Below are 44,422 nucleotides of genomic sequence, written 5' to 3'. Positions count from 1 at the left end.
CTGTCTGTAAGGGCACGATGAGGTCTCTTCTGATTTGTTAGCGCAACCAGTAGATCACACTTCATCGTGCTTTTCATTTTTCTGGGGAACCCTCAGCCCACAGGGAGAGGGAACGATTAAGAGAGCCGGGGTGAGGGGAAAAACTTACTTCTGCGCCTCAAGCGCTTCCTTCACCCAGCCATCAAACTGCTGCTGGTGGGCTTTAATCCAGCCGTCAACGTGGCCCTTCACATCCGCCTCAGACGATTTGCCCGCGTGCATCATCGCATTCTGGGCGTTGATGTCCGCCAGCGGCAGCTTCATTACCGAGAACAGTTTGGCGGCGGCCGGGTTTTTCTCCGCCCAGGCTTTGTTGGCGACGATATGCATCGTATTCACCGGGAAGCCATAGTTCATGCCGTTCGGCAGTTTGGTGTCGATATCTTTCTGCTCGCCCGGCAGGGAGGAGAACGGTACCTGCAGCCACACCACATCTTTACCCGGCTTCAGCACGTCGCTCACCCAGTACGGGGTCCAGGTGTAATAAATCACCGGTTTACCCTCTTTAAAGCGGGCGATGGTGTCGGCCATCATCGCTGAGTAGTTGCCGTGGCTCACGTCGACGGTTTTCGCCAGACCGTACGCTTTGTTCTGGTGGTTAATCACCGCTTCACAACCCCAGCCCGGCGAGCAGCCCATCATATCGGCTTTGCCGTCGCCGTTAGTGTCGAACAGTTTGGCTATCTTCGGATCTTTCAGCTGCTCAATATTGGTGATGTGGTACTGGTCGGCGGTTTTCTTGTCGATCAGATAACCCTGCGCCGCACCGGTCACGAAGGTGCCTTCACGGTAGAACTTCTTATCACCGCCAGCCGCGGCGTACATATCGTCGTGCAGCGGCTGCCAGTTGACGGCAGTGAAGGTCGCATCACCGGAGGCAATCGAGGTGTAGCCGACGTTGTAATCCACTTCGCTCGGCGTATTGACCGTATAACCCAGCTTCTCCAGCGCGCGGCTGACGATAAGCGTCTGGAAGCTCTCTTCCGAAATGGTGCTCTGCACCGGCTGCACGGTAATGCCTTTACCCGGCAGGTCCGCGGCGAATGCGCTGGTGGAGACAAGGGTGGCAAACGCTGTGGCAAAAAGTACCTTATGTCGCATCGTTGTTCCTTATTTTCTGAATGGGCGGGTGAGTAACCCGACAGGGCCGGTGGTATACCAGCGACGGTTGCCGCGACTGCGTGAATCACGACCGACAGCCTGGGTCAGGCGGTCAAGGATAATGGCGAGGATCACAATGCCCACGCCGCCGACGGTCGCCAGCCCCATATCGAGGCGGCCAATACCGCGCAATACCATTTGACCCAGCCCGCCAACGGCAATCATCGAGGCGATCACCACCATCGAGAGCGCCAGCATCAGCGTCTGGTTAACCCCCGCCATGATGGTAGGCATTGCCAGCGGGAGCTGAACTTTAAACAGCATCTGCCGCGGGCTGGCACCGAACGAACGGGAGGCCTCAATCAGATCCGCAGGCACCTGGTTAATCCCGAGTATTGTCAGACGAATAATCGGCGGCAGGGCGAAGATAATGGTCACCACCACGCCCGGCACGTTGCCGATACCGAACAGCATCACGATGGGCACCAGATAAACGAACGCTGGCGTGGTTTGCATCGCATCCAGCAGCGGACGAACGATCTTCGCCGCCCGTGGACTGCGCGCCAGCCAGATCCCCGTAGGCAAACCAATGACAATGCAGAAGAGCAGGGCGGTCAGCACCAGTGCCAGGGTGATCATCGCCTGCGACCACGCGCCAATGGCACCAATCGCAATCAACGAGATCAGCGTGGCGATCCCCATACCTGCACTACCAAACTGCCAGGCGATCAGCGAGAACAGCACAATCGCCACCGGCGCGGGCATGCCCAGCATCAGCTGCTGGAAGCCGTTGAGGATGTAATCCACCGGAACGCGGATCCCCTGGAAGACGGGACGGAAATGGGTAACCACCCAGTCGATCCCCTCCGTTACCCAGCTGTCCAGGGGGATCAGCGTTTTGTGGAACGGATCCATAATATTGAAATGTTCTGGTGCCGGTGCTGGCGCATTATTGAGCCAGTCTGCCGCGCCACCGCCATCGGCCGGTGCTGGCGTGGAACCCCACGCATCGGCAGATTGCGCAGCGCTGTCTGCTGCCTCTGTGGTGCCCCACGGGTTAGATTGATCAGCCATGGTTTGCCCCCTCGCGATCTAAAGCCTGCAGCAACATCCGTTTTGAGATGATGCCGACGTACTGTTGTTCTTCCCCAATAACCGGCACGGCACAGGGTGCCTGGCCGACGTGAGAGAGCAACTCGCTGAGCGGCGTTTCGGCATCCACGGCAAGCGGAGCGTCAATTAACGCCGCATCAATTCCCTGGTTTTCGCTGAGCGCGGTTTTGAGAGAATCGATGGAGACAACGCCGACAAATTTATTGCCGCGTTCAACCAGATAACCGTATTCACGGTCTTCGTCCTGCAGAAGCTTAAGGGCAGAGCGCGGACCGAAACCTGGCGTTTTACGAATAATGCCGTTCGGGGTACGACGGGCAATATCTTTGGCGCTAAACACCTGGCTAATATCCACGCCGCGAAAGAAGGTCCGCACATAATCATTTGCCGGATTATTCAGAATTTCATCCGGTGTACCGACCTGCACCACTTCGCCATTTTGCATAATGGCAATGCGGTCGCCAATACGCATGGCTTCATCGAGATCGTGAGAAATAAAGACAATGGTGCGCTGGTGTCTGGCCTGTAATTTTACCAGCTCATCCTGCATCTCGGTGCGAATTAAGGGATCAAGCGCCGAGAAGGCTTCATCCATTAATAAAATATCGGGATTAATGGCTAATGCGCGGGCTAAACCTACACGCTGACGCATGCCGCCGGAAAGCTCATCCGGATACGCATGGGCATAATTTTCAAGCCCCACCTGGCGCAATGCATCAAGCGCTTTTTCCTGACGTTCGCTGGCGGCAACGCCCGCTAATTCCATACCAAAGGCGGTATTATCCAGTACCGTCATATGCGGCATCAGGGCGAACGACTGGAAGACCATCGCAATCTTTTTTCTGCGCACCTCGCGAAGTTCGGCATCTGATATTTGGGCAATGTCTACACCATCAATCAGGACCTGCCCACGGGTGGGTTCAATCAGGCGATTGAGAAGGCGAACCATAGTGGATTTACCCGAACCGGATAACCCCATGATGACAAAAATCTCGCCTTCTTCAATGGCCAGACTGGCGTTTTTAACGCCAAGCGATAGCCCGGTTTTTTCCAGAATTTGCTCTTTCGAAAGGCCTTTTTCAATATATTTGAATGCGCGCTGCGGATGCTCGCCAAATATTTTATAAAGATTCTTCACTTCTAATTTAATTGCCATGCAATAGAGAGTGTCCTGTTATTTGTTTATGTCGATATGATTACCATGGTAAATTGTTAACGGGCATAACCCTAACATACTCAGATTCTGAGGCAACCCTGGGTTTGCTTATGGGTTGAATTTTGCAGTAAGCGAAACGGCTGAATTTCCCATGAGTAAAGGGCTGAGCGCGATCTGAATTTTTGTGAATTTTTTGCTGCGCCATCGGGAGAATTCGCCTGGATCGGAGTAATTCAGGCGAATATGTCGTGGAGATGACAGTGTAGCTGAAGGAGAAATATCCGGAAGGAAATTGGAATATTTATATTTAATTAATGAACGTTAATGCGCTCATTAAAAATCCCAGTCCTCATCTTCTGTTTCCACCGCTTTACCCATCACATACGATGAGCCGGACCCGGAAAAGAAGTCGTGGTTTTCATCAGCGTTGGGGGAGAGAGCCGCCAGAATTGCCGGGTTCACGTCGGCCATTTCCGGCGGGAACAACGCTTCATAGCCGAGGTTCATCAGCGCCTTATTGGCGTTGTAACAGAGGAAGGCTTTTACCTCCTCTTCCCAGCCGGTTCCGGCGTAGAGCTCTTCGGTATAGCTTAGTTCGTTATCATAGAGATCCATCAGCAAATCAAGGGCAAATCCTTTTAGCTCCTCGCGTCTGGCATCACTGACTTTCTCCAGCCCTTTCTGGTACTTATAGCCGATGTAATACCCGTGCACCGCTTCATCCCGGATGATGAGGCGAATGAGATCGGCGGTGTTGGTGAGTTTGCCGCGGCTCGACCAGTACATCGGCAGCCAGAAGCCGGAGTAGAAGAGGAATGATTCCAGAAACACGCTGGCGATTTTCTTCTTCAGCGGCTCATCGGCCTGATAATAATCCAGCACCAGGTTGGCCTTGCGCTGCAGTGACTCGCTCTCTTCACTCCAGCTGTAGGCCGCATCCACATCTTTGGTCTGGCACAGCGTCGAGAAGATCGAACTGTAGGAGCGGGCGTGCACCGCTTCCATAAAGCTGATGTTCGACATCACCGCCTCTTCGTGCGGCGTCAGCGCATCGGCCATCAGCGCGGGGGCGCCAACGGTATTCTGGATGGTGTCCAGCAGCGTCAGACCGGTAAAGACGCGAATTGTCAGCTGCTGCTCGGCATGACTCAGGGTTTGCCAGGCCGGAATATCGTTAGAAAGCGGCACTTTTTCCGGCAGCCAGAAGTTGCTGGTCAGGCGGTTCCACACCTCCAGGTCCTTATCATCCTGAATGTGGTTCCAGTTAATCGCACTCACGCGTGACAGTTTCATCCTTTCTCCTTACAGCGCGCAGGACACGCAGCCTTCGATTTCGGTGCCTTCCAGCGCAAGCTGGCGCAGGCGAATGTAATAGAGCGTTTTAATGCCTTTCTTCCAGGCATAAATCTGTGCTTTGTTGATATCCCGCGTGGTGGCCGTGTCCGGGAAGAAGAGCGTCAGCGACAGGCCCTGATCCACGTGTCGGGTTGCTTCGGCGTAGGTATCGATGATTTTTTCCGGGCCAATTTCATACGCGTCCTGATACAGCGCCAGGTTTTCATTGGTCATAAACGGGGCGGGGTAGTAGACGCGCCCGGTTTTGCCCTCCTTGCGGATCTCAATTTTCGACACAATCGGGTGAATGCTCGACGTGGCGTGATTGATATAGGAGATAGAGCCGGTGGGCGGCACCGCCTGCAGGTTCTGGTTATAGATGCCGTGGCGCATCACATCGTCACGCAGCTGCTGCCACATTTCGCGCGTGGGCAGAACGATCCCGGCGCGGGCAAACAACGCGCGCACTTTCTCCGTTTTCGGCTGCCAGTCGCTCTCCAGGTACTGACTGAAATATTCCCCGCTGGCATAGCGCGACTGCTCAAAGCCCGCGAAGCGCTGGTTGCGCTCGCGCGCCAGCATCATTGAGGTGTGCAGCGCATGCCAGGTGATGGTGTAAAAATAGAGGTTGGTGAAATCCAGCCCTTCCGGGCTGCCGTAGGCGATGCCTTCCCGCGCCAGATAGCCGTGCAGGTTCATCTGGCCCAGGCCGATGGCGTGCGACGCGGCGTTGCCTGCCTCAATGGACGGCACGCTGCGGATATGACTCATGTCTGATACAGCCGTCAGGCCGCGAACTGCCGTGTCGACCGTACGGCCAAAATCGGGGGAATCCATGGTGTGGGCGATATTCAGCGACCCGAGGTTGCAGGAGATATCTTTGCCGATGTCGGCGTAGTCCAGATTCTCGTCATAAGTGGACGCGCTGTTGACCTGCAAAATCTCCGAACAGAGGTTGCTCATGTTGATGCGCCCGGCAATCGGGTTCGCACGGTTTACCGTGTCTTCATACATGATATACGGGTAGCCGGACTCAAACTGAATTTCGGCAAGCCGCTGGAAGAAATCGCGGGCGTTGATGTATTTTTTGCGAATGCGATCGTCGGCAACCAGCTCGTCGTAAAGCTCGCTTATCGCCACGTCGCCAAACGCTTTGCCGTAAATTCGCTCGATGTCATACGGCGAGAACAGCGCCATGTCGGCATTCTCTTTGGCGAGCTTAAAGGTGATATCCGGGATCACCACCCCGAGCGACAGGGTTTTGATACGGATTTTTTCGTCGGCGTTTTCGCGTTTGGTATCCAGAAAACGCAGAATGTCCGGGTGGTGGGCGTGCAGGTAGACTGCCCCGGCCCCCTGACGCGCGCCAAGCTGGTTGGCGTAGGAGAAGGCATCTTCCAGCATCTTCATCACCGGGATCACGCCGGACGACTGGTTCTCAATGCGCTTAATTGGCGCACCCGCTTCACGCAGGTTAGACAGTAAAAACGCCACGCCGCCGCCGCGTTTGGACAGCTGCAGCGCCGAATTTACCGCGCGGCCAATCGACTCCATATTGTCTTCTATACGCAGCAGGAAACAGGAGACCAGCTCGCCGCGCTGGGCCTTGCCGCAGTTAAGGAAGGTCGGGGTGGCCGGCTGGAAGCGTCCGGAGAGGATCTCTTCCGTCAGCTGTTCAGCCAGGGCTTCATCGCCCTGGGCCAGGGTCAGCGCCACCATCACTACGCGATCCTCAAAGCTTTCAAGGTAGCGTTTGCCGTCAAAGGTTTTCAGGGTGTAGCTGGTGTAATACTTCCAGGCGCCCAGAAACGTCTGGAACCGAAAACCGCTGGCGTGGGCCCGCTCAAATAACCTGACCACAAAGGCGCGGTTGTAACGGGAGAGCACGCGTTCTTCGTAATACCCTTCGTTGACCAGGTAGTCGAGACGCTCATCCTGGCTGGCGAACGTCACGCTGTTTGGACGGACGTGGGCGGCAAAAAAGGCGTCCACGGCGTCATGATCTTTACCAAACTGGATGCGCCCCTCGCGATCGTAGAGGTTAAGCATCGCGTTTAAGGCGTGGTAGTCCGGTGTCGCCTGCATTACGCGTTCTGCGGTTGTCGTTGCCAAAATTCGTTCACTCCTTTACGCACGTTCTCTACGTCCTGCTGTGTCCCCATCAGTTCAAAGCGATAGAGATACGGCACGCCGCATTTTTGAGAGATGACATCCCCGGCGCGACCAAAGGCGTCGCCGAAATTACGATTGCCCGCAGCAATCACGCCGCGAATAAGCGCGCGGTTATGGGGATCGTTGAGAAAGCGGATCACCTGACGCGGTACCGCACCTGCCGTACCGCCGCCGCCATAGCTGGGAACCACCAGAATGTAAGGGTCGTCTACCTGAATACGCTCCCGCTCGTTGAGCGGAATGCGCACCGCAGGCAGCCCGACGCGCTCAATAAAGCGGAGCGTGTTTTCCGAGCTGCTGGAAAAGTAGACCAGCCCGCTCATGCCCTTGCGGCCTGCGCGGCGAGGCGGTTAATCATGTCCGGGCGAAAGCCAGACCAGCTGGTTTCCCCGGCCACCACCACTGGCAGCTGGCGAAATCCCTGGGCACGCAGAGTATCGGCAGCCTCGGGCACCAGATCGATATTCACCATCTCAAAGTCCACCCCGCGGCTTTCCATAGCGCGTTTGGTCGCGTGGCACTGAACACAATCGTTACGAGTGTAAATAATAATGCTCATGATTCGTATTTCCATTTAAAATGAGAGAACGGCGCGAAGCATCGCGTCAGGTTGTGTGTGTCTTGCTAAAGGGAATACTAGATGTAGTTGTGCTAAGTTTCAACCATACAAGATATGGGAAATTCAGATTGATGGCGCCCCAATGATGAGCACAGCGGGGCAGGGCAGGCTGCACGGGTTTTTCAGGCTTTCAGGCAAAGAAAAGCCCCGGCGCCAGAGGCAACCGGGGCTGATAACGCGTGCTTACTTACGCAGGCTAAGCAGGGCGCCAACAAAAATACCCACCGCCGCGACCGTACCCAGGGTACACAGCGGTTTTTCACGAACGAAGGTGGTGGCGCAACTTGCCATGTCGCAGGCAGCCTGGGTGGCACGAGAGCGGCCATGCATCCGGGCGCGTGTTTCACGCAGCAGAGACTGAGCCTTACGTTTTGCGGCCTCCGCATCGTCCTTCGCATCGGAGCCCCAGGATTTCAGCACCTCCTCCAGCGTGTCCGCTAATCTGCTGACATCATTACGAATATCCTGAGCGTCGTCGTTAATATCGTTTTGGTTCGGTCTGTTAAACATACGATCCTCCATAATTTTGTCTTCCGGTTTAGTTTAGTTCAGAAATTTAATATCTGAAGCGAGTCACGACTCATCAGGCCGTTTATGGAATATTCTGAAAGCCCTGCTAATGCTGAATACTGTAAGGTTGCCGGGCAGGAAAAGATAACGAGGAAAAGATATGTATTTACGACCGGATGAGGTGGCGCGCGTTCTTGAAAAAGCGGGATTCACCATGGATGAAGTGACGCCAAAAGCGTATGGCTATCGCCGTGGCGAGAATTATGTTTACGTGAATCGTGAAGCCAGAATGGGGCGTACCGCTCTTATTATTCACCCGACGCTGAAAGACAGAAGTCTGTCATTTGCTGAGCCTGCCTCGGATATTAAAACCTGCGATCACTACCAGCAATTTCCGCTCTATTTAGGCGGCGAGACGCACGAGCATTATGGTATTCCGCATGGTTTTAGCTCGCGTATGGCGCTGGAGCGGTTTCTGAAGGGACTGTTTGGCGACGCACAATAATACTGCGACTGGCATACGCCAGTCGCTTCATATCAGGCTTTTGCCTGGCTGTACTGGCTGACCCTGAACAGGCGGCGACAGTAGTCGAGGAAATAGCCATACACCGCGCCCATCAACATCGAAATCACGATATTTGAGCTCACCGCTGCGGCAATCTGATGCCAGTCTGCCCCCACCGTCAACAGGATCGCCACATACACCGGCGACTGAAACGTCACATAGGCTAGCACATCCGCCAGGTTTTTCATCCAGCCAGACGGGCTGATGCGGCGGGCGAAGCGCATCACGGCATCACGGTATAAGCCATAAGGCCAGGCGATAATAATGTTCACCGGGATCGCTACCAGACGCGAAGAAAGTGACTGCTCGAAGGTCATTCCGGAGAGGAATATTTCAATCAGCATGTTCACGACGGAACAGTAGACAACCATCGCGAAAGTATCCGCTACCGCGTGGCGCAGGCGAGATTGCGGTGAGAACATGGCTGAGCTCCTTGAGACGCACAAAAGTAATGATCTTAGTGATTTGGGTTGGTTTGGTTGATGTGTATAGCGTATCCTTCTGGCTTTAAACTAACAACTAGTGTTAAATTTTTATTTACTCGCGTTTTTTCCACAAAATCCTCTAAAGATGATGGTTTTTTGCTCGCTTCGTTATTTTCTTTCTCGTCCTGTTTTTTGATGCGCAAAATCAACAAGTTGCTTGCGATGCGTGGGCGGCGACCGTGCGACACGCAGCGCGCAGCGTACCCTCCTGTGATTTGCCTTAAAACCGACCGTTTATGTTGTTATGAATGTTTATTAAAAGCAGCGCGACAACGCGATATCCGGATAATATAAGCTGTGTCTTTAAAAATATTTACAATAATGACAAAAAGCGTCGATGGGTGGATATTATGTTTGAAATGAATTATTCTTCGCTTTGATTTTACGACTCACCACAAAAAAGGTTTTCAAATAATATGTCTTTGACGTTACAGAATCTTAATAATATCCGAACTCTGCGCGCCATGGCGCGTGAATTATCCCTGGACGTTCTTGAGGAAATGCTGGAAAAAGTCAGGGTCGTTGCTGAAGAGAAACGTAGTGAGCAGGCGGAATTAGAGCAACAGCGCGCTGAGCAGCAGGAAAAAATTAATGCTCTGCTGGAACGGATGAAAGCCGATGGTATTTCACCGTCCGATCTGCTGGGTGTAGAGCTGGCGCATGCGGGTAAATCGGCGAAAAAACGTAAGCCGCGTGAAGCAAAATATCGCTTTATTGACCAGAACGGTGAAGAGAAAACATGGACCGGTCAGGGCCGCACGCCGAAGCCTATTGCCAATGCGCTGGAAAACGGCAAATCACTGGATGATTTTCTGATCTAATGCGTGAGCCGGGCGGAAGACTCCGCCCGGTTGTCTGTTTAGCAGACGCCAAAATCACCGTCTTCGGTGTACAGCGCAACTTCCGCTGCCTTCAGGGTATATTTCTCGCCCTGCTCATTGCTGGCCTGAACGGCCACAATGCTATCCCCATTCACTTCGAGCACTTTCAGTTTCGGGCCGCCCTGACGCGGTTGCACATAATCACCGACAGAAAACATAGAACCTCCTCATCGTTTTAGCGATCTTCACTGTAGCCCACGTCACACGCCGGGTACAGCAGGGTTCATCGATTACTGCTTATGAGGTATGTCTGTTCCACGGCATCACCCTGAGCAGTCTTGCCATGCCGCAAAATCCGGTCAGGCCAGCAAACAGAAGCCCGGCCCCGACAAAACCGCTCAGCAGGAAGAAGCCGCTGGAGAGCGTATAGCCCAGCACCACGCCGCACAGAATCAGCAGCCCGGCAGCAATTTGCACCTGACGCATCAGCGGCAGCGGCTGGGATTTATCTTCTACGGTCGGCAGTCCGGCCTGTTTCCAGCCCTGAATACCGCCCTCGACCACCAAGGCCTGAGCAGGCGACGCCGCCTGGGCAAGACGTGCGGCGTTGTTCGATGTTCTGGCCCCGGACTGGCAGTGAAAAATCACCGTTTCACCCGCCCCGGCGTTCAGTGCGCCGGGTAAGGTGTCCAGCGGCACGGACTGTGCGGCGGGAATATGCTCGCGGGCATATTCGTCAGGATCGCGAATATCAATCAGCTTTGCGCCGTCATCAATAAGCGCGTTTGCCTGCTGTGGCGTAATCAGAGGAAGAGACATGGTGTTTCCTTACGATCGTGTTTTATGTAGTAGAGCATTTAAAGAAGGATTTAAGCCAGTGTAAAGAGGGTAAAGGCAGGTAAAAGCGCGCCAGCCGAATGGCAGTTACCCGTAAACTGACTACGCTTAGAGATGTCTCTTTTATAATTTTCAATTGGTTAGCTTGCACGGAGTCTTTATGGGTTTTTGGCGTGTTGTTTTTACGATTATTCTCCCGCCGCTGGGCGTACTGCTTGGCAAGGGACTGGGCTGGGCGTTTATCCTGAATATCCTTCTGACCATACTGGGCTACTTCCCTGGACTTATCCATGCGTTTTGGGTTCAGACGAGAAACTAGGTGCGCCACAGTAAGTCGCTGTAGATCCCGGTCAGTACGCCCTGCGGGCCGAACTGCTGTTTGATCCAGCGCGTAACCTGGCCGGTCGCCGCATGCTGCGTGGCAAGCAGCATGCGCGAATCCTGACGCGGGTTATTAATGCGTCGTGTCACCAGCAGCCCGTCCGCTACGGCCTCCCGGGCCATGTATTCCGGTAAAAAACCGATCCCTTCCCCCAGAATCTGACACTGGCATTTGGTGTTAAAATCCGGCACCAGAATCGCCTCCTGCCCGTGCAGCAGCCAGCCGACCTTCTTATTAATGGTGTGCGCGGTGTCCTCCACCATGATGTTCGGGTAGAGGCGCAGCTGGCTTTCCGCGATCGGTTCCGGGACAAACGCCAGCGGGTGTTCCGGCGCGATGGCGAATACCCAGCGGATAGCGCCAATCTCCGTGTAATCAATGCCGCCGCCGTCAAGAAGCGTATCCGGCGCGCCAATCGCGATATTGGCCTGGTTATTGATGATTGAGTCCCAGACGCCGTTATAGACCTCCGTGGTGACGGTGATCTGGCAGGTGGGAAACTGCTTTTTCAGCACCTGCAGCAGCCGCGCGGTATGGCGTGGGGTATACAAAAGCTGATTGATGCAGATGCGTACCCGCGCCTCGATGCCCTGAGAGATGGTGTCTATCCCGCGCCTGATGGCATAGAAATCGTTCAGCAGATCGGTAGCCTTGCGGTAAAAGTAAAAGCCGGACTCGGTCAGCTCAATGCTGCGGGTGTTACGCACAAACAGCACCACGTCCAGCCCGGTCTCCATTCGTTTGATGGTGTAACTGATGGCCGACGTGGTCACACCCAGCTCGGCGGCGGCTTTGCTGAAACTGCCAAAACGCGCCGCCGTGGTGAAGGCCAGCAGATTCTCTTCAGTAAAGATGGAATTCATATTACGGCTCCGGGTTACCATCAGTTTTGAACATATTTTAACAGCGGCGCAACAACGCATTTGACGGCGGTCACAGTTCTGATGTTTAGCTGCAGGCCTTGTTATGCAAGGCTTCTTTGGTCATAAGCAAAATGCCGTGAATGGCCTGAAAAAACGCTTACCCATAAGAAAAAGGTTGCACAGACGCACGTTTTGGCTGAACCGTTGAATTTAACTCAACAATGAATTGACTGTCGATGAATGATTTTTAAGCGGATTCTTTTCTGAAAGGGCTGTTGCTATTCTCAGGTCATCAGCAACACACCATCGGGAGTCTGTATGTCTGCGAACGAACTTGTGACGGAATTTTTACTGGCGGCAGAGCAGGGTAATGTCGACGCGCTAAAAGCCTGCCTTGAGAAAGGTGTCGATATTAACGCCACCAACCGTCAGAAAAGAACCGCCATTGTTATTGCCAGCCTGAAAAAACATTACCCCTGTGTCGCGTTATTAATTGACGCCGGTGCGGATATAGATAAACAGGACCAGACCTGTTTTAACCCCTTCCTGATAAGCTGCCTGACCAATGATTTAACCCTGCTGCGGCTTGTTCTGCCCGCCAACCCGGATCTGGACCGCCTGACGCGCTTCGGCGGAGTGGGGATTACGCCCGCCAGTGAGAAAGGACATGTGGAAATTGTCCGCGAGCTGCTGGAAAAGACCGATATCAACGTTAATCACACCAACTTCGTCGGCTGGACGCCGCTGCTGGAAGCCATTGTCCTGAATGACGGCGGCCCGAAACAGCAGGCGATCGTGAAGCTGCTGCTGGACCACGGTGCGAATCCGCACATGACCGATAAATACGGTAAAACCCCGCTCGAACTGGCGCGGGAAAAAGGCTACCACGCGATAGCTGACCTGCTGCTGGCGGCGGGCGCGTAATTTATTCGGCCAGCCTGTTTCCGGCTGGCCCCCATTTCAAACGTATTTTTCCGACGTGCATTTTGCACGACGGCGGCCCCCTTTTATCCGCATTCAGGAGAAAATAATGCCCACAAAAATCGTGATTAAAAAGAACACGTATTTTGACTCCGTCTCATTAATGTCCGTTTCCACCAAAGCCAATAAATTGCCAGGCGTTGAACAGGCGTTTGTGGCGATGGCGACGGAAATGAACAAAGGCGTATTAAAAAACCTCGGGCTGTTAACGCCGGAATTAGAGGATGCGAAAAACGGCGATCTGATGATCGTCATTAAAGGCGACGCGGCCAATGATGAAACCCTGGCGGCGATTGAAGCGTTATTCGCCCGAAAAGAGAGCGCGGGCACCCATGAAGCACGCTACGCGACTCTGGCCAGCGCGAAAGCCCGCCGTCCCGACAGTAACCTGGCGGTGATTTCAGTAAACGGCATGTTTGCGGCACGCGAAGCGCGCAAGGCGCTTGAAAACGATCTCAACGTGATGCTCTTTTCCGATAACGTCTCCCTCGACGATGAGCTGGCGCTCAAGCAGCTGGCGCACCAGAAAGGGCTGCTGATGATGGGGCCAGACTGCGGCACTGCCATCATCAACGGCGCAGGACTGTGCTTCGCCAACGCTGTACGCCGCGGGTCGATAGGCATTGTCGGGGCATCCGGCACCGGTAGCCAGGAGCTGAGCGTGCGCATTCATGAATTTGGCGGCGGGGTATCGCAGCTGATTGGCACCGGCGGGCGCGATCTCAGTGAAAAAATCGGCGGACTAATGATGCTCGACGCCATCGACATGCTGGAGGCCGACGATGCCACCCAGGTCATCGCGCTGATCTCCAAACCGCCAGCGCCAGCGGTGGCAGAAAAGGTGCTGGCGCGTGCCCGGGCCTGTCGCAAACCCGTCATCGCCTGTTTCCTTGGTCGCAACGAACCACCCGCCGATGAAGACGGTCTGCAGTTCGCCCGTGGCACCAAAGAGGCGGCCCTGAAGGCCGTGCTGCTCACCGGTATCAACAAAGCGTCCCTTGACCTGCATCCGCTCAACTGGCCCCTGATTGAAGAGGTGCGCGCCCGTCTCACTCCGCAGCAGAAATACATTCGCGGTCTGTTCTGTGGCGGCACCCTGTGTGATGAAGCGATGTTCGCCGCGCTTGAGAAGTACGACGACGTCTACAGCAACATTCAGCCCGATCCGGCGAAACGCCTGCGCGACATTAACGTCAGCCAGGCTCACACCTTCCTCGATTTTGGGGATGACGATTTCACCAACGGCAAACCGCACCCGATGATCGACCCGACCAACCGCATCAGCCGCCTGCTGCAGGAGGCGCGCGATCCGGAAGTGGGCGTAATTGTGATGGACTTCGTGCTGGGCTTTGGCGCGCATGAGGATCCGGTCGGCGTGATGCTCGATGCCATTAAAGAGGCGCAGGCGATTGCGAAAGCCGATAACCGTCCGCTGGAGATCCTCGGCTACGTGTTGGGCACCGACCAGGATCCCCAGTCGCTGGCGCAGCAGTGTCAGCTTTTGACCGATGCCGGCGTGATCTGGGCCAGCAGCAGTACTAACACCGGATTACTGGCACGCGAATTTGTCTGCAAAGGGGAGAACGCCTGATGACCACCTTATTCAACCAACCGCTGAACGTCATTAACGTCGGTATTGCGCTGTTCAGTGACGATCTTAAAAAACAGCACGTCCCCGTCACCCAGCTCGACTGGGCACCGCCGGGGCAGGGCAATATGCAGATCGTCGAAGCGCTCGACCAGCTGGCCGCGGAGCCGCTTGCAGAGAAGATCGCTGCCGCCAACAAGATTGCGCTGGAGCGCATCATTCAGTCCCACCCGGTGCTGGTGGGGTACGACCAGGCGATTAACGTTGTGCCGGGGATGACCCGTACCACCATTCTGCATGCCGGTCCTCCGGTGAGCTGGGAAAATATGTGTGGCGCGATGAAAGGCGCTGTCACCGGCGCGCTGGTGTTTGAAGGGCTGGCGAACGATCTGGAGGAGGCGGCAAGGCTGGCGGCTTCAGGCGACATCACCTTCTCGCCGTGCCACGAGCACGACTGCGTGGGCTCGATGGCGGGCGTCACCTCCGCGTCGATGTTTATGCATATCGTTGAGAACAAAACCTACGGCAACCGCGCCTACACCAACCTCAGCGAGCAGATGGCGAAGATCCTGCGCATGGGCGCCAACGACCAGAGCGTCATTGACCGTCTGAACTGGATGCGCGATGTGCTTGGCCCGATGCTGCGCGACGCCATGAAGATTATCGGCGAAATCGATCTGCGCCTGATGCTGGCTCAGGCGCTGCACATGGGTGACGAATGCCACAACCGCAACAACGCGGGCACCACGCTGCTGATCCAGGCGCTGACGCCGGGGCTGATCCAGGCGGGCTATCCGGTGGCGCAGCAGCGCGAGGTATTTGAGTTTGTCGCCAGCAGCGACTACTTCTCCGGCCCGACGTGGATGGCGATGTGTAAGGCCGCGCTGGACGCCGCCCACGGCATTGAGTACAGCACCGTGGTCACCACCATGGCGCGTAACGGTTACGAGTTTGGTCTGCGCGTCTCTGGCCTGCCAGGGCAGTGGTTCACCGGCCCGGCGCAGCAGGTAATTGGCCCGATGTTCGCGGGTTACAAGCCGGAAGACTCCGGGCTGGATATCGGCGACAGCGCCATCACGGAAACCTACGGTATCGGTGGCTTTGCGATGGCGACGGCCCCGGCGATTGTCGCGCTGGTGGGCGGTACGGTGGAAGAAGCCATCGACTTCTCCCGCCAGATGCGCGAAATCACCCTCGGTGAAAACCCGAACGTCACCATTCCGCTGCTGTCGTTTATGGGCATTCCAACCGCCATCGACATCACCCGAGTCGCAGGCAGCGGCATTCTGCCGGTTATCAATACCGCCATTGCCCACAAAGACGCCGGTATTGGCATGATTGGCGCGGGCATTGTGCACCCGCCGTTTAGCTGTTTTGAAAAGGCGCTGTTGACCTTCCGCGATCGCTACTTTTTATAAGGCAAGCATCCATGAAAAACATGAAACTGGAGTGGAAAAGAGGTGACTGGGCGGCATATTTCGGGTTGATGACCAACAACCTGACCAATTTGCTGACCATGATGGGGTTGCTCATTTTTGTCGTCGGCATCCCGAAGGAGATTGTTTATGGACGCATCGCGCCGGCCTTCGGGCTGGCGGTGCTGGTGGCGAGCGTCTGCTACGCGTGGTTTGGCCTGCAGATGGCGCGCGCCACCGGACGAACGAACGTCACCGCGCTGCCGTCTGGCCCGAGCGCGCCGTCGATTTTTACCGTTACTTTTCTGGTCCTGATGCCGGTCTACCAGCAAACCGGTGACGCGGATTTTGCCATTCAGATCGGTCTGGTGTGGTGCTTTGTCGAGGCGATGATTCTGGCGGGCGGCTCTTTCCTGGGGGAGACCATCCGCAAGATGATCCCGCGTACCGTGCTGCTCTCGTGTCTGTCGGGCCTGGGCCTGCTGTTGCTGGCGATGAACCCGATGCTGCAGGCGTTTGAAGCGCCCACCGTGTCGTTCATTGTGTTGCTGCTGATCTTCATTAACTGGTTCGGCAAAAAACCGATCTTCGCCAGGATCCCGACCGGTCTGCTGTTGTTGATTGCTGGCACGGTGTTAGCGTGGATCTCCGGCCTGCAAAGCCCGGAGGCAATCAAAGCCTCGATGTCCTCTTTCGGCTTTAACCCGCCCGAAGTCCATGTAGAAGGTTTCCTGCAGGGCTTGCCGCACGCGCTGCCGTACCTGGCGTCTGCCGTGCCGCTGGGGCTGGCGAACTACATCTTTGACCTGGAAAACATTGAAAGCGCCCACGCGGCGGGAGACGAGTACCCGACCCGCAAGGTAATGCTGGCGAACGGCCTGGCCTCCATGCTCGGCTGCCTGATGGGCAATCCGTTCCCGGTGACGGTCTATGTGGGTCATGCGGGCTGGAAAGCGATGGGCGCCAGCATCGGCTACACGCTGGCCTCCGGCGTGACCATGTTTATCGTGCCGCTGTTCGGGCTGGGGGCGTTTATGCTCGCCATCATTCCGATGACCGCCATCGTGCCGATCCTGGTGTTTATCGGCGTTGTCACCGCCAACCAGGTGGTGAGGGAAACACCCAAAGTGGAGGTGCCCGTGATTTTCATCTGCCTGTTCCCGTGGATCGCCAACTGGGCGTTGACCATGATGAACAGCGTGATGGGCGCGGCGGGCACCAGCGCGGCGAAAATCGGCACCGACGTTCTGCACAGTAAAGGGATCTACTACGAGGGGCTGGTGCATCTGGGCAGCGGCGCACCGCTCGCCAGCATGCTGTGGGGCTGCATCGCCATCTTCGCCATTATCAACAAACCGCTGCGCGGCGCCGTTGCTGCCGCCGGTGGCGCACTGCTGGCGCTGTTTGGCGTGATCCACGCCCCGGTGGTGGGCTTTGCCGAAGGCAGTTCGCTGATGTTTGTGACGGCGTATCTGATGATGGGCGGCATGTTTGTGGTGAAGCATGTGCTGGATATCTCTGTTAATCCCCCTCTCCCTGTGGGAGAGGGCCGGGGTGAGGGCACCAGAACGCACCTTCTAAAGGAAACAAAATGAAAGAGCTTATGGTCGTCGCCATTGGCGGCAACAGCATTATCAAAGATAACGCCAGCCAGTCGGTTGAACATCAGGCGCAGGCGGTAAAGGCGGTGGCAGAGTCGGTGCTGGAGATGCTGGCATCCGACTACGACATTGTGCTCACGCACGGCAACGGCCCCCAGGTCGGGCTGGATCTGCGCCGCGCCGAAATCGCCCACGAACGGGAGGGACTGCCGCTCACGCCGCTGGCCAACTGCGTGGCGGATACGCAGGGCGGTATCGGCTACCTGATCCAGCAGGCGCTTAATAACCGCCTGTCTGCGCGCGGTGAGCAAAAAGCGGTCACCGTTGTCACTCAGGTGGAGGTGGATAAAAACGATCCGGGCTTTAGCCACCCGACCAAGCCTATCGGCGCGTTCTTCAGCGAAGCGCAGCGCGATGAACTGCAGCAGGCGCATCCGGACTGGCACTTTGTTGAGGATTCTGGCCGGGGCTATCGTCGCGTGGTGGCCTCGCCGCAGCCGTTACGCATTGTTGAAGCCGATGCCATCAAAACCCTGACGCAAAAAGGCTTTGTGGTAATTGGCGCGGGCGGCGGCGGTATTCCGGTGGTGCGCACGGAGCAGGGCGATTACCAGAGCGTTGACGCGGTAATTGATAAAGATCTCTCCACCGCGCTGCTGGCGCGCGAGATCCGCGCCGACGTGCTGGTGATCACCACCGGGGTCGAAAAAGTGTGCATCCACTTTGGCAAGCCGAATCAGCAGGCGCTGGACACGGTGAGCGTGGCGCAGATGACGCGTTACAAAGACGAGGGCCATTTCCCGGCGGGCAGCATGCTGCCCAAAATCGTCGCCTCGCTGGAATTTTTACGCCATGGCGGCAAGCGCGTGATCATCACCTCGCCAGACTGCCTGCCCGCCGCACTGCGCGGGGAAACCGGTACCCATATTGTTAATGAAGGAAGATAAGATGAGTGAAAATAAAAGCCGCCGTGAATTCATCAGCCAGAGCGGCAAAATGGTCACCGCCTGCGCGCTGTTTGGCGCGACCGGCTCCGTCGCGTATGCTGCCGATTCCGCAAAACCAACCTGCGAGACGGGCAAACCGATGAACATCACCGCTAAACACTACTACCTGGACAACGTGCTGCTGGAGGCCGGATTTAACGTCGACGGCGGCGTGGCGATGAGCACCCGCACCGAGCTGAAAACGCTGGAGATCAAAGACGGGAAAATTGTCGCCCTGCGCGATAACAAAAGTCACGCGGACGCCACCCTGCCGCACTATGACGCAGGCGGCAAGCTGATGCTCCCGGTGATGCGCGATATGCACATTCACCTGGATAAAACCTTCTACGGCGGCCCGTGGCGTTCGCTCAACCGCCCGGCGGGTACCACCATTCAGGATATGATCCGCCTTGAGCAGAAGTTGCTCCCCGAACTCCAGCCTTATACCCAGGAGCGCGCCGAAAAGCTGATCGATTTGATCCAGTCGAAAGGCTCCACCCTCGCCCGCAGCCACTGCAATATTGAGCCGGTCTCGGGCCTGAAGAATCTCGAGAACCTGCAGGCGGTGCTGGCGCGTCGCAAGTCCGGATTTGACTGCGAGATCGTGGCGTTTCCACAGCATGGCCTGCTGCTGTCGAATTCCGAAAAGCTGATGCGCGAGGCGATGCAGGCCGGGGCGCACTACGTGGGCGGGCTGGACCCAACCAACGTTGACGGGGCGATGGAGAAATCTCTCGACACCATGTTCCAGATTGCGCTGGATTATGACAAAGGGGTGGATATTCACCTGCACGAAACCAGCCCGGCGGGCGTGGCGGCGGTGAACTACATGGTCGAAACCGTGGAGAAAACCCCGCAACTGAAGGGCAAACTGACCATCAGCCACGCCTTTGCGCTGGCCACGCTCAACGAGCAGCAGGTGGACGAGATTGCCACCCGCATGGCGGCGCAGCAGGTGACTATCGCCTCCACCGTGCCGATTGGCACCCTGCATATGCCGCTGAAGCAGCTGCGCGATAAGGGCGTGTTTGTCATGACGGGCACCGACAGCGTGATCGACCACTGGTCGCCGTACGGCCTGGGGGACATGCTGGAAAAAGCGAATCTCTACGCCCAGCTCTATATCCGCCCTAATGAGCAGACGCTGTCCCGCGCTTTAGGTATTGCGACCGGTGACGTACTGCCGCTGAACGACAAAGGTGAACGCGTCTGGCCGAAAGCGCAGGACGACGCCAGCTTTGTGCTGGTGGACGCCTCCTGTTCCGCCGAGGCGGTGGCGCGCATATCTCCGCGCACCGCGACCTTCCATAAGGGGAACCTTGTCTGGGGCACAGTGGGTTGATGTGCATTTCTCCCTCTCCCGGTGGGAGAGGGTTGGGGTGAGGGCAACAGGCCGCAGATTTTGTAGGTCGGGTAAGGCGAAGCCGCCACCCGACGTTACAGATGATAACCCGACAGCCGCAGCTCCCGGTCAATCCACTCAACGAACTGCTGGATCTTCCACGCGCGTTCATGCATATGCGGCATTACCAGATGATGCGCGTTAATGGCGATCCCCATCTCATCCGGCAGTACCTGCACCAGTGAGCCATCTTTCAGGTGGTCTGTCGCCATCATTTTGCTCTCAAGGATAAATCCCAGCCCCATGCGCGCCGCTTCAAAGCTCATATAGGAGCGGTCAAAGCTGAGGCTGAAGTTGAGCCAGGGCCTGTCGATATTGTGCCAGGCAAACCATTTTTCCCAGTTCACCAGAGTGCTGGTGGACGAGATGAGTGACTGTTGCAGCAGATCGGTGGGTGTGCTGATGGGGTGTTTTTGCGCATACTCCGGCGAGGCCAGCACTACCAGCGTGTCGTTTTTTATGGTCATCACCCGGTAAGCATCCCAGTCCGGGATACCGTGGCGGATATCAATATCAATATTATCTCTGGCGAATTGCAGATTCTCATAGGAGCAGGTGAGATTGATGGTGATATCGGGATATTCGGCGCGAAACTTACCCAGGCGGCGCAACAGCCATGACAACCCGAAGGTGGGCGAGGAGTGCACCCGAAGCACGGCGTTATCTTTCTCTTTGACGATCTGATCGGTGGCGCGTCCGATGGCGCTCATCGCCGCCGAGACCTCCCGCAGATATTTTTCGCCCGTTGGGGTGAGCTGAACCCCTTTGCCGCTGCGGATGAATAATTTCTTGCCCATCCACGACTCCAGCGACGCGATCTGATGGCTGACCGCGGAGGGGGTGACGTTGAGCTGTTCGGCCGCCTGATGGATGCTCAATGCGTTAGCGACGGCGATGAATGCCTGCAAATTTCTGAGCGAGGGCAGTGATAACGTCTGGCGATCCTGCGCGGACATAGCCTACTCCTGTCATGTTTATTGATAAAAAACATAACATTGAGACGACATGCGGGCAATTTTATCCCGATGTTATTTTTTTGAGCTGTATCGCGAATCAAATTTATCTCAGCAATAAATGAGGTTTATTGAATGGTGTTTCATTCATGAGCCGATATATTGACCTTGAACGTAAAAATAAAACGACTCACGTTGTTCGAATAATGAGGTAAGTTATGTCTCGTATAGAACATGCTGTCCCCTACATAAACACTAAAAAAACCAATTACCGTTTCGTTGTGCTGGCATTAATTTTTATTGTGTATGCCATTAACTATGCTGACCGAACAAATATTGGTGCAGTACTGCCCTTTATCATTGATGAGTTTCATATTAATAATTTCGAAGCCGGTGCCATCGCCAGTATGTTCTTTTTGGGATACGCATTGAGCCAAATTCCAGCGGGCTTTTTTATCGCCAAAAAGGGTATTCGCGGCATGGTGGCGCTGTCGATATTCGGCTTCTCGGCGTTTACCTGGCTGATGGGCACGGCAACCTCGGTTCTTGGGCTGAAGTTTATTCGTCTGGGGTTGGGGTTAACGGAGGGGCCGTGCCCCGTCGGGCTGGCCTCCACCATCAATAACTGGTTTCCACCCAGGGAGAAGGCTACGGCCACGGGGGTCTACATCGCGGCCACCATGTTCGCGCCGATCCTCGTGCCGCCGCTGGCGGTGTGGATCGCCATGACCTGGGGCTGGCGTTGGGTCTTCTTCTCCTTCGCGATCCCCGGTCTGGTCATTGCCGTTCTGTGGTATCTGCTGGTGCGCACCAGACCATCAGAGAGCGCATTCGTCTCTAAAGCCGAACTGGAGACCATTACTGTGGGTCAGGAGACGCCGGACGCCAGACGGGAAAACATCGTGATTTCACCGGGCTTTGCGCGCCTTGACCGCCTGATTCGCGTGCGGGACTTAGCCCCGGTGAGCACGGTAAAAGGGCTGTTTACTTCGAAGAATATCCTCGGCGACTGTCTGGCCTATTTCATGATGGTCAGCGTGCTGTATGGCCTGTTGACGTGGATCCCGCTCTATCTGGTGAAAGAGAAAGGCTTTACGTTTATGAGCATGGGGCTGGTCGCCAGTATGCCGTGCATCGGCGGATTTATCGGGGCGATTTTTGGCGGTTACGTATCCGACAAACTGCTCGGACGTCGGCGTAAACCGACCATGATGTTTACCGCCATCAGTACCGTGTTAATGATGGTCATCATGCTGAATATTCCGCAAAGCACCGTTGCGGTTTGCGTGGGGCTGTTTTTTGTCGGCCTCTGTCTGAATATCGGCTGGCCTGCTTTTACGGCTTACGGTATGGCCGTTGCGGACAGTAAAACCTATCCGATAGCTGCGTCAATTATCAATAGCGGCGGAAATCTCGGCGGATTTGTTTCCCCGATGCTGGCGGGTTTTCTGCTGGATAAAACAGGAAGTTTTAACTCTGTATTTATTTATTTCGGTGTTTGTGCAGCGATTGGCCTGTTTGTGATTATGTTGCTGGATGAACCGAAATAAAAAATAAATTCCTTTTACCATAGTGGAGTAAATATATGCTACTGAAAGATAAAGTCGCCGTTATTACCGGCGCGGCTTCTGTACGCGGTTTGGGTTTTGCCACGGCTAAATTATATGCCGGGCAGGGTGCGAAGGTGGTGATTATCGATTTAGATGCTGAGGCCAGTCGGGCAGCGGCGGCGAATCTGGGTGAAGAGCATCTGGGCCTGGCGGCGAACGTCAGCAATGAATTACAGGTTAACGCCGCCATTGAGCAGGTGCTGGGAAAATACGGGCGCATCGATATTCTGGTGAATAACGCCGGAATTACTCAGCCGATTAAGCTGATGGATATTAAACGCGAGAATTACGACGCGGTGCTGGACGTCAGCCTGCGCGGCACGCTGCTGATGTCCCAGGCGGTGATCCCCACCATGCGCGCACAGAAGTCGGGCAGCATTGTCTGCATTTCATCGGTATCAGCACAGCGCGGTGGCGGTATTTTTGGCGGCCCCCACTACAGCGCGGCTAAAGCAGGTGTGCTGGGCCTGGCGAAAGCGATGGCCCGCGAGCTGGGTCCGGATAACGTACGCGTAAACTGCATTACACCCGGCCTTATCCAGACGGACATCACCGCAGGCAAGCTGAGCGATGAGATGAAAACCGCCATCCTGGCGGGCATTCCGCTTAACCGCCTCGGCGACGCGCAGGATATTGCCCGCGCCGCGCTGTTCCTTGGCAGCGACCTTTCGTCTTACTCCACCGGTATCACGCTCGACGTGAACGGCGGCATGCTGATCCATTAAGGAGACTCGACGATGACGGATACCACAGTTCAACAGGTTGCCGCGGCGGCATGGCGTATTCGCCGCTATGCGCTGCGCATGGGCGAAGTGCAGGGGCAGGGCTACATCGGGCAGGCGCTGGGCTATGCCGACGTACTGGCCACCGCGTTTACCCACGGTATGAACCTCAAGCCGGACGAGCCGGAGTGGGAAGGCCGTGACCGTTTTCTGCTTTCCCACGGTCATTACGCCATTGCCTGTTATGCCGCCCTGATTGAAGCCGGGATCATTCCTGAAGAGGAGCTGGAGACCTACGGCTCGGACGACAGCCGCCTGCCAATGTCCGGTATGGCAACTTACACGCCGGGCATGGAGATCTCCGGTGGTTCGCTGGGACAGGGGTTAAGTATTGGGGTCGGCATGGCGCTGGGGCTGAAGCACAAGCAGAGCGCGGCATGGGTCGTTAACTCCATGTCGGACGGTGAGCTTGACGAAGGATCAACCTGGGAGGCGGCTATGTCTGCAGCGCACCATGGCCTGTCGAACCTGATCGTGCTGGTGGACATTAACCGCCAGCAGGCAGACGGCAATTCGCACAAGATCCTTGGCTTTGAGCCGCTGGAAGATAAATGGACCTCGTTCGGCTGGTATGTGCAGCGCGTAAATGGCAACGATGTCCCTGCGCTGGTGGCGGCGTTTGATAACGCCAGACGCTATCCGGAAAACCAGCCACGCGTCATTTTGTGCGACACGCTGATGGGCAAAGGTGTGCCTTTCCTCGAACAACGTGACAAGAACCATTTTATTCGCGTGGATGCTGACGAGTGGCAAAAGGCACTCGCCGTGCTGGATGCCAACAAACCTGAAGGAGTGCTGTAATGAGCCAGATAACGGAGAAAAAACCGCGTTTAACCACGTCGGCCATGATTGCCTCTATTGCGGAAGACGGCCAGGAGACGCGCTCTGCACCGTTTGGCCATGCGCTGGTGAAGCTGGCGGAACAGCGCCCGGAAGTTGTCGGTATGACGGCGGATTTGTCGAAATATACCGATCTGCATATCTTTGCCCAGGCGTATCCGGAACGTTTCTTCCAGATGGGGATGGCGGAGCAACTCTTGATGGGCGCGGCCGGGGGAATGGCAAAAGAGGGGTTTATTCCCTTCGCCACGACATATGCGGTCTTTGCCACCCGTCGTGCCTACGATTTTATTCATCAGGTTATCGCCGAAGAGCATCTCAACGTGAAGATATGCGCTGCACTTCCGGGGTTAACCACGGGCTACGGTCCGAGCCACCAGGCGACGGAAGATATTGCGATTATGCGCGGTATTCCGGGGATGACCATCATCGATCCCTGCGACGCGATAGACACCGAACAGGCTGTACCGGCGATCGCGGCGCACAATGGGCCGGTGTATATGCGACTGCTGCGCGGCAAGGTGCCGGTGGTGCTGGACCAGTACAATTACCAGTTTACGCTGGGCAAAGCCGTGCTGCTGGAAGAGGGGAGCGACGTCCTGATCATCGCCTCAGGGCTAATGACCATGCGCGCGCTGGAGGCAGCAAAGCAGCTGCGTAAGGATAACGTCAGCGTGGCGGTACTGCACTCGCCCACCATTAAACCGCTGGATGAGGAGACCATTCTGGCGCAGGCCGCGAAACCGGGACGGCTGGTTATTGTGGCGGAAAACCACAGCAGCGTTGGCGGGCTGTGTGAGGCCGTCGCGTCGCTGTTAATGCGCAACCGCGTGAACGTGGATTTTGATACCGTCGCACTGCCGGACGCGTTCCTTGATGCGGGGGCGCTGCCAACCCTGCACGACCGCTACGGGATCTCAACCACCGCTATGGTGGAGAAAATCCGACGCAGGCTCTGATCGTGACGGGGCGAGCGTTCCTCGCCCCTTTCCTGCTTCAGTAACCCACCTTATACACCCGCCCGGTCTGCACCCCTTCCACGCTACGGCGATAGGCTTGCGCCACGGTGGCGGCCGGCACGCTTTCAAAGCCTGGGAAGAAGCCGTCGTACGTTTCGACCGATTCGGTGAGGACCGTCGGGCTTATCAGGTTGATGCGGATCCCGCGCGGCAGCTCGCAGGCGGCAGCGCGAACAAACCCTTCCAGCGCGGCATTCACCGTGGTGGCATTGACGCCCTGCGCGATGGGCTCGTGCGCCACAATCCCGCTAATCAGGGTAATGGAGCCGCCATCGTTCAGGTAGTGCTGGCCGGTCAGCGCCAGGCGCACCTGTCCGAGCAGTTTATCCTGTAACCCCTGATTGAAATCGCTGTCTTTCATGGTGGCGAGAGGGCCAAAGTACAACCCGCCGCTGGCGGAGACAATCGCATCCACACGACCGACCTTCTCAAACAGCGCCTGCACGCTCGCCTGTGACGTAATATCCACCTGCTCATCGCCCTGCGTGCGGCCCACGCGGATCACTTCGTGGCGGCGACTGAGCGCCTCCGTTACTGCACGACCGACCGTACCGCTGGCACCAATAATGATGATTTTCATAGCCGACTCCTCATGTTGTGAGCCTGCATTCTTTAATAAATTAAAAGTCGGATAAACTGGGCTAAAGTTAGAAGATTGCTAACCAGAGGTTTGTAATATGGATAAGCTTCGCAGCATGGAAACCTTTATCGCCGTAGTGGAAAGCGGCAGTTTTACCGGGGCGGCCTCCCGGCTGGATATGTCGTCGGTGATGGTGGGGAAGTACATTGCGCTGCTGGAATCCGAGCTTGGCACCCGTCTGCTGGAGCGCAATACGCGACGTCAAAGCCTGACCGACGCCGGGCGGGTCTATTATGACGAGGCGAAGCGGGTGCTGGAGCAGGTGGCCATTGCCGAAAGCGCGGTGGAACGTCTGCGCGCCGCACCGGCGGGCACCCTGCGCGTGACGGCACCTACGTCGTTTGGCGGCTGCGTTATCGCGCCGCTGACCGCCACCTTTCTGCAGCGCTATCCGGCAGTGCGTATCGAACTGGATCTCACTAACCGGATGGTGGATCTGGTGGAAGAGGGGGTCGATCTGGCCATTCGCATTGGTGATATTCGCAATGACGATCTGGTGGCGAAATACCTGTGCCCTTACAACATGGTGATCTGCGCGTCGCCGGATTATCTGGCGCGCCACGGTACGCCGCAAACGCCTGCCGATCTGGTGGACCATCTCTGCCTTTCCCACACGGTATGGACCGCGCGTAACGAATGGCGGTTGCCGGGTGTGGAGGGCGAGGTGCGCTGGAAGCGCGATGCCATTTTACGATGCAACGACGGCTACGGCTTACGCATGGCGGCGCGCGCCGGGGCGGGGCTGCTTCTGCAGCCGGAGGTGCTGGTGGCGGAAGAGCTGGCAAGCGGCAGGCTGGTTCGGGTTCTGGAGCCGTTTACACCCGCGCCGAGGCCGGTGCATTTACTGTGGCGTCAGGATTTACGTCCCCTCCCGAAGCTAACGGAATTTATTGCTCATATTCTGCTAAGATTGGGCACAATATAAAAAAGAAGGTAATCAAAGAATGTCTGCAAACAAACTCGCCAGCAGCGCGCAGGGCCTGCAATCTTCCGCCATCCGTGAATTATTAAAACATAGCAAAATGGCAGGCGTCATTTCGCTGGGTGGGGGTATTCCTAACCCGGCCTTGTTCGATCACGAAGGCCTGAAAATCGCCGCTGATGCCGTACTGTCGCAGCATTTTGGTGAAGCCTTCCAGTATGGTCTGACCGAGGGTGTGCCGGGACTGCGGGAAGAGATTCAGCGCATCTGCGAAGGGCGCGGGATCCGCTGCAAAGCGGATGATGTGGTCGTGACCTCCGGTTCACAACAATCCCTCGACGTGCTGGCGCGCGCGTTAATTAATCCGGGCGATACCGTCGTCGTCGAACGCCCAACCTATCTTGCCGCGCTGCAGGTCTTTGGTCTGGCGCAGGCGAATTTCGAATCCGTTGGCACCGATGGCGACGGCATGAAAGTGGATGAACTCGAAGCCCTGGTGGCAAATAAACCCATCAAAGCGGTTTATATTGTGCCGACATTTGGTAACCCGGGTGGCGTTACGCTGTCTGAGGCGCGCCGTAAACAGCTGGTGGAACTCTCGAAGCGCTATGACTTCGTGATTATCGAAGACGATCCGTACAGTGAAATTAATTACACCGACGAAGTTTTCCGCCCGTTAATTGCCCATGCCAAAGATATCGGCAACGAAGAGAACGTGGTGTATACCTCAACCTTCTCTAAAATTCTCGCGCCGGGCACCCGTGTGGGCTGGGTGCTGGTGCCGGAGTGGCTGAAGCGTGCGGTGGTGAACCTGAAGCAAACCACCGATCTGCACACCAGTACGCTGTCGCAGCTGATGACTTACGAATACCTGAAAACCGGGCGTCTGGCCGGGCAGATCAAAATGATCCGCGAAGCCTATCGTCAGAAGTACCAGACGTTCGCCAACGAACTGGAAGCCGAGCTGGGCGATGTGATGTCGTTCCACAAGCCGAAGGGCGGCATGTTCCTGTGGGCGAATATGAAAAATGGTAGTAATACCACGCGCTGGCTGGAAAAGACGTTAAGTAACGGCGTAGTATTTGTGCCGGGCGAATTTTTCTACTGCAATGAGCCAGACCATTCGACGCTGCGTATGTCGTTTGTCACGCCAACGGATGAAGAGCTGAAAGAGGCGGTTCGTCGCCTGAAAAAATCGCTGTAAAAAACCTGCGCATAATGGCGCTCCTGCCGTTATGCGCAATACGCGTTCAGGGCGGCAGGAGCCGCGATCGTCCATGGTGATCTCCATGTTTGAATTTCTGCTCGGTGTCGTTACGCACACACCCGCCTGGGTGTGGGTGCTGTTTATCTTCCTTATCTCCCGCGGCATTAAAGCCCGCAAGCCGGCCACCGTGACGCTGGAGCGGCTTGCTATCATTCCGGGCATTTTTCTTATCTGGGATATTTACGATCTGGTGGTCTATCGCACGCTGACTCCTGCGACTGTTGCATTGTGGACGGCGGGGATCCTTGCCGGTGCGGCACTTGGGTACTTCCAGATTAAGCAGGCGGCTATCACCCGAGCTGAGGCACCGCGCAGCCTCCACCGTCAGGCAGACTACACCGCGCTGCCGTTTATGATGCTGGCGTTCGCGGTGAAGTATGTGCTGGGCGTGATGAGCGCCATCTCTCCCCATGCAATGCAGCAACCCGCCATGAGCGCGCTGGCAATTATCTCAGGCGGGGTATTTGCGGGCGTGTTTATCGGAAAATTTGCGCGTTATGTTGAGGTATATAACCGTAGCGTACCGCGCCCGGCGGAGTGACGTTACTCTGTCGCATGGGCCAGCGTGCGATCTGAAGCATCGCCGCTGAGGGCCCGCGTGACTTCATGGATCCGCCAGATTTTCCCTTCACGCAGCGCGGCAAACAGGTAAACCTCGATCTCTGCCTGACGACCGCCAGGATACGTGACCGTCACGATATGCCGGTCAGCCAGAAGTTCGTCATGACAGGCTATCTCCGCCACGGTAAAGGCGATCGTGCGAGTCTGCGAGCGGACGTGGCTCAGGTGCTGGATAAATCCCCGGTAATCAAGCGTGTGACCGTCCGTAACCTGCTGGTAATCGGGCGTAAAGACCTCTGCCGGATCGATATCGCCGTTGAATAAGCGGGTTAACAGGCACGCCATCTTTTCGCGCTGTGCGGCATCGTCGGTGTCGGCTATCAGGGATGTGATTATGCTCATTAAGGGCTCCTTATGTGGTTTAGTCGCCATTATCCTTGACAGCCGAAGACGCAGTTTCTGTAATACGCCGATGAATAACGGTTTTCGGTCAAAATGATATGGTCAGTACTGAGACGCTCCTTCATCCTGGCGGGTACCGAACCCCCTGGCACAGCCATCGCGCTGGGCAGCTGTGGCGCATTGCAACGGGTCTGCTGGTGATTGAGTCGCAGCAGGGGCGCTCGGTCGTACCGGCAAAACACATCGGCTGGATCCCGCCTGGCAATCAGCACGCCGCCTTTTCTGAAAGCGCGATAGAAGGCAGCGCCATCTATCTTGACCCCGCCTGCTGCGCAAGGCTTCCCGATGTGCCCGCCCTGTTCGAACCCGACGATCTTACCCATGCACTGTTTTCCCGCTTAAGCGTTGCTGAAAGCGAGTACGATCCGCGAAAGCTCACCCTGCTGCTGGATGAGCTTGCCGTGGCACCTCAGGTGCACTTTTCTCTGCCCGTGCCGACGGATCCGCGTCTGAAGGACGTGGTCAGGCATTTGCTGCAGTTTGTCGATGATAATCAGACGGTTGAGAGCCATGCCCGCCAGGCGGGGATGAGCGTGCGTACGTTCAACCGTCGGTTTCGTGCCCAGACCGGAATGAACTTCGTTAACTGGCGGCAACTGGCGCGGGTAATGCAGGCAATGGAGTGGCTGGCCGCGGGGAAGCCGGTGGGATGGATTGCGCTGTCCTGCGGCTACAGCAGCGTCAGCGCATTCATTGAGGTCTTCAGCGCGTGGACCGGTAAAACGCCGGGGCAGTGGGCGCTTAAAGAAGCCCCTTTTGGGCGAAGGTAATGCGCGTGGCGTCGTTGAGATGCGTAATTTTTCCTGGTTATTCATAATTAACGTCCTGTTTATAAATATAAAATAGGTGCGGTCTGATGCCCTCACCCCGGCCCTCTCCCACAGGGAGAGGGAGAAAACCACCTCAACCCAGCAACGCGATTCCAGCCTCCGTCCCTGTAAGTACTCAGGGATAGGCTCCAGCAGCATTGGGCGGAGCAGGGCAAAAGTCGAGGCAAGACGACCGCAGAGGGCTATTTTTCTCGCGGGATTGGTCTCTTCCACCAGCGCTTCGCAGTAGCGTTGGCAATTGTCGGCAAGATCGATGAAGTCGGTGTTGCAGTCGAAAGGGGTCGTGAAAAGTGCGTTACTGGTGGTCATATGACAGTTTCCATTAAGTGATTAAGACACTGCCAGAGAAATGCCAATTTCCCGGGTGGCAGGACTGAACGGAGTTGGCATTACCGGCCTTAATGGACACCGGCGCGTCTTGCGACGCCCCCGCCCAGCCCACCATTGGAATGTAGCCAGACGCACGGCGCAACAAGAGCTTACGCCGCCATTAAGTTTAACCGGGATGCCAATCCCGACGCCAGATTTTGCTGGCGTGGGAGGAACATACGCCCGAAAAGCTGTTAGAAAAAGTGGGGATGAAGGGATAAGTTACATTCTGCGAGGCTGCTTCAGAAAAAATGGAAAATGAGGAATGCGTTCAAGCCAAAAATGTTTCACCTGATGAGCCAATATTTTCCGCCGCACATAATACTGCCGGTTTATAAAATTAGGAATTTATAAAGGTCTATTTTATCAACATTGCGGTCAAAGTGGCGTATGGTATTTATTCTTAATAAGAATGGCTATGAAGGTGTGTATGGATACCGTCGAGGCGCTTAATGGAACCTACTTCTATAAAGGAATTTGCAACATATCGGCTGGTGAACTGTTTTTCTGGATTTTGTTAGATAAAATTGAAGAGCAGTTTGGCGGCATAGAGGATGCACTAACAATGAGTTGTATCATTTTAGGATTGCCGATATTAAAGACCAGAAATAAGCCCTACGGAACAACAGCAGGAACATCTATAGCATCAAAATATTTACGTCAATATCTCAATGTAGAGTTACCTGTAAGATTACCGACGTTAACTGAAGCGAGCATTGCCACTTTAAAACCTAAGTATGTGACAAATTTGGGGGCCTTTATCGGGAGAGGCCTACCAGTGATTGGCTGGACATTGGTAGCCAGCGATTTGGCTCAAATATGCTATAAGACACTTAAAATGTATAACACGATTGCTCATAAGAAAGACCGGATATGGTAACTGAACAAGAGGTTTTGGCTTTTTTTCAGAATGAATTACCCGTTATGGGTACATTTACCGGCAAGCTCATACCTTTGCAGTTAGATGATATTTTACAAGACTATGCAGAGGATGATGATTTAGCCATCTGTATGGATAAATTCAGCGAACGATTCAATATTGATATAACGCTGATGAATTACAATGCCTATTACCCATGGTTTCACACATGGTTTTTTCGAAAATGGTTTACGGATAAACCCGTAAAGCAAATTTCTAAGCCTTTAACGGTGAGGATGTTCGCCGAATCTGCGAAAGCGGGAAGATGGTTATATGATTAATAAGGAGGAAAATGATGGCTGTACCGGTCCATTTATGGCTAAAAGATGATGCAGGAAATCTGATTAAGGGGTCATCTGACGTAGAACATAGAGAAGGGAGTATTGAATTACGTGGTTTGACACATAATTTAAGTATCCCGGTTGATGGGACAACAGGAAGACTCACCGGAACACGTCAGCACGCTCCTTTCCTGTTTGAAAAAGAAATTGACAGCGCATCCCCCTATCTTTATCGGGCTGTTGCAACAGGGCAAACTCTCAAATCTGCAGAGGTAAAGTGGTACCACATTAATGATGCAGGGCAGGAAGTTGAATACTTCAATATTTTACTGGAAAGTGTAAAAGTTGTTTCAATTACGCCAATTATGCACGATACACGTAACTGTCCGGGAACAGGGCACATGGAAAGCATTCAACTGCGCTACGAGAAAATCACATGGCGTTATGTTGATGGAAATATTCAATACTCCGATGCCTGGAATGAGCGAGCTACGGTTTGAAGTGCAACAAACTGCCTCCGCTCTATAAATAGAGTGGAGGCATGCCCTGTTCATCCTGCAAAGATCACCGCTCCCTCAGCGCTTCCTTCGCCCGGTTAAACGGCTTAATCATATAATCCAGCACCGTTTTCTCTCCGGTTTTAATATCCACCGTCGCAATCATCCCCGGCACAATTGAGAAGTGCCTGCCTGCTTTATTCACCAGGTAATCCTGGCTGGTGCGGATAAACACCCGGTAATAGAACACTTCCGGCTTGGCTTCGTCCTGGATGGTGTCCGGGGAAATCGTCTCTACCACCCCGTGCAGCCCGCCGTAAATGGCGTAGTCGTAGGCGGTGATTTTGACCAGCGCTTCCTGGTTCGGGTGGATAAAGGCGATATCGCGCGGCGAGAGGCGGGTTTCGATCAGCAGATGATCGTCCACCGGCACGATCTCCATCAGCTCGCCGTTGGGCGGGATCACGCCGCCGATGGTGGTGACCTTGATGTTTTTCACGATCCCGCGCACCGGCGATTTCACCGTCAGGCGCGTGACGGAATCCTGACGGCCTTTCAGGATCGCCGAGACCATATCCACCTCCGCGTTGGCTTTGGAGAGCGCCTCGCGCGCCTGAACGTAATACTGCGAGCGCACGTCGGTGAGCTTCAGCTCCAGGTCACTTTTCTGCCGCTGCAGGCGCAGCACCTCTACGTGGCTGGCGGCCCCGGTTTTGACCAGCCGCTGGGTGATCGCCAGCTCCTTATTGGCGAGATCGAGCGCGGCGCGAAGCTCCCGCTGGGTATCCTCAAGCTGCGCGCGGCGGGAGTTATAGAGCCGCGTTTCGTCGGCAATCAGCTCCGGCCATTCCTTCAGCGAAGGGGGAAATTTAAGCGGCAGATCGTTCACCTCGGCATACAGGCGCGCGCTGGAAGCCAGCGAGGCGCGATAGCGTGCCGCACTTTCGCCGACGTTTGATTCTGAACGCGTGGGATCAAGGCGCGCCAGCACTTGTCCGGCCTGTACCTGATCGCCCTCGTGGACGTTCAGCTCGGTGAGGATCCCCCCGTCCAGCGACTGTAAAACCTGCTCGCGCGAGCTGGGGATCACTTTGCCGGTACCGGTTGAGACCTCATCCAGCACGCCAAACCAGGCCCAGATCCCGAGGACGATAAACAGCAGCAGAGAGAGGATCACGATTCGTCGCGCGCCGGTGTAGCCGCTTTCGGAACCGAGCGCATTATCCAGATCGTCCATTGCCGCGGCATCACGCTGACTGATTTTCATTTTTCCACTCCCTTGCGGCGGCTGCCTGCTGTTGTTGCATGCGGCTGTTGTTCAGCGCCTGCGCTTTCGGGGCATCCATCACCAGCATGCCCTCCTTGAGCACCACCACCCGCTCGACCAGTTCCAGCACCGGCACGCGATGGGTGGCGACGATCAGCGTACGGTGGCCGAGCCAGGCGCTCAGACGCTGGATAAACTCCCGTTCGGTATGCTCATCCAGCGAGGCGGTGGGTTCGTCCATCAGGACGATATTCGGGTCGCGCAGCAGCATGCGCGCCAGCAGGATCGACTGCCGCTGGCCGCCGGAGAGCCCCACGCCGTTCTCCATGATCGGATAGTCCAGCCCCTTCGGCAGCTTCTGCACAAAGCTCGCCGCGCCGGTTAACTCCAGTGCGGCGAAAATCTCGTCGTCGGTGGCGCGCGGCATGCCGAGGGTGATGTTTTCCCGCAGGGTGCCGTAAAACAGCCGTGCGTTCTGGGTCATAAAGCCGACGTTGCGCCGGACATCGGCGACGTCGAGGTGCGGCAGGCTGAGGTTATCGAGCCGCAGCTCGCCGCCCGCCAGATCCATCCCGCCTGCCATCGCCTGCAGCAGGGTTGATTTGCCCGCGCCGTTACGCCCGAGGATCGCCACTTTCTCACCGGGCTTGATCTCCAGACGGTTGATGCGCAGCGCCATGCGCGGATCCTCCGGGTGATAGCGAAACTGCGCCTGCTCGAACAGGTAGTGACCGCGCAGCACGTCCTGGCGGATCGGCGTCTCCTCGCGCTGGTTCTCGGTAGGTAACTGCATAATGCTGTCCAGCCCCTCTTTTGCCGCTTTCACCTGCTGCCAGCGGGCCAGCACGCCGCACAGCGTCGCCATGGGGGCGATCATGCGCGAGGCCAGCATCGAGGCGGCGACCACCGAACCGGTGGTCAGCGTGCCGTCGATCACCATCGGCGCGCCGACCACGATCACGGCGGCGTAAACCAGGCTCTGGATGGTCATCCCCCAGCTGATCAGATTCTGCGTCAGCTCGCGGGTACGCAGGCCGGATTCCGCGGTGATCTGGATATAGCTGTTCCACTGCTGCAAAAAGCGGTTTTCCGCCTGCATCAGCTTGATGTCCTCCAGCCCCTGCACGCTTTCTACCAGCACCGCGTTGCGCAGGGTCGATTCATGGGCGGATTGTTTCGCCAGCTCCGCCAGTTTCTTCTGCAGCAGCAGGCCGGGCAGAACCATGATCACCGCTGCCACCGGGGCGATCCACGCCAGCTGCGGGGCGATAATCGCCAGCACCACCACAAACAGTAAGAAGAAAGGCAGATCGACAATCGTCGAGATGGTGGAGGAGGTGACCATCTCGCGGATCTGCTCCAGCTCGCGCAGTTGGGAGATAAAGCTGCCGGTAGAGCGTGGGATCGCGCTGTTGCGCAGCCGCAGGGCGTGACCGAACACGCGATCCGAGACGCGCAGATCCGAGCGTTTGCCCAGCAGATCCATAATGTGCCCGCGCGCCACGCGCAACACGAAGCCGAACAGGGTGGCGATCAGCACCCCGATGGTCAGTACGTACAGCGTCGGATAGGACTGGGCGGGGATCACCCGGTCATACACCTGCATGGAAAAGACAATCCCGGAGAGCGACAGCACGTTGATAAACAGCGCGGCGAGCATCACCCAGCTGTAGGGGCGCAGGTCGCGCATCACCAGCCGGTAGAGCCAGTCCGGGCGGTATTTTGAGATATAGGCGTCCACGCGGCTGTCCTTCAGCGCTGCCAGCGGACGCAGGGCGATGACGTGGCGGATGGCGGGCAGCATCGCCGTCATCGACAAACGGTTGGTGTAGGTCTGGTCGTCAAAGAAGCTGACCTCCAGCGTATCGTCGCCGTCGAAATGTTCGATCACGCCAACCCTGCCGTCGTTTAGCGCCACCACCACCGGCAGACGCCAGCTGTTGATCGACTGCTGGCTGGCGGTAAGCAGCTGAAACGACAGCCCCGCCTCGCGGGCGAGCTGGGTGAGGGCGGGCACCATCGGTTTGCCTTTCAGCCACGGTGCGCCTGCCAGCAGCGCGCCGGGAGAGCAGGCGACGCGGTAGCGCGTGGCAATAAAGCCAAAGGCCTGCGCCCACTGGGCCAGGGCATCATCCGTCATGGGCTCAGCTTGCGGCATATCACGCTCTTTCATGGCTGGATCTCCACGGTCTGGATGTTGCGGTTATCAAGATCGAATGCATGGCGCAGCTGCCCGGTGTTGTAGAGGCAGTTGAGCTGCAGCTGATGCAGCTGGCCAAGGGTCTGTTGCTGGGTGAAACGCGCCTGGTAGACCTCCTGCTCGGCGTTGAGCACATCGAGCAGCGGGCGTGAGCCAAGGTCAAGATACTGCTGCTGATACAGCTCGCGGGTGCGGGCGCTGAGCGCCTCCTGACGACCCTGGATCTGCAGGGTGCTGAGCAGGCTCATCACCTGACTGCGCGCCTCAAGCAGCTTCTGGCGAACTTCAAGGCGGGTGCGCTGAATGGTGGATTGCGCCGCTTCCACCGCGTGTCCGGCAGCGTTACGCCGGGCGGTGAGGCCGCCGCCCTGATAGAGCGGCATTTGCACTTTCACCCACGCGGAGTATTGCGTGCGATCCCGCGTTTCGTTACCCGCATAGCGGTCGTTGAGGTAGTGACGCACTTCCGGCTCCAGCGAGACGGTCGGAGTCATCTGGGCGTTGGCGTAGTCAAGGTTGGCCTGCGCGACGTTCGCCTGCGCCCAGGCCGCTAACACCGCTGGCACCAGACGATCGTCCGGTTCGGCGATATCACAGCTACGGGCCAGCTTTTGCGGAAAATCGTTGCCCACCTCGTTGAGGGTGTTCCAGCCGAGAAAACTCATCAGCGTGGCGCGGGCGCTGTCGAGGCTGGCCTGGTACTGCATGAGCTGGGCGCGGGCCCCTTCGATACGGGCATCGGTCTGCACCACGTCAGAGAGCGAGGTGGCTCCTTCGTCGTTACGCTGGCGGGTCAGCTTGCCAATGGAGGAGAGGGCGTCGAGCTGTTCTTTGGCGGTATCGACCATCTGCTGCCAGGTTTGCACTTCCACCATGGCGATGGCGGTATCGTGGGCGATGGTGTCGATGCTCACCAGCACGTTGGCCTGCTGCTGGGCAACCCCGGCGTTTTCGGCACGCACCTGGCTTGCCACCTTGCCAAAGTCGTACAGCATCTGGGAAAGAGAGAGCACCAGCGATGGCGTAAAGCCATTATCGTCGCCGTCATGGGTATAGCCATTGTCCATACCGGCGTTAATTTGCGGGTAGTATTTCGATTTGGCGACGTCCACCTCTTCACTCTGTTGGTAGAGTTTTCCTACCGCTTCACTGATGGCCGGGTGCCAGGTGACGGCGCGGTTGACGGCGTCGCCAAGCTGCAGCGTGCCGGGGGCGGCGTTGCCCGCCACAGGCGCCACGCGGCCATTCAGGGAGGGGAGTTCCTGCGTTTCGCGAAGTTGTCCGGTATTAATCATCGCCGCCGGATTAGCGGAGAGTGCGGGCACAGATATCAGGCAGCACGAGAGCCACCAGTAAGGCATCATCTTTCCCATGTCATGTCCCTAATAAAAAATAAGTACAGCTTTATTGTTTATGCCCGGGCGCAGTGCGCCCGGGTCAGGTACTACAGGTGCTATCAGGTCACGATGTGTTGCTGGTTAACTAACTCGTCGTAGGTGGTCTGGACGTTATCAAGCGTCACGAGCGTGGTATTGGTATAGGTGCTTCCTGTACCGTCACGGTCGATGGAGATCACGGTACTGCCATTGCTGTTCGTCACATGCAGGTAATTACCGAGCGTTGACGCACTGCCGTTCCAGCCCACCAGCAGATCGCCGATGTCAATTTTGTCTCCCTGGGCCAGCGAGAAGTTGGTCCAGTGATCGCCGGCGGTACTGCTGACGTTACCCGCGGTGGCGTTGCCTGCGGTGCTGTTCAGCACCTGATAAATCAGCGTATCGCCGTACGCGGTGCCGGTAATGACATCGTTATGCTCAGAACTGACGAACTGCGGCGCCATATTGATGGTCAGCGTGGCAGTGTCCGTATTGCCGTTGGCATCGGTGAGGGTGTAGTTGAAGACCTCCTTCGACGTGATGGTTGAGAGCGACACCCCGCTGTTGAGGGTGTAGGTGTAGTGGCCGTCTGCGCCAATCGACAGCGTGCCGTAATGACCCGTGACGTTGACCAGCGTGCTGCCGGTGTAAGGATCCAGCGTGGTGGTGGTGCCGTCGAAGCCGGTAATGGTCACGCGGGTATCGACCGACTGCAGCTGATCCATCGCCCCGGCGGAATCCGTACCGTCGAAGATATTGCCGTCAACGGTATGGCCGCTGGTGGAGTCGAACTGGGTCAGCGAGTAGGTGGTACCGTTCACGCTCGGGGTGATGGTGATATTGCCCACGCTCAGCCCCGGTACGCTGCCGGTATAGCTCAGCGTATAGGTCCCGGCATTCAGATCCAGCCCGGTCAGGGGCACGTCGATACTGCCGCCCAGCAGCGAGCCGCCGCTGAAGGAGCCGGTGCGGATAACACCGTTGGCATCACTGATCGTCCAGTTCACCGTCAGCCCGCCCAGCGCCAGCAGCGACGCGACGTCAAAGTGCAGCGACGCGCTATGCAGGGCGGTGTTCGGATCCACCACAAAGGTCCCGCTTCCGCTGCCCGTGGTGGTACCTAGCAACGAGGTGGTCCAGCTGGCGCTGCCGACGGTGGTGTCAGAGTAAGCCGAGGTATGGTGTACCGACGTGACACTCATCTCGGTGCTGACATCGTTCACCGCATCCATTGCCCGCGCGGTTGGGGTAATGTTGAGCGAGCCCGTATCTTTCGCGCCGTTTGGTGCCGTAATGGTATAGACGAAGGTGTCCGGCGTGCTGATATGGTCCGCACCCACGCCGCTATTCAGGGTGTAGGTGTACTGGCCGGACGAATCAATGGTCAGCGTGCCGTATTCTCCCTGAATGTCGGTTGTTCCACTGCTGTTAACCGCCACACCGTTCACTTCCGTCACCACCGTACCATCCGGCACCGGATCGTTCGCCAGCACATCCCCTGTGGTGCTCTCCCCGATGCTGGAGACGCTGTAGACATGATCCTGCAGCACGCTCAGGGTGTAGGCCGTCAGCGCGGTGATCCCTGCCGCCGTATTGAGCAGGAACAGATACTCCCCGGCAGGCAGGTTCAGCGTCAGCTGCGAGGAGGTGCCGCCCAGCAGCGGCGCACGCAGCCAGCCCGGCTCAACGCGCATCTGCTCGAAGGTCTGGGTCGCGTTGTTGAACTTATAGACGTACAGGTCGAACACCGATGCCAGGGCTACGCCCCCCACGGAGGCCTGAATCGTCATGGTGCGGGTTGTACCTTCCTCCACGGTGTAGATGATCGGGTTGGTCATATCGTCCAGCAGGTTCAGCCCCAGCGTGTTGCCGAGATTGATCCCCACCAGGGTAAAGCCGCTTTGCGACGATGTGCCGTTATCGATGGCCTGGACGGTGGTGTCGAAGGTCAGGGAAGCCGCGTCGTCTACGGCGACAATGCCATTCGCCACGCTGCCCGAACCGAGCGACAGCACGAGGTTCGCCGACGCGCTGACACCGTTATGGGTAATGGTGTAGGTGAAGCTCTCCGTGCGGCCAATCACCGCGGCACTGGTGTCGGTGAGGTTGTAGGTGTAGCTGCCGTCGCGGTTAATGGTCAGCGTACCGTACTGCCCCTGAATCACCGTGCCGTCGGCGTTAACGCTGGTGGTGACCCCCAGCGCGTTGGTCACGGCGGAGACGGTCGTACCTGCCGGGGCGTTATCGCTGCCTGCGGTAGGATCGGTATCCAGGATCACGTTACCGTCCAGGCTGGTGTCGCCCGTTACGGTCCCGGCGCTGGTCTCTTTCACCGCCACATCCAGGCTGGTGTACGAGCCGGTTGCCAGCAGGTTGGTGTTGTAGCTCAGCACGCGATACTGGCCATCAGCGAGCCCGGTCAGGTTCAGCGACACGCCGGTGGCCCCAAGGGTCAGCAGGTCGGCGAACTGCGGTTGTCCGGTATCCACGACGGTGGTCCAGGTGTTGTTGACGGTATCGAAACGCTGCACCACCAGCTCCAGGGTGTTGAGCAGCGAAAGCACCGCCCCCGTGGCGTTGGCATTGACCACAATATCCGCACTGCCGCCGCTGCCCACGTTGAACTCAACCTGGGCTGTATCGTTGCCCAGCAGGGTCAGCACGTTGCCTACGGCGCCCACCAGCAGGAAGCCATAGTCGCTGTACTGGCTGTTGGTGACGGTGGCGGTGGTACTGAGATCCAGCTCTTCAACGTTATTGCTGGCAGAGAGCGGCACCACCGGCGCAAGGACCGAGCCCGGCTGCGAGGTGTTACCCGCCGCATCGGTGGCCGTGATCTGCAGCGTCTGGCCTTCGGTCTGCTTGTTGAGGAAGGTGTAGCTGTAGGCGCCATTGCTGTCTGCGGTGGTGCTCACCGTTGACCCGTCCGCGAGGCGGATGGTGACGGTGCTGCCCGCTTCCGCCGTACCGGTCAATACGCTGCCGTCAGCGTTAAAGGTCCCGGCAGGCGCGTTTGGCGCCGTCACGTCGACGATAACGGTTGTCGAGAGCGAGATCGGGCTGGTGCCGGCTGAGTTGGTTGCCGTGGCGGTAAAGGCGTGTGAGCCCTCGCTTAATGCCGGGGTCGTAAAACTCCAGTTACCGCTGGCATCCGCCACTACCGTACCCATCGACACGCCGTTGTTATACAGCGTGACGGTGGCGTTCGGCTGTGCGGTGCCGCTCAGGGTTGGCGTGGTGTCATCGGTGGTTTTACCGTTGGTCAGCCCTCCGGTAACGCTACCGACGTTATCGTCAATGTTGGCGATAACCGGTGCGTTCGGAATATTGGTTGATGGCGCAACCACCGAGGCGCTGACGCCAGCGTTACCGGCCTTATCGGTCGCGTAGACCAGCAGGGCTTCACCGTTGGTCTGCGCCGTGGTGAGGGTAGCGCTAAAGTTGCCGTTACCGTCTGCCGTCGCGGTACCGAGCACCGTGCCGTTACCGCTGGTGATGGTGACGGTGCTGCCCGCTTCCGCGGTACCGGTGACCTGGGTTCCGTTAGCGATCACCTGCAGGCTGGTCGGTGCGCCCGGTGCCGTCAGGTCCACCAGGATTGTGGTCACGGTCGATGGCGCGCTGGTATTGCCCGCGGCATCGGTGGCGGTGGCGGTGAAGCTGTGCGAACCTTCCGTCAGCGTGGTGGTGGTCTGCGCCAGCGTCCAGTTGCCGTTGGCATCGGCGGTGACCGTGCCAACCAGCGTGCTACCGTCGTAGATACGCACCGTCGCATTGGCTTCGGCGGTACCGCTCAACGCTGGTCGGGTGTCGTTGGTCGGGTTATTGCCCGTCACCGGCCCGGTAACGCTGCCAACGTCGTCTACAATCGCGCTGATGACCGGCGCGGCTGGCGCGGTGGCATCCACGTTGATCACATACCCGCTGGTGGGTGCGCTGGCGTTGCCCGCCGCATCGGTGGCGGTAAACGTCAGGCTGTGCTGACCATCGCTGAGCGCCGGGGATGGCGTAAAGCTCCAGTTACCGCCGGTGGCGACAACGCTGCCAATCTGCACGCCGTTATCGAAGATTTTCACCGTCGCGCCCGCTTCCGCCGTGCCGGTGAGGGTTGGCTGCGCGTCGTTGGTCAATCCGCCATTGGCGACAGGCGTGGCGGCATTCCCGACGTCATCCACAATGCTGCTCAGCACCGGCTGCGCAGGCGGCGTGGTGTCGATGGTCAGGTTGAAGGTTGCTGACGGCGCGCTGGTGTTACCTGCCGCATCCGTCGCCTGAGCCGTAAAGCTATGTGGACCGGTTGCCAGCGTGGTGGTCAGCAGAATGCTCCAGTTTCCGCTGGCATCCGCGGTACCGGTGCCCACCAGCGTCGTTCCTTCATAAATATTCACCGTGGCAAACGGCTCGCTGGTACCGACGAGACGCGGAATGGTGTCGTCGGTGCTTTGTCCGGAGCTGACAGGGCCGGTGATCGTGCCCACGTCATCAACCGCCTGGCTGATAACCGGCGCGTTAGGCGCAGTGGTATCCACCACCAGCGTAAAGTCAGGCGATGCGGGGCTGACGTTGCCCGCCGCATCGGTGGCCGTGACGGACCAGGTGTGGCTACCATTCGCCAGCGCTGTGGACGGGGTAAAGCTCCACGCGCCGCTGCCGTCAGCCTGGGCGGTGCCGACCTGCTGGCCGTCCTGATAGACAGTGATGGTCGCGTTGGCCGCGGCTGTGCCGCTAAGGGTTGGGGTGGTGTCGTCCGTGCTCTGCCCGGAGGAGAGCGGTGTCTGAACGCTGCCCACGTTATCGCTCGCGGTCAAAATGGACGGCGCTGTCGGTGCGGAGGTATCCACCGTCAGGTTAATCGGTGCCGACGTGCTGCCGGTATTGCCTGCAGTATCGGTGGCGTTGAAGGTGATGGCATGTGGCCCTTCGGTGAGCGCGGTACCCGGGGTGAAGGTCCAGTTCCCCTGAGCATTGACGACCGCGGTGCCAATCTCGCTGCCATCAACAATGATGTGCACCGTGGAACCGACTTCGCCCGTGCCGTTGAAGGTGGGTTTTGTGTCGTTGGTGCTGTTGCCGCTGGTGAGCGTCCCGGTGACCGGACCGACATCGTCAATCACGCTGGTGACCACCGGCGCGGAAGGACCTGCGGTATCAACCGTGAAGACGAAGACCGGCGAGTTGGCTGAGACGTTACCGGCGGCATCGCTGGCGTTGATGCGAATGTTATAGCTGCCATCTCCCAGCGCCGGATTAGGGGTAAAGCTCCAGTTGCCGTTGCTGTCTACCGGTGCGGTACCGATCTCCACGCCATTGTTCAGGATGTGGATGGTACTGCCGACAGCGCCTGTCCCGCTGAGCGTTGGCGTGGTGTCATTGGTGACCTGGCCGGTGGTGAGATTACCGACAATCCCGCCCGCCACGTTGTCGCTGACGGTTTCCAGCACGGGGACCGTTGGCGCCGTCAGGTCAACCACCACGCTCCAGGCGTTTGACGACAGGCTAACGTTACCCTGCGGATCGGTGGCCTTGACGGTGAAGCTGTGTGACCCTTCAACGAGGGCGGTCTCAGGCGTAAAGCTCCACGCGCCGGTACCGTCCGCCGTGACGATGCCAATCTGCGTATTGCCATCAAAGATCGTCACCACGCTGTTCGCTTCCGCCGTACCGGAGAGGGTAGGCGTTGCGTCGTTGGTGGTATTGCCGCTGACCACGGTCGTGGCGGTGTTACCGACATCATCGGTGACGTTAACAATCACCGGGGTGGTGGAGCTGGTGTCAACCACGATGGTGAAGCCTGCCGATGGCGCACTCTGGTTGCCCGCCGGATCGGTTTCACGGATGGTCAGGACGTTATTGCCCTCCGCCAGCGCGGATGGCGTGAAGCTCCAGTTACCCGTCTGGCCGACCACGGTGGTGCCCAGCAGGGTGCCGTTGCTGTAAATGGAGATAGTATCGCCCGCCGTGCCGCTACCGGTCAGGGTTGGGCGGTTGTCATTGGTGGTCTGTCCGTCCGTGAGTGGACCGGTGCCCGGGCCGACATCATCAATAACCGCGCCAATGGCAGGCGCGTCAGGGGCGGTGAGATCAACAGTGACGGTCGCCACCGGCGAACGTCCGCTGGTTTCGCCATTCAGCGTGGCGGTGACCTCAAAGGTGTGCGTTCCTTCACCCAGCGGCAGAGCTGGCGTATAGCTCCAGTCGCCGTTTGCATCGGCGGTTACGGTTGGCAGCAGAACCTGCACGCCATCCTGATAGACAGTGATTATGCTGCCTGGCTCTGCTGTCCCGACAAGGGTCGGCGTCGTGTCGTTGGTGGTTTTGTCTTTCACATCGCCCGTAACCGGGGCCGTATCGTCGTTGATGACCGTAATGACGGGCACGTCCGGGAGGTCCGGCTGCGTACCGGTGACGGTATAGGAGGCTTCAGGGCTGAGATTCCCTGCAGCATCCGTGGCGGTGATGGTCAGCGCCGCGCCGTCCTGCTGGGCCGGGCTGAGCGCCACGGAGAAGTTGCCGCCTGAAACCACCCCGGTACCGATCACGTTACCGCTGGCGTCTGTAACGATAATGGTGGTGCCCTCTTCGCCGGTACCGGTCAGCGGCGTCCCCTGTGCGGCCACGCTGATATTGTCCGGCGCTGCCGGAAGCACGGTATCCACCGTGACGGCAAGCGGCGCAGAGCTTCCTGAAGCGTTACCCGCCGGGTCAACCGACGAGACGGTGAAGCTGTGTGGGCCTTCCGCCAGTGTGGTGTCGGCGGTCCAGCTCCAGGTCCCGTCCGGCTGGACGGTGACCTGGACTGTGGATGGCGTACCGTCCACGCTGACAATCACGGTGGAACCCGGCTCGCCGGTGCCGTTGAGTGTTGGCGTACCGTCGCGGGTATAGAGCGTCCCGTTGGTGAGCTGGCTGTCTTCAACGCTGTTGATCAGCGGTATCTCAGGTGCAGTGGTATCGACGGTGACGGTAAAGACCGGGCTGAGTGCGCTGACGTTACCCGCAGCGTCGACTGCCGCAACGGTGATGTTCAGCGGGCCATCCGTCTGCGTGGGCAGGGTGAATGACCATTCGCCGTTAGCCACAACCACGCGTCCAAGCTCGACGCCATTGTTATAGACGATTACCGTTTCACCCGTCACACCGGTTCCACCGACGGTTGGCGTGGTATCGGTAGTAACACCGCCATTCGGCTCACCGGCGATGGCGCCAATCACCGGGGTATCCGGTGCGAGGGTATCGACGGTGATGGTGATCCCCGTAGAAGGGTCAGAGACGTTACCCGCCTCGTCGGTGGCGGTAGCGGTAAATTCGTGGCTGCCCTCGTCAATAGCGCTTTCAGGACGCCAGCTCCAGTTGCCGTTGCCGTCTACCGTGACGGTACCCACGGCGGTTGGCGTGCCGCCATCAACGCTGTCGTAAATGGTAATCACATCGTTTGGCGTACCGGTGCCACTCAGTACCGGACGCGGATCGTTGATGGTTTCGCCATCGGCAACCGGGCCGGTTATCTGGCTGACGCTGTCGGTAATGACCGGGACCGCGGGCGCGGCCGGCGCGTCGGTGTCGATGGTGATAGTCACCGGCTGGGACGGGGCGCTTTCGTTGCCCGCGCCGTCCTTGTTGGTGACGGTCAGGGTAATGTCATAGGTGCCGTTGGGC

Annotated in this window: 39 protein-coding genes (1 of these 39 only partly in view); 20 read left to right on the top strand and 19 right to left on the bottom strand. The window is 57.4% G+C overall.

Going from position 1 to position 44,422, the window contains the following annotated elements:
- Positions 1–144: 144 nt before the first annotated feature.
- The 8 genes from proX to ACMWKA_RS18520 all read right to left on the bottom strand — a co-directional run bounded on the left by proX (position 145) and on the right by ACMWKA_RS18520 (position 8,045).
- On the bottom strand, positions 145–1,140 hold the full coding sequence (gene proX, locus ACMWKA_RS18555; protein WP_013098425.1) for a glycine betaine/L-proline ABC transporter substrate-binding protein ProX: 996 nt from the start codon (positions 1,138–1,140) through the stop codon (positions 145–147).
- A gap of 9 nt (positions 1,141–1,149) precedes the next feature.
- Positions 1,150–2,214, bottom strand: coding sequence for a glycine betaine/L-proline ABC transporter permease ProW (gene proW, locus ACMWKA_RS18550; protein ID WP_013098424.1), 1,065 nt, complete (start codon positions 2,212–2,214; stop codon positions 1,150–1,152).
- Positions 2,207–3,409, bottom strand: coding sequence for a glycine betaine/L-proline ABC transporter ATP-binding protein ProV (gene proV / locus ACMWKA_RS18545; protein WP_222168950.1), 1,203 nt, complete (start codon positions 3,407–3,409; stop codon positions 2,207–2,209). Before proV ends, proW begins: the two co-directional genes overlap by 8 nt.
- 333 nt (positions 3,410–3,742) lie before the next feature.
- On the bottom strand, positions 3,743–4,702 hold the full coding sequence (gene nrdF / locus ACMWKA_RS18540) for a class 1b ribonucleoside-diphosphate reductase subunit beta (RefSeq protein WP_020684925.1): 960 nt from the start codon (positions 4,700–4,702) through the stop codon (positions 3,743–3,745).
- Between the two features lie 9 nt (positions 4,703–4,711).
- Positions 4,712–6,856, bottom strand: a complete 2,145-nt coding sequence (gene nrdE, locus ACMWKA_RS18535; protein WP_038986140.1) for a class 1b ribonucleoside-diphosphate reductase subunit alpha — start codon at positions 6,854–6,856, stop codon at positions 4,712–4,714.
- Entirely contained in the window at positions 6,829–7,239 is a 411-nt protein-coding gene (gene nrdI / locus ACMWKA_RS18530; protein ID WP_029883717.1) for a class Ib ribonucleoside-diphosphate reductase assembly flavoprotein NrdI, read from the bottom strand. The genes nrdE and nrdI overlap by 28 nt, the downstream gene beginning before the upstream one ends.
- Positions 7,236–7,475 (bottom strand): glutaredoxin-like protein NrdH, encoded by a 240-nt coding sequence (gene nrdH / locus ACMWKA_RS18525; protein WP_013098419.1) that lies wholly within the window; start codon positions 7,473–7,475, stop codon positions 7,236–7,238. The genes nrdI and nrdH overlap by 4 nt, the downstream gene beginning before the upstream one ends.
- 243 nt (positions 7,476–7,718) lie before the next feature.
- Positions 7,719–8,045 (bottom strand): DUF883 domain-containing protein, encoded by a 327-nt coding sequence (locus ACMWKA_RS18520; protein WP_029883716.1) that lies wholly within the window; start codon positions 8,043–8,045, stop codon positions 7,719–7,721.
- Between the two features lie 160 nt (positions 8,046–8,205).
- Between ACMWKA_RS18520 and ACMWKA_RS18515 the strand changes: the two genes are divergently transcribed.
- Entirely contained in the window at positions 8,206–8,550 is a 345-nt protein-coding gene (locus tag ACMWKA_RS18515) for a DUF2002 family protein (RefSeq protein WP_013098417.1), read from the top strand.
- Between the two features lie 32 nt (positions 8,551–8,582).
- On the opposite strand, the gene alaE is transcribed toward ACMWKA_RS18515, so the two are convergent.
- Positions 8,583–9,032 carry an L-alanine exporter AlaE gene (alaE, locus tag ACMWKA_RS18510; RefSeq protein WP_013098416.1) on the bottom strand — a complete coding sequence of 150 codons (450 nt, stop codon included), beginning with the start codon at positions 9,030–9,032 and terminating at the stop codon, positions 8,583–8,585.
- 479 nt (positions 9,033–9,511) lie between these two features.
- Between alaE and stpA the strand changes: the two genes are divergently transcribed.
- Positions 9,512–9,916 carry a DNA-binding protein StpA gene (stpA, locus tag ACMWKA_RS18505; protein WP_013098413.1) on the top strand — a complete coding sequence of 135 codons (405 nt, stop codon included), beginning with the start codon at positions 9,512–9,514 and terminating at the stop codon, positions 9,914–9,916.
- A gap of 38 nt (positions 9,917–9,954) precedes the next feature.
- On the opposite strand, the gene ACMWKA_RS18500 is transcribed toward stpA, so the two are convergent.
- Positions 9,955–10,134, bottom strand: coding sequence for a hypothetical protein (locus ACMWKA_RS18500; protein ID WP_013098412.1), 180 nt, complete (start codon positions 10,132–10,134; stop codon positions 9,955–9,957).
- Between the two features lie 79 nt (positions 10,135–10,213).
- The gene (locus ACMWKA_RS18495; RefSeq protein WP_045901503.1) at positions 10,214–10,735 is read right to left on the bottom strand and encodes a rhodanese family protein; all 522 of its coding nucleotides are present in this window, start codon (positions 10,733–10,735) and stop codon (positions 10,214–10,216) included.
- A gap of 178 nt (positions 10,736–10,913) precedes the next feature.
- Here ACMWKA_RS18495 and ACMWKA_RS18490 point away from each other — a divergent pair, with 178 nt between their 5' ends.
- Positions 10,914–11,072: a YqaE/Pmp3 family membrane protein gene (locus tag ACMWKA_RS18490; RefSeq protein ID WP_013098410.1), complete on the top strand. Its 159-nt coding sequence runs from the start codon at positions 10,914–10,916 to the stop codon at positions 11,070–11,072.
- Here ACMWKA_RS18490 and ACMWKA_RS18485 read toward each other — a convergent pair.
- Positions 11,069–11,998, bottom strand: a complete 930-nt coding sequence (locus tag ACMWKA_RS18485; RefSeq protein WP_020684930.1) for a LysR substrate-binding domain-containing protein — start codon at positions 11,996–11,998, stop codon at positions 11,069–11,071. The two genes, ACMWKA_RS18490 and ACMWKA_RS18485, sit on opposite strands and share 4 nt — an antisense overlap.
- A 318-nt stretch (positions 11,999–12,316) precedes the next feature.
- Here ACMWKA_RS18485 and ACMWKA_RS18480 point away from each other — a divergent pair, with 318 nt between their 5' ends.
- The 6 genes from ACMWKA_RS18480 (at position 12,317) to ACMWKA_RS18455 (ending at position 19,911) form a co-directional block, all read left to right on the top strand.
- Entirely contained in the window at positions 12,317–12,922 is a 606-nt protein-coding gene (locus ACMWKA_RS18480; protein ID WP_014832999.1) for an ankyrin repeat domain-containing protein, read from the top strand.
- Positions 12,923–13,028: 106 nt separating this feature from the next.
- Positions 13,029–14,570 (top strand): acyl-CoA synthetase FdrA, encoded by a 1,542-nt coding sequence (gene fdrA / locus ACMWKA_RS18475; protein WP_414760487.1) that lies wholly within the window; start codon positions 13,029–13,031, stop codon positions 14,568–14,570.
- Entirely contained in the window at positions 14,570–15,985 is a 1,416-nt protein-coding gene (locus tag ACMWKA_RS18470) for a DUF1116 domain-containing protein (RefSeq protein ID WP_013098406.1), read from the top strand. The genes fdrA and ACMWKA_RS18470 overlap by 1 nt, the downstream gene beginning before the upstream one ends.
- Before the next feature lie 11 nt (positions 15,986–15,996).
- A complete protein-coding gene (locus tag ACMWKA_RS18465; protein WP_414760486.1) occupies positions 15,997–17,577 on the top strand; it encodes a xanthine permease in 1,581 nt (526 codons plus the stop codon).
- Positions 17,574–18,530, top strand: coding sequence for a carbamate kinase family protein (locus ACMWKA_RS18460; protein ID WP_013098404.1), 957 nt, complete (start codon positions 17,574–17,576; stop codon positions 18,528–18,530). The genes ACMWKA_RS18465 and ACMWKA_RS18460 overlap by 4 nt, the downstream gene beginning before the upstream one ends.
- Position 18,531: 1 nt before the next feature.
- Positions 18,532–19,911, top strand: coding sequence for an amidohydrolase family protein (locus tag ACMWKA_RS18455; RefSeq protein WP_414760485.1), 1,380 nt, complete (start codon positions 18,532–18,534; stop codon positions 19,909–19,911).
- 95 nt (positions 19,912–20,006) lie between these two features.
- Here ACMWKA_RS18455 and ACMWKA_RS18450 read toward each other — a convergent pair whose 3' ends face one another.
- Positions 20,007–20,927 carry a LysR substrate-binding domain-containing protein gene (locus ACMWKA_RS18450; RefSeq protein ID WP_013098402.1) on the bottom strand — a complete coding sequence of 307 codons (921 nt, stop codon included), beginning with the start codon at positions 20,925–20,927 and terminating at the stop codon, positions 20,007–20,009.
- A 215-nt stretch (positions 20,928–21,142) separates the two neighbouring features.
- Between ACMWKA_RS18450 and ACMWKA_RS18445 the strand changes: the two genes are divergently transcribed.
- From ACMWKA_RS18445 to ACMWKA_RS18430, 4 genes are read left to right on the top strand one after another with little or no spacing between them, the layout of a single operon-like run.
- On the top strand, positions 21,143–22,474 hold the full coding sequence (locus ACMWKA_RS18445; RefSeq protein WP_038980953.1) for an MFS transporter: 1,332 nt from the start codon (positions 21,143–21,145) through the stop codon (positions 22,472–22,474).
- 35 nt (positions 22,475–22,509) lie between these two features.
- A complete protein-coding gene (locus ACMWKA_RS18440) occupies positions 22,510–23,259 on the top strand; it encodes an SDR family NAD(P)-dependent oxidoreductase (protein WP_023620857.1) in 750 nt (249 codons plus the stop codon).
- A gap of 12 nt (positions 23,260–23,271) precedes the next feature.
- Positions 23,272–24,117, top strand: a complete 846-nt coding sequence (locus ACMWKA_RS18435; RefSeq protein ID WP_013098399.1) for a transketolase — start codon at positions 23,272–23,274, stop codon at positions 24,115–24,117.
- Entirely contained in the window at positions 24,117–25,115 is a 999-nt protein-coding gene (locus ACMWKA_RS18430; protein ID WP_072207873.1) for a transketolase family protein, read from the top strand. The genes ACMWKA_RS18435 and ACMWKA_RS18430 overlap by 1 nt, the downstream gene beginning before the upstream one ends.
- A 37-nt stretch (positions 25,116–25,152) precedes the next feature.
- On the opposite strand, the gene ACMWKA_RS18425 is transcribed toward ACMWKA_RS18430, so the two are convergent.
- The gene (locus tag ACMWKA_RS18425; RefSeq protein ID WP_013098397.1) at positions 25,153–25,755 is read right to left on the bottom strand and encodes a short chain dehydrogenase; all 603 of its coding nucleotides are present in this window, start codon (positions 25,753–25,755) and stop codon (positions 25,153–25,155) included.
- Positions 25,756–25,852: 97 nt separating this feature from the next.
- Here ACMWKA_RS18425 and ACMWKA_RS18420 point away from each other — a divergent pair, with 97 nt between their 5' ends.
- The 3 genes from ACMWKA_RS18420 to ACMWKA_RS18410 all read left to right on the top strand — a co-directional run bounded on the left by ACMWKA_RS18420 (position 25,853) and on the right by ACMWKA_RS18410 (position 28,545).
- Complete coding sequence (locus ACMWKA_RS18420; RefSeq protein ID WP_045294753.1) at positions 25,853–26,740, top strand: LysR family transcriptional regulator; 888 nt, start codon at positions 25,853–25,855, stop codon at positions 26,738–26,740.
- Between the two features lie 19 nt (positions 26,741–26,759).
- Positions 26,760–27,941: a PLP-dependent aminotransferase family protein gene (locus ACMWKA_RS18415; RefSeq protein WP_038420464.1), complete on the top strand. Its 1,182-nt coding sequence runs from the start codon at positions 26,760–26,762 to the stop codon at positions 27,939–27,941.
- A gap of 85 nt (positions 27,942–28,026) precedes the next feature.
- Positions 28,027–28,545, top strand: coding sequence for a DUF6622 family protein (locus ACMWKA_RS18410; protein WP_194500346.1), 519 nt, complete (start codon positions 28,027–28,029; stop codon positions 28,543–28,545).
- Between the two features lie 2 nt (positions 28,546–28,547).
- Here ACMWKA_RS18410 and ACMWKA_RS18405 read toward each other — a convergent pair whose 3' ends face one another.
- Positions 28,548–28,967: a nuclear transport factor 2 family protein gene (locus tag ACMWKA_RS18405; RefSeq protein ID WP_161657255.1), complete on the bottom strand. Its 420-nt coding sequence runs from the start codon at positions 28,965–28,967 to the stop codon at positions 28,548–28,550.
- 98 nt (positions 28,968–29,065) lie between these two features.
- On the opposite strand from ACMWKA_RS18405, the gene ACMWKA_RS18400 reads away from it, so the two are divergent.
- The 4 genes from ACMWKA_RS18400 (at position 29,066) to ACMWKA_RS18385 (ending at position 31,926) form a co-directional block, all read left to right on the top strand.
- The gene (locus ACMWKA_RS18400) at positions 29,066–29,797 is read left to right on the top strand and encodes a helix-turn-helix domain-containing protein (RefSeq protein WP_097535870.1); all 732 of its coding nucleotides are present in this window, start codon (positions 29,066–29,068) and stop codon (positions 29,795–29,797) included.
- Positions 29,798–30,656: 859 nt separating this feature from the next.
- Positions 30,657–31,106, top strand: coding sequence for an STM2901 family protein (locus ACMWKA_RS18395; RefSeq protein ID WP_040023496.1), 450 nt, complete (start codon positions 30,657–30,659; stop codon positions 31,104–31,106).
- Positions 31,100–31,426: a DUF1493 family protein gene (locus ACMWKA_RS18390; protein ID WP_040023494.1), complete on the top strand. Its 327-nt coding sequence runs from the start codon at positions 31,100–31,102 to the stop codon at positions 31,424–31,426. Before ACMWKA_RS18395 ends, ACMWKA_RS18390 begins: the two co-directional genes overlap by 7 nt.
- 14 nt (positions 31,427–31,440) lie before the next feature.
- Positions 31,441–31,926, top strand: a complete 486-nt coding sequence (locus ACMWKA_RS18385; RefSeq protein ID WP_029882108.1) for an Hcp family type VI secretion system effector — start codon at positions 31,441–31,443, stop codon at positions 31,924–31,926.
- A gap of 64 nt (positions 31,927–31,990) precedes the next feature.
- Here the strand turns inward: ACMWKA_RS18385 and ACMWKA_RS18380 are convergent, their stop codons facing one another.
- From ACMWKA_RS18380 to ACMWKA_RS18365, 4 genes are all read right to left on the bottom strand, one after another.
- On the bottom strand, positions 31,991–33,160 hold the full coding sequence (locus ACMWKA_RS18380) for an HlyD family efflux transporter periplasmic adaptor subunit (RefSeq protein WP_086528237.1): 1,170 nt from the start codon (positions 33,158–33,160) through the stop codon (positions 31,991–31,993).
- Positions 33,161–33,170: 10 nt separating this feature from the next.
- Positions 33,171–35,363 carry a type I secretion system permease/ATPase gene (locus ACMWKA_RS18375; RefSeq protein ID WP_014832976.1) on the bottom strand — a complete coding sequence of 731 codons (2,193 nt, stop codon included), beginning with the start codon at positions 35,361–35,363 and terminating at the stop codon, positions 33,171–33,173.
- Positions 35,360–36,763 (bottom strand): TolC family outer membrane protein, encoded by a 1,404-nt coding sequence (locus ACMWKA_RS18370; protein WP_155022847.1) that lies wholly within the window; start codon positions 36,761–36,763, stop codon positions 35,360–35,362. The genes ACMWKA_RS18375 and ACMWKA_RS18370 overlap by 4 nt, the downstream gene beginning before the upstream one ends.
- Positions 36,764–36,846: 83 nt before the next feature.
- A protein-coding gene (locus ACMWKA_RS18365) for a BapA/Bap/LapF family large adhesin (RefSeq protein ID WP_414760484.1) crosses the window boundary here: on the bottom strand, positions 36,847–44,422 show its 3' portion. It continues 3,065 nt past the right edge of the window; 7,576 of the gene's 10,641 nt are visible here — the last part of the coding sequence; the start codon falls outside the window, past its right edge; it ends in the stop codon at positions 36,847–36,849.

Origin of the sequence: Enterobacter sp. 03-F-07-AD-ECC, assembly GCF_047530935.1 — a bacterium.
In the GTDB taxonomy this organism is placed as follows: domain Bacteria; phylum Pseudomonadota; class Gammaproteobacteria; order Enterobacterales; family Enterobacteriaceae; genus Enterobacter; species Enterobacter cloacae.
This window is presented reverse-complemented; position numbering and strand designations above follow the sequence as displayed.

Excerpts from the sequence above, each read along its gene's own strand:
- ACMWKA_RS18465 (WP_414760486.1), top strand. The coding sequence starts at position 15,997 with ATGAAAAACATGAAACTGGAGTGGAAAAGAGGTGACTGGGCGGCATAT.
- ACMWKA_RS18415 (WP_038420464.1), top strand. The coding sequence starts at position 26,760 with ATGTCTGCAAACAAACTCGCCAGCAGCGCGCAGGGCCTGCAATCTTCC.
- fdrA (WP_414760487.1), top strand. The coding sequence starts at position 13,029 with ATGCCCACAAAAATCGTGATTAAAAAGAACACGTATTTTGACTCCGTC.
- proW (WP_013098424.1), bottom strand. The coding sequence starts at position 2,214 with ATGGCTGATCAATCTAACCCGTGGGGCACCACAGAGGCAGCAGACAGC.
- ACMWKA_RS18480 (WP_014832999.1), top strand. The coding sequence starts at position 12,317 with ATGTCTGCGAACGAACTTGTGACGGAATTTTTACTGGCGGCAGAGCAG.
- ACMWKA_RS18445 (WP_038980953.1), top strand. The coding sequence starts at position 21,143 with ATGTCTCGTATAGAACATGCTGTCCCCTACATAAACACTAAAAAAACC.
- ACMWKA_RS18405 (WP_161657255.1), bottom strand. The coding sequence starts at position 28,967 with ATGAGCATAATCACATCCCTGATAGCCGACACCGACGATGCCGCACAG.
- ACMWKA_RS18380 (WP_086528237.1), bottom strand. The coding sequence starts at position 33,160 with ATGGACGATCTGGATAATGCGCTCGGTTCCGAAAGCGGCTACACCGGC.
- ACMWKA_RS18495 (WP_045901503.1), bottom strand. The coding sequence starts at position 10,735 with ATGTCTCTTCCTCTGATTACGCCACAGCAGGCAAACGCGCTTATTGAT.
- ACMWKA_RS18515 (WP_013098417.1), top strand. The coding sequence starts at position 8,206 with ATGTATTTACGACCGGATGAGGTGGCGCGCGTTCTTGAAAAAGCGGGA.
- proV (WP_222168950.1), bottom strand. The coding sequence starts at position 3,409 with ATGGCAATTAAATTAGAAGTGAAGAATCTTTATAAAATATTTGGCGAG.
- ACMWKA_RS18440 (WP_023620857.1), top strand. The coding sequence starts at position 22,510 with ATGCTACTGAAAGATAAAGTCGCCGTTATTACCGGCGCGGCTTCTGTA.
- ACMWKA_RS18490 (WP_013098410.1), top strand. The coding sequence starts at position 10,914 with ATGGGTTTTTGGCGTGTTGTTTTTACGATTATTCTCCCGCCGCTGGGC.
- ACMWKA_RS18400 (WP_097535870.1), top strand. The coding sequence starts at position 29,066 with ATGGTCAGTACTGAGACGCTCCTTCATCCTGGCGGGTACCGAACCCCC.
- alaE (WP_013098416.1), bottom strand. The coding sequence starts at position 9,032 with ATGTTCTCACCGCAATCTCGCCTGCGCCACGCGGTAGCGGATACTTTC.
- stpA (WP_013098413.1), top strand. The coding sequence starts at position 9,512 with ATGTCTTTGACGTTACAGAATCTTAATAATATCCGAACTCTGCGCGCC.
- ACMWKA_RS18430 (WP_072207873.1), top strand. The coding sequence starts at position 24,117 with ATGAGCCAGATAACGGAGAAAAAACCGCGTTTAACCACGTCGGCCATG.
- ACMWKA_RS18455 (WP_414760485.1), top strand. The coding sequence starts at position 18,532 with ATGAGTGAAAATAAAAGCCGCCGTGAATTCATCAGCCAGAGCGGCAAA.
- nrdH (WP_013098419.1), bottom strand. The coding sequence starts at position 7,475 with ATGAGCATTATTATTTACACTCGTAACGATTGTGTTCAGTGCCACGCG.
- ACMWKA_RS18395 (WP_040023496.1), top strand. The coding sequence starts at position 30,657 with ATGGATACCGTCGAGGCGCTTAATGGAACCTACTTCTATAAAGGAATT.
- ACMWKA_RS18470 (WP_013098406.1), top strand. The coding sequence starts at position 14,570 with ATGACCACCTTATTCAACCAACCGCTGAACGTCATTAACGTCGGTATT.
- ACMWKA_RS18410 (WP_194500346.1), top strand. The coding sequence starts at position 28,027 with ATGTTTGAATTTCTGCTCGGTGTCGTTACGCACACACCCGCCTGGGTG.
- proX (WP_013098425.1), bottom strand. The coding sequence starts at position 1,140 with ATGCGACATAAGGTACTTTTTGCCACAGCGTTTGCCACCCTTGTCTCC.
- ACMWKA_RS18485 (WP_020684930.1), bottom strand. The coding sequence starts at position 11,998 with ATGAATTCCATCTTTACTGAAGAGAATCTGCTGGCCTTCACCACGGCG.
- ACMWKA_RS18425 (WP_013098397.1), bottom strand. The coding sequence starts at position 25,755 with ATGAAAATCATCATTATTGGTGCCAGCGGTACGGTCGGTCGTGCAGTA.
- ACMWKA_RS18450 (WP_013098402.1), bottom strand. The coding sequence starts at position 20,927 with ATGTCCGCGCAGGATCGCCAGACGTTATCACTGCCCTCGCTCAGAAAT.
- ACMWKA_RS18390 (WP_040023494.1), top strand. The coding sequence starts at position 31,100 with ATGGTAACTGAACAAGAGGTTTTGGCTTTTTTTCAGAATGAATTACCC.
- ACMWKA_RS18435 (WP_013098399.1), top strand. The coding sequence starts at position 23,272 with ATGACGGATACCACAGTTCAACAGGTTGCCGCGGCGGCATGGCGTATT.
- ACMWKA_RS18375 (WP_014832976.1), bottom strand. The coding sequence starts at position 35,363 with ATGAAAGAGCGTGATATGCCGCAAGCTGAGCCCATGACGGATGATGCC.
- ACMWKA_RS18500 (WP_013098412.1), bottom strand. The coding sequence starts at position 10,134 with ATGTTTTCTGTCGGTGATTATGTGCAACCGCGTCAGGGCGGCCCGAAA.
- ACMWKA_RS18420 (WP_045294753.1), top strand. The coding sequence starts at position 25,853 with ATGGATAAGCTTCGCAGCATGGAAACCTTTATCGCCGTAGTGGAAAGC.
- ACMWKA_RS18370 (WP_155022847.1), bottom strand. The coding sequence starts at position 36,763 with ATGGGAAAGATGATGCCTTACTGGTGGCTCTCGTGCTGCCTGATATCT.
- nrdF (WP_020684925.1), bottom strand. The coding sequence starts at position 4,702 with ATGAAACTGTCACGCGTGAGTGCGATTAACTGGAACCACATTCAGGAT.
- ACMWKA_RS18385 (WP_029882108.1), top strand. The coding sequence starts at position 31,441 with ATGGCTGTACCGGTCCATTTATGGCTAAAAGATGATGCAGGAAATCTG.
- nrdI (WP_029883717.1), bottom strand. The coding sequence starts at position 7,239 with ATGAGCGGGCTGGTCTACTTTTCCAGCAGCTCGGAAAACACGCTCCGC.
- ACMWKA_RS18460 (WP_013098404.1), top strand. The coding sequence starts at position 17,574 with ATGAAAGAGCTTATGGTCGTCGCCATTGGCGGCAACAGCATTATCAAA.
- ACMWKA_RS18520 (WP_029883716.1), bottom strand. The coding sequence starts at position 8,045 with ATGTTTAACAGACCGAACCAAAACGATATTAACGACGACGCTCAGGAT.